This is a genomic window from Streptomyces sp. NPDC038200 (assembly GCF_055600785.1).
Map to the genome: position 1 here is coordinate 169,872 of NZ_JBVJYH010000010.1, position 55,911 is coordinate 225,782.

Below are 55,911 nucleotides of genomic sequence, written 5' to 3' on the forward strand. Positions count from 1 at the left end.
CGCTGCGGTAGCAGCTGATGTCACCGTCAGAACCTCTCCGGGAAGATCAGGGCGAGGACGAGGTAGCCCAGCAGGGCGACGGCCACGACGAGGCCGACGATGTTCTCGGCGGTCACAGCTTCGTCACCCCCTTGGCGACGAGGGCCACCAGCGCGAAAGCCGCGAGCACGGTGACGACGAAGGCCAGATCGGCCATCGCGAACTCCTGGAGTGAGGTGCGGTTGGAACGGACGGTTCGAGGAAAGCGCTTCTGTGGCCTGATTCCGTCGCCGTTGACGGCTCTCTTACGGCGACCCTTCCGGCCTTGACGGGACCCTTACGGCCGGCGGCGGCCGGGCCGCCTCACGGGAGCCGGAGGCGCAGCCGGCAGATCACCGCGTCCGTCTCCCGCCGCACCGCGTGCGCGACCACCGCACCCCGCTGGTTCTGCAGCAGCCGCTGCCACAGCCGCTCCGGCTCGGCCTCCGGGATCAGCACGGTCACCCGGGTGCCGGGTGCCGCGGCAGCCACCTCACGGACGTACGCGGCGATGGGACGCCCCAGGCCGTGCCGCTCGTCCGCCAGCCGCACCAGTTCCACCCCCGGGTCCCATGCCGCCCAGGAACGCTCGAAGGCACGCGTCCGCGCCCGGTCCTCGGGGTCCGGGTGGCACACGGTCACCGCACGGACCTCGTCGCCGAGCGAGGCCGCCGCCGTCAACGCCTCCGACGTCAGCCGGGAGAGCGCGGAGACGGGCACGATCACCAGGGAGCGGTCCCGGTGCGGTACCTCGGGGACGCGGCCGAGTCCGAGCCTGTCGCCGATCCGGCCGTAGGCACGGTGCACGGTCTCGAAGGCCACGACGAGCGCGGGGACAGCGATCACGATCAGCCAGGCGCCCTCGGTGAACTTGCTCGCGGTGACGACGACCGTGGCGACAGCTGTCAGCAGTGCGCCGAAGCCGTTCAGCAGCGCCTTCCCGCGCCGGCCCCGCCCCCGTTCCAGCGTCCAGTGCCTCACCATGCCCACCTGGGCGATCGTGAAGCCGACGAAGACACCGATGGCGAACAGCGGCACCAGGGTGTTGGTGTCGCCGCCGGAGAGGACCAGCAGCATCGCCGAGGCCACGGCGAGCGCGAGGACGCCGTGCCGGTGGACCTGGCGGTCGGACTTCAGGGCGAACACGTGCGGGGCGTAGTGGTCGCAGGCGAGCAGCTTCAGCAGGACGGGAAGCCCCCCGAAGGAGGTGTTCGCGGAGAGCGCCAGCAGGATCATCGTCGCGAACTGGATGACGTAGAACGCCCAGGTGTGGCCGAGCGAGGCGTCCGCGAGCTGGGCGAGGACCGTGACGCCCTCGACCGGCTGGAGGTGGAAGCGGCCGATCAGCACGGACAGGCCGATCAGCATCAGACCGAGCACGGCACCGAGGGCGACCTCCGCCCGTTGGGCCCGGCGGGCGCGGGGCGCGCGGAAGGACGGAACGGCGTTCGCGATGGCCTCCACGCCCGTCAGCGCGGCACACCCGGAGGCGAACGCCTTCAGCAGGAGCAGCGCCCCCACGGTGGTGGCGTCGTCCGCGAGGGCGGAGGTGTGTCCGGCCGCCGTCTCGGTGCTCACGGGGTGCGTACGGCACAGCCCGACGATGATCAGTGCGAGGATCGAGCCGACGAACACGACCGTCGGCACGACGAACGCCTTCGCCGACTCCACGATGCCGCGCAGGTTGACCGCGGTGATCAGTGCGAGCACCGCCAGGCACAGCCACAGCCGGTCGTCGTACAGGGCGGGGAAGGCGGAGGTCAGGGCCGCCACCCCCGCCGTCACGGCGACCGCGACGTTGAGGACGTAGTCCAGCACCAGCGAGGCCGCGGCCACCAGGCTCGTGCGCGCGCCCAGGTGCGTCTTCGCCACTGCGTAGGAGCCGCCGCCGTCCGGGAAGGCAGCGATCACCTGCCGGTAGGAGGCCACCAGCACCGCGAGCAGGGCGGCGATGGCCAGCGTCACCGGCATCGTGAAGCCCAGTCCGTGGGCGCCGGCGGTGGCCAGGACCAGGACGATCGCCTCCGGGCCGTACGCCACCGACGCCATCGCGTCCAGCGACAGTGCCGCGAGCCCGGTGGCGGCGGTCAGCCGATGCCGCTCGCCGCTGTCGGGCGGCTCCTCGCCGGCGGAGGCGGCGTCCGGCTGCTCGGTGGGGGGCAGGACGGACATGGGTGCGTGCTCCTTCTTTCCTCGGCTCCGCGCGAGGGGCCAGGGGACGCGCGGGTGCACCCAGGTTCGGTCCGTCTCCCGCCGCCGCGGCTGTTCCTTGCGGCTTCTTCGCGCCCGATCGGCCTGCCTTGACGGGGGCTTGACGGGCTCGTCCGGGTCCGACGTCGAACGAGGCGGCCGGAGCGTCCCGGACACCGGTGGCCGGGCCGTCCGGGGACACCGGCTGCCTGACCGAGGACGGCACGCGCGGATCCCTCCCCCTGGGGGGACTTCCTGGTTCCGGACCTCGCGCTCTTCAGGCGCCTCCCACGCTCCGCTCGTACGGTTCGGCGCCCACCGTCCGTGCCGCCAACGGCAGCGACACCACCATCGTGAGGCCGCCGCCGGGTGTGTCCTCGGGATCGAGGGTGCCGTTCATCGCCTCGGTCAGGCCGCGGGCGAGGGCCAGTCCCAGGCCGAGTCCTGTGGTGTTGTCGGTGTCACCGAGCCGCTGGAAGGGCTCGAAGAGCCGCTCCCGGCCGTCGGCGGGGAGACCGGGCCCCCGGTCCACCACCCGCAGCTCCACCCGCCCGGCCAGGGCACTCGCGGTGACCAGCACCTCCTTCCCCGGCGGGGTGTGCCGGACGGCGTTGCCGGCCAGGTTGGCCATCACCCGTTCCAGCAGGGGCGGGTCGGCCAGCACCGTCGGGATGTTCTCCACGTCCGCCACCCGCACCTCGGGCAGGTCGGTCAGCGCCAGGGGCAGCACCTCCTCCAGGGCGGTCGGGCGCAGATTCAGCGTGAGGGCGCCGGCCTCCAGCCGGCTGAGGTCGAGGAGGTTCTCCACCAGGCGGTTGAGTTTGGCCATGGAGGCGTCGGCGGTGGCGAGGAGTTCGTCGCGGTCCGCGTCGGTGAAGGCGACGTCGCGGCTGCGGAGGGAGGTGACGGCGGCCCAGCCGGCCGCCAGCGGGGTGCGCAGGTCGTGGCCGACGGCCCGCAGCAGCGCGGTACGCAGCCGGTCGGCGGCCTTCACCGGCTCCACCTCGGCCGCCGCCTCGGCCAGCCGGGCCCGCTCCACCGCGGAACCCACGTGCGCGGCGAACGCGGCCAGGACGCGCCGTTCCGAGGAGGAGAGGATACGGCCGCGCAACGCGAGGAAAGCCCCAGGGCCAGCCGCGACAGCGGTCACCCCTGCCTCGTCGGGCGGCTCGTCCACCAGGTCCGCGGACTCCATGCCGAAGGTCTCCCGCGTCCGCTCCAGCAGAGCGGGGATGGTCGCCTCGCCGCGCACGATGCTGCCGGCCAGTGACGACATGGTCTCCGCCTCGGCCGTGGCTCTGGCGGAGCGGCGCGACAGCCGCAGGGACCGGTCCACGACCGCTGCCACGGTGGCCGCCACGACCACGAACACCGCCAGGGCCACGAGTGCGTTCGGGTCGTCCAGCGTGAACGCGCCGATGGGCGGGATGAACCAGTAGTTGAGCAGCAGGGAAGCCGTCACCGACGCGATCACCGCCGAGACGACCCCGCCTATGCAGGCCACGCCCACCACCGCGAGCAGGAACAGCAGGGCCTCGCTGGTCAGGTTGAGCGTGCCCCTCAGTTGAGCGAGGACGGTCGTGAGCAGTACCGGCAGCACCAGTCCGGCCACCGGGCCGGCGATCAGCCGGGCTGTGGACAGGGTGCGCCGCCCGGAGGGCAGGAGGGTGCCGCGGCCGGCCCGCTCGTGGGTGACCCGGTGGACGTCGATGTCGCCCGACAGGTCGGTGACGGTCTCCCCCGTGCCGGGGCCGGTCAGGAACCGGGCCAGACGGCCCCGCCTGCTGGTGCCCAGCACCAGCTGGGTGGCGTTCTCCGCGCGGGCGAACTCCACCAGCGCGGTCGCCACGTCGTCGCCGACGACCGAGTGGTAGCTGCCGCCCAGGTCCTCCACCAGCCGGCGCTGCCGGGCCAGCGAGGCGTGCGAGACACCGGTGGCCAGGCCGTCGCTGCGGGCCACGTGCACGGCGAGCAGATCGCCGCCGGCGGACCGGTCGGCGATCCGGGCGGCCCGCCGGACGAGCGTGTCCCCCTCCGGCCCGCCGGTCAGGGCCACCACCACGCGCTCCCTGGTCTCCCAGACCCGGCCGATGCCGTGCTGCGAGCGGTACTCCTGGAGTGCCTCGTCCACCCGGTCCGCCACCCACAGCAGCGCCAGCTGACGCAGGGCCGTGAGGTTGCCGGGCCGGAAGTAGCTGGCGAGGGCCGCGTCGATCTCCTCCGGGGCGTAGACGTTCCCGTGCGCCATCCGCCGACGAAGTCCCTCGGGCGGCATGTCCACCAGCTCGATCTGCCAGGCCCGGCGTACGACCTCGTCCGGCACGGTCTCGTGCTGCGGCACCCCGGTGATCTTCTCGACCACGTCGTTGAGGGACTCCAGATGCTGGATGTTCAGCGCGGTGATCACGTCGATGCCGGCGTCGAGCAGGGTCTCGATGTCCTGCCAGCGCTTGGGGTTGCGGCCGTCGCCGGGGACGTTGCCGTGGGCGAGCTCGTCCACGATGGCGACCTGCGGGCGCCGGTCGAGTACCGCGCCCAGGTCCATCTCCTCGAACTCCTCGCCCCGGTAGGCGCAGGACACCCGGGCGACGGTGTCCAGGCCGTCGAGCATCGCCTCCGTCCGCGGGCGGCCGTGGCACTCCGCGAAGCCCACCACCACGTCCGCCCCGCGGGCGGCGCGGCGCCGCCCCTCGTCGAGCATCCGGTAGGTCTTGCCGACCCCCGGGGCCGCTCCCAGGTAGACCTTCAGTCGTCCGGGCCGTACGTCACTCATCGCCGCCGACGCGCTCCGCTCACTGATCCGGCTTCCCCGCGCGGGAAGTCTCCTCCCCAAAGGAAGCCGTCTCGCGGGGTGGTCGACGGGGTTGTTGGCGCTTCCTTGGCGGCGCTCCCGGAGACCTTGACGCCGTCTTGACGTGCCACGGGAGGTGGAGCGGTGTCATGCCGTCCATGCCAACAGGTTGTCGTAGACGGCGCGGTCGGTCCGCACCTGGGACCGGATGGACAGGCCCCCGCGCATCCACCTCAGGGAAACCCGCGCAATCGCCGGTGTCACATGGTGCGATGGCGTTCACCCGCATGGCGCAGGGAGGGAGTCGGACAGAAGTGTCAGCCGAATGCGGAGGTATTGGCTCCGGCCCGTTCGTGGGGACCGGCCCGGTTTCTCGGCGCACGCTTCCGGGGTGCCGGGCAGGCGGCCGGGTCAGCGCCGTACCCGGGGCATCCCCAGGCCGATCCAGGAGATGATCTCCCGCTGGATCTCGTTGTTGCCGCCGCCGAAGGTGAAGATGACCGCCGAGCGGTAGCCGCGCTCCAGTTCTCCGTGGAGGACGGCGCCGGCCGAACCCTCCTTCAGCGGGCCGGCCGCGCCGACGATCTCCATGAGCCAGGCGTAGGCGTCCCGGCGCGCCTCGGAGCCGTAGACCTTGACCGCCGAGGCGTCCTGCGGGGTGAGCGTGCCGTCCTGGACCGCCGAGACCATCTGCCAGTTGAGCAGCTTCAGCGCGTCGAGCCGGGTGTACGTCCGGGCGAGCAGCCGGCGCACCCAGGGCAGGTCGGCCACCCGGCGGCCGTCGGCGAGCTTGGTCTCCCGCGCCCAGCGCTGCACGTCGTGCAGGGCGCGGATCGCCATGGTGCCGTGGGCGGCGAGGGTGACGCGCTCGTGGTTGAGCTGGTTGGTGATCAGCCGCCAGCCCTGGTTCTCCGCGCCGACGCGGCGGGAGACGGGGACGCGGACGTTCTCGTAGTAGCTCGCGGTCGTGTCGTGGGAGGCGAGGGTGCGGATGACCGTGCAGGAGTATCCGGGGTCGGAGGTCGGCACCAGCAGCATGGTGATGCCCTGGTGCGGGGGTGCCGCGGGATCGGTGCGCACGGCCAGCCACACCCAGTCCGCGGTGTCGCCGTTGGTCGTCCAGATCTTCTGCCCGTCGACGACGTACTCGTCGCCCTCGCGTACGGCGCGTGTCTTCAGCGCGGCGAGGTCGGTCCCGGCGTCGGGCTCGCTGTAGCCGATCGCGAAGTCGATCTCGCCGGAGAGGATGCGCGGCAGGAAGTACGACTTCTGCTCGTCGGTGCCGTACCGCATGATCGTCGGACCGACGGTGTTCAGCGCCATCAGGGGCAGAGGCACGCCCGCCTGCGCGGCCTCGTCGAAGAAGATGAACTGCTCCATCGCCGTCATCCCGCGCCCGCCGTACTCCTCGGGCCACCCCACGCCGAGCCAGCCGTCGGTGCCCAGCCGGCGGATGGTGGCGCGGTAGAACCGCTTCTGCGCGGCCGGGTCGGCGTACCGGGCGTAGGCGTTGTCCGGGACCAGCTCGGCGAAGTAGGCGCGCAGTTCGGCGCGCAGCCGCTGCTGCTCGGGCGTGTGGTCGAGGTGCACGGCGCCTCCAGGCTCCCCAAGGGTGGTCCTGACGGCGCACACTGTAGAACGTGTTACAGAAATTGGGAATGCCGGGGCCGGGGCGAAATGCGGCTCACGACCCCCGCGCCCGTCGCACGGGCGTCATTCGAGCGTCTTCAGGAAGACCGCGCAGGCGTCGGCGCAGGCCCGGCAGCCGGCCGCGGCCGACTCGGCGCCGGGGTGCGCGTCGAAGGCATGGGCGCACTCCAGACAGACCGAGCGGCACCAGTCCACCCTGACCCGGATCCCCTCCTCGTCCTGCCGTGTCTCCTCGCTCAGGGCCCGACAGGTGGCGTCGCACACCTCGGCGCACAGGATGCCCAGCCGTCGTGCGCGCTCCTGGTTCTCGGTGCCGCCGGGGTCGACGAGGCTCGCCCGCACGGCGCAGGCCCGGGCGCACTGCGTGCACGCCTGGGCGCAGGTGAAACGGTCCTCCAGGAACCGGTAGAGCTGTTGCGAAGTCGGCGATGTCACACCGTGCGGGTAGCCGAGGCGGACAAGGGCAAACACCGCCTGTCGCCGACGGCGGCCGGATCGCCCGGCCGGTCACCCCGCAGTACCCGTGGTGACCCATAGTGTCCGGGTTCGTCCGGTTCTGGGCGGGGTATCCCTCCCGTATGGACACCGCATCGATGCAGCTGGCCGCGGCGAGCGGTCTGATGAGCCTCGTTCTGTTCCTCGTGGCTCTGGCCGTTCTCGCGCTGCTCGCCGGCGGCTTTTGGTTGACCTCCCGCGAGAAGTACCGCGAGCCCCCGCGTCCCCGTCCCGAGGAACAGCCCAAGCTTCCGGCGGACGGACCGGTGCGTGAACTCCGGGAGAACAGGGAGTCCGCGGATGTGCCGCAGATCCCCAAGGGCGAACGCCCCCTCACCCCGTACGAGCTGACCAACATGGACTCCAGGCCGAGCGCGTCGAAGGACCGCCCACGCTGGAGCAAGGGTTCCAGCGGTTCCTTCGGCGGCGGCGGACTCGGCGCCCACTGAGCCCCTGCCCCGTGCCCCCTCCGGCCCCGGCCCGCGCCGGACCGCCGTACGCCCCTACGAAGTCTTCCGGGCGGCGTCCAGGCGGCCGACGCGGGCCACGTTCTGGACGTCCTCGGGATCCTGGCTCGGCTCGGCGGCGAACCACGCGTCGAGGATCTCCCTCAGCACCGGCTCGGACGTCAGCCTGAGGCTCAGGGCGAGGACGTTGGCGTCGTTCCACCGGCGCGCGCCGTCGGCCGTGGTGGCGTCCGTGCACAGCGCGGCGCGCACACCGGGCACCTTGTTGGCCGCGATGGACGCGCCGGTGCCGGTCCAGCAGCAGACCACCGCCTGGTCGGCCGCACCCTCCGCCACCTCGCGCGCGGCGGCCTCCGAGCAGACCGCCCACTGCGCGTCGGCCCCGGGCCGCAGCGCGCCGTGCTCGTGGACGTCGTGGCCACGGCGCCGCAGCTCGGCGACCAGCAGGCGGGCCACGGGTTCGTCCATGTCGGAGGAGACGGAGATCCGCATACCCGGAGCGTAGCGTCCGCCGCGCCGCCCGCAGGAACCCCCCGCGCGCAGGAACCCTCGCCGCACTCGGGAATCCCCGCGGGAATCCCCGTGCACAGGACTCCCGCGCGCCGGAGCCCCGTGCAGCGGGACGGCCCCGCTCGGGGGCCGCTCGTGAGGCCGCTCGGAGGCCGCTCGCCGGGGGCGCCGCGCGCGGAGCGGCTCAGGTCGCGGAACCGGTCAGTCTCCGGTGGAGGTGTTCGAGGGCGTCCAGGAGCACCGCCCGGTGGTACCAGCTCAGCCAGGCCGAGGCGTCCGAGGCCAGCAGCGCGAGCGCCTCGCTCTGCGCGGCGGTCGGCCGGTGGCCGGCCTCGGTCCAGTGCAGGGTGATCACGCCGGTGGTCGGACCGGCGGAGGAGAGGAGGGGGACGCTGTGCAGGGCGCGGGCGCCGGTGGCCAGCAGGGCGCACCGGCCGGCCTCGGAGAGCAGCGCGGCCGTGGCGACGTCGGGAACGCTCGTCGGACGGCCGCCGGTGCGGGCCGCCGCGTCCGCGGTGCCGTCTCCCCCGCCGCGCGCCAGGTGGTCGAGGAACGTTTCCGCACAGCCGTGGTGGGCCTCCAGGGTCAGGGCCTTCACGGCCGGGTCCACCAGCTGCACGTAGCCGGCGGGCGCCCGGCCGACGGCGAGCGCCTCGTGCAGGACGGCGTCGATCATCTGCCGCCGGCAGCGGGGGTCCCGGCCGCCACGGGCCAGGATCCGCAGCGGCGGGACCGCCGGCGAACGGCGGCCGGGGAACCAGACCTCGCCGTCCGGGGGCCGGGTCGCCACCACGGCCGAGACGAGGACGCGCAGCGGCACGTTGAACCGCTGCGAGGCCTCGCGCAGTGCCCGGAAGGCGCTGCCGGAGTCCGGCAGCCCGTAACGGACCATGAGCGTGCCCTGGGCCATGCCGATCACCGGGGCTGTGCGCACCCGGGCGCGCAGTGCGCGGACCTCCTTGTGCAGGTCCGCGTACGAGGGCCGGAGCGGGTCCGTCAGCTGCGTCCGCCAGGCGGGCAGTTCCTCCACCGGAGCGACGGCGCGGGCCAGCTCGCGCAGCGCCTCGTCGAGGGTGGCGTACAGCCGGACGCCCTCCAGACGAGCCAGGTGCACCGCCTCGCGCACCCCGGGCCGGGCCCGGACGATGATCAGGTCCGGGCGCCCGGTCCGCGCCCGGGTGGTCTCGCTGAGCGTGCGCAGCACGGCGGCGCCGCCCAGCTGGACGTGCGCCATGTCGAGCACGGGGCGGAGCCCGGCGCGGTCCGCCCTCCGCAGATGGCCGCGCAGTTCCTCCGACCAGGCCTGGGCCCCGCGGGCGTCGAGGCTGCCGGACATGCGCAGCAGCAGGGCGCCTTCGGCCGGCAGCCCCTCGACGACGGAGGACTCGATGACGGGGGGAGCCGGTGCGGCCGGCCGACCGGAAGAGGGATTCATCGCATCACCCAGACAACGGTCCAAGGAACTCACCAGGCCTCTTCCTGACCTTTTGCACCACCTTGCACGTTGGATCACCGGCTTTCAACCGCGCCATGCACCGCACCGGGCGGGGCAGCGGGCCGCGCGGGGCCGCCGGGGTCCCGCCCCGCGCAGGTCCGGCGGCCCCGCCTCGGCGTGCAGCGCCGAGCGCGCCCCCGTTCCGCCCCACCCGGAGCGCGGGCTCGCCGCGCTGCAACGGGCCCGCCGGGACTCACTCGCCCGGCGCTGGGTCGGCCGACCGCCCTGTGCCCGCGGGTGGGGGTGGCGGTGGCGAGTCAGGGAGGCGGTCGCGCGGTCGTCGGGGCCGGTCGGGTCATCGTGCGGTGCCTTCGCGGGGCCGGCCGGCCGTCGCCCGGTCGAGGAGGCGCGCGGCGTGTTCGACGTGCGGGGGCAGGGTGCGGCGCCGGGCGAGGGCGGCCGGGAACCGGGCGACGGTCTCCTTGAGGGCCCGGCGCGCGCCGGGACGGCGGGCCGCGGCGGCCAGCGCCAGTTCGGTGCCGGCGCGCAGGGCGACCGGCCAGGGGCGGCGCAGGCAGGTGGTGAGGACGTGGTTGCGCCGGACGAGGAAGGGGCGGCCGGTACGGCCGTGGTCCTCGGGGTGGTGGCGGGCGCGCAGGGTGGGCTCGTAGGCGATGGCCCAGCCCGCGGCGGCCAGGTCGTAGGCGAGCAGGGTCTCCTCGCCGCCGAAGAAGAGCAGCGGGTGGTAGCCGCCGGCGGCGAGGAATGCCTCCCGGCGGGCCACGCAGGCACAGCCGAGGAAACCGAGCACCGGGCGGCCGGGCAGGTCCGGTTCGGACGGCAGCGGCGAGGCGGCGAGCACGGCGTTGAGGGGGTCGTCGGCGGCTTCCTCGCCGACCAGGGTGCGGGCGGCCAGCAGACCGAGCCGGGGATGGAGGTCGAGGAGATCGGCGGCGCGGGCGAGACTCCCCGGGTCCCACCAGGAGTCGTCGTCGCTGAAGGCGACGTAGGGGGTGCGGGCGTGTCGGACGGCCAGGTTCCGGCCGAGGGCGCCGGTGTTGCCGGCGGGCCGCAGCAGACGGGCGATCGCCGGGTGGCCGGCCACGGTCCGGCGGGTGGTGTCGTCACGGGAGTTGTCCACGACGATGACCGGCGGCCGCTCGGGCAGTTCGGCCAGGGCGTCCAGGGTGCGCAGCAGGCTGGCGGTGCGGTCGCGGGTGATGACGGCGACGGTGATCCGGGGGTCGCCCGGGGCGGCGGCCCTGCGGGTGCCGCCGGGGGCGTGTTCAGTGGACATGGGCCACCTTCGCTCCGGCGGGCCGACGGGGACCGCGGGCGTCCCGCAGCAGCATCAGACAGGCCGCGGCGACCTCACCGGTGCGGATGCGCAGCAGGCGGGCGTCGGGGGTGCGGCCGTGCGGGTCGCCGGGCGGGCCGGGCTTCCACAGGGCGAGATGGTCCGGGCTCGGGGGCGGCCCCCACAGGCGGGGGGACACGGGCCCGAACAGGGTGACGGAGCGGGTGCCGTGGGCCACCGCGAGATGGGCGAGGCCGGTGTCGCCGCTGAGCACCAGGGACGCGTCGGCGACCAGCGCGGACAGCTGCCCGAGCGGCAGTCCGCCGGCCAGCACGTCGCGGCTGTGCTGGCCGCTGCGTTCGGCGACCGAGCGGACCAGGGCGTCCTCGCCGGGGCCGCCGGTGAGGAGTACGCGGTGACCGGTGGCGCGCAGGCAGCGTACGACGGCGGCGAACCGCTCTCCCGGCCAGCGGCGGGAGCCCGAGGCCGCTCCTGGGTGCACGAGGACCGCGCCCGGGGCCGGGGACGGCGTGGCGGGCGGGGGCAGCCGCAGGTCGTGAGGGTCGGCGGGGATGCCGTAGCCGCGCAGGAAGGCGCACCACCGGTCCCGTTCGTTGGCGTGTCCCGACCATGGCGGGCCGTCAGGGCAGGCGTGGGCGAGGAGTCGGCGGGGACGCAGGGCGGCCAGGGCGTCGCGGCTCTCGGGGCCGTTGCCGTGCAGGTCGACGGCCACGTCGGGTGGGGGGCCGGGCCAGTGGGCGAGGTCCGGTACCGCGCGGCCCGGCGCCTCGGCCGGGAGGACGGCGTCGACCGCACCGGTGGCCAGGGCGAGGTCGGTGAGGACCGGCGGCTGGGCGAGGACGATCCGGTGGCGGGGGAAGGCCCGGCGGACACCGCGGAGCGCGGGCACACCGGCCAGCAGGTCGCCGAGCCCCAGCGCGCGCAGCACCAGGACGGTCGGGGGGTGCGGTAGGGAAGTCACCGAGCCGGTCCTCCAACGGGTGCGCGAACCATGGGCGGCCGGGCGATCGTGTCCCGCACGCGGCCACTGACCGCGCTGTCCGCCCCCTCGGCACGGCCCGGGACCCGGGGAGCGGGCTCGACGGCCGACCGGTCGGCTCGACCGCCGCCGCCCCGGAACAGGGGCTCGCCAGCCGACCGGCCGACCCGGTCCTCGCCACCCCGGAAAGAGGGCTCGACCGCCCACCGGCCGACCCGACCACCGCCACCCCTGAAACACTCGGTAGCCGCCCGCCCGACCCGGTTCTCACCACCCCGGAAAGAGGGCTCGCCAGCCGACCGGCCGACCCGGCCGCCGCCCCGGAAACGCCCGACAGCCGCCTTGCCGATTCGGCCGCCGTCGCCCAAGCGTTCGACGGCCGGCGCGCCGGCCTGTCCGGTGAGCCGGGGCGGGGGGTTCCGGGGCTGGTCGGCGCTCACCTCGTGCGTCCTGTGGTCGAGGTGGGAGACAGGGCCGCGCGACGGGCGAGGCCGGTGGTGGAGCGGCCGTCGAGGTACGGCAGGAGCAGGACCTGTCCGCCCCAGCTCTCCACCAGGGCCTGTTCGGGCAGCCGGGTCCGGGCGTAGTCGGCGCCCTTGGCCCAGATGTGCGGGCGGAGTTCGCCGAGGATGCGTTCCGGGGTGTCCTCGTCGAACACGGCGACGGCGTCCACGCACTCCAGGGCGCGCAGCACTCTCACCCGGTCGGCGGCCGGGACGAGGGGCCGGCCGTCGCCCTTGTGACGGCGCACGGAGGCGTCGGAGTTGACGCAGACGACGAGGCAGTCACCGGCCCGGCGGGCGGCCTGGAGCAGGGCGACGTGCCCGGCGTGCAGCAGGTCGAAGCAGCCGCCCGCGGCGACGACGGTGCCGCCCGCGGCCCGGACCCGGGCGGCGGTGCGGACGGCGTCGGCGGTGGTGTCGCCGTCGGCCGGGGGCTCGGCGGCGGGCTCCGGCCGGTCCGGGACGGCGACCGCGCGGGCGCCGCCCTCGGTGACGTAGCGCGTGGCGGCGTGCACGGCGGCCTGGACGGCCGCCTCGGTGAGGGCGCCGTCGGCGAGCAGTCCGGCGGCAGCGGCGGCGAACCGGTCGCCGGCGCCGCACGGATCGCCGGTTGCGGCGGCCGGGGTCGGTACGAGCAGCGGGGTCTCGCCGTGGGAGAGCAGGGCGCCGCGTTCGCCGAGGGTCACGGCTACGGCCTGGGCCTGCCAGGCCCGGACGAGGGTGCGGGCGTCCCGGGCGGCGGTGCGCAGGCCGGCCGAGCCGCCGGTCTCGTCGTCGTGCGGCTGCCGGGCGAAGGCGCGGGCCTCCTGGGCCGAGGGGGTGGCCAGGCGGACGCCGGGGACCGGGGGCCGGCCCCGTACATGGGGGTCCCAGACGACGGGGGCCGCGGTGTGGGCCAGGGAGTCGCGCAGGACGTCGGCGGTGCCGCGGCCGTAGTCGGCGACGAGGACGCCCGCGGCCGCGCCGATCGCGGAGACCGCCTCCGGGGTGGCCTCGCGGGCCCGGCCGTCGCCGTCGTCGAGGCGGAGCAGCGGCCGGTCCCCCGCCAGGACCCGGGTCTTGCTGCTGAGGGTGCCCTCCAGCGGCACCTCGACCAGGCCGACCCGGCCGGCCAGCAGCTCCCGGAGGGTATCGCTGGCGGCGTCGGTGCCGAGGGCGGTGACCAGGGTGACGGGGCGGCCGTCGCCGGCCGCGAGGCAGGCCGCGAGGGCCGCGCCGCCCGGGCGGGAGCTGCGCCGGGTGCCGTGGACGACGGGTACCGGGGCGTCCGGGGCCAGTCGCTCGGCACGGCCGCACAGGTCGTGGTCGAGGAGGACGTCGCCCACGACCACCAGGGGCGTCCGGGAGGCGGTCATGTGTGTCCCTTCCTGGGGGATACGGATGCTCCGGGCGCGGTCCGGGCGACGGCGCGGGCGCGGCCGACGAGCCGGCCGACCACACCGGGTCTGCCGTCGGCACCGCGTTTGTCCTCGGCACCGCGTTTGCCCTCGGCACCACCAGCGCCCTCGGCGCCCCTCCTGCCGGCGGCACCGCTTGCGCCGTCAGCACCCCTCCTGCCGGCGGCACCGCTTGCGCCATCGGCCCCCTCAGCGCCGTCGGCACCGCTCGCGCCGGCAGCACCGCGTCTGCCGTACGCACCGCTCCCGCCGTCGGCATCGCGTCTGTCATCGGCGGCCGGACGGCCGTCCGCTCCGGTCTCCTCGGCCCGGTGGTCCGCCTCGCCTCGCTCGACGGCCTGGTCGAAGGCCTCGCACAGCATGTGCACGGCGACCAGGTGCAGTTCCTGGACGGTGGCGGCGACGGGCGCGTCGACGCACAGGGCCTCGTCCGCGCCGAGCTGCAGCGGGTTGGGCGGCCGCCCGGTCAGCGCCCACACCGTCATGCCGAGCCCGTGCGCGCGGTCGGCGGCGGCCAGCAGGTTGGCGCTCGCCCCGCTGGTCGACAGCAGCAGGAGCACGTCACCGGGGCGGCCGTGGGCGGCGGTCTGGCGGGCGAACACCTCCTGGACGCCGTAGTCGTTGGCGATCGCGGTGGTGGAGGAGGTGTCGGCGTGCAGGGCGACCGCGGAGAACGGCGGCCGGTCGTCGCGGTAGCGGCCGACGAGTTCGGCGGTGAGGTGCTGGGCCTGCGCGGCGCTGCCGCCGTTGCCCGCGACGAGCAACCGGGCGCCCGCGCCCAGCCGGCGGGCGAGTTCGGCCCCCCAGCGCTCGATGAGCGGTCCGCGGGCGCGGAAGATCTCCAGGGCCTTCATCAGGTCGTCGCAGTGGGTGGTGTCCACGACGGACTTCGTGTCGGTCACGGTCTTCATCGGACGACTCCCGAGAGCGAGCGGATCGAGGACACGGCGCCGTACGCCTCGGCCACCCCGTCGGCCACCCGGTCCCAGGTGTAGTGGGTGAGCACGCGGGTCCGGCCGGCCGCTCCGTACCGGGCCAGCCGGTCGGAGTCGGCGAGGAGGCCGCGGACGACGGCGCCGAGGTCGTAGTCGTCGTCGGCCGGGACCAGAAGGCCGGTGGTGCCGTCCACGACGGTGTCGAGCTGGCCGCCGACCGCGGTGGCGACGACGGGCGTGGCGCAGGCCATGGCCTCCAGCGGGACGATGCCGAAGGGCTCGTACCGGGGCAGCGACAGCACCAGGTCGGCGCTGGACATCAGCCGGGGCATGCGGGCCCGGCCGACCCCGCCGAGCAGGGTGACGCGGTCGGCGACCCCGTACTCGCCGGCGAGGGAGTAGAGGCGCGCGGCCTCGGGTTCGCTGCCGAGCAGATCGGCCTCGGGGCCGCCGGCGACGAGGAGTTCGGCGTCGGGGAGGCCGGCCAGGGTCCGGATGGCGCGGTCGAAGCCCTTGCGCGGCACCAGCCGGCCGACGGCCAGCAGGCGCTTGCGGGCGCCGGGCGGACGGGTGCGGGCGGACGGCGTGAACTGGTCGGGGTCGACCCCGCAGGGCACGACGCTGATCCGGTCCTCCGGCACCCCCATCGCCTTCAGCTCGGACACCTCGTCGCTGCAGGTGGCGATGATCCCGGCGCACTCCTGGCCGATGGCCTCCTCGATGGCGAGGCGCTGTGGCGGGCTGGTGTCGGCGCCGCCCTGATAGCGCTTCTTGACGGTGCCCAGCGCGTGGTAGGTCTGCACGACCGGGATGCCGAGGTCGCGGGCGCCGGCCAGTGCGGCGAGGCCCGACATCCAGAAGTGGGCGTGCACCACGTCGGGCGGGCTCTGTGCCCACTGCCGGGCCAGGAAGTGCCCGAACTCGGCCATGTGCGGCAGCAGTTCGTCCTTGGGGACGGGTGCGGGCGGCCCGGCGGGCACATGCACCACCTGCACACCGTCGATGAGGGTCACCCGGTCCGGCAGGCCCGTTGAGTCCCGCCGGGTGTACACCGTGACCCGGTACCCCTTTCTGGCGAGCTGCCGGGCGACCTGGGCGACGTACACGTTCTGGCCGCCCGCGTCCGGCCCGCCGAGCGCGGCCAGCGGGCTGGCGTGCTCGGAGACCATGGCGACGCGCCCGGCCGTGTGCGGAATACGGCTCATCGGGTGACCTCCTTGATCAGGCGCTCCCAGTCGTCCAGGAAGCGCCGCTCTCCGTAGCGGGCCCGGGCCGCGGCCCGGGCCGTCGCGCCGGTGCGACGGGCCAGCTCGGGTTCGGCGAGGTAGGCCCGTACGGCCTCCTCGAGTACGTCGAGTCGGTTCGAGACCACACCGGCGCCGTCCGGTACCGCCTCCCGGACCTCGGTGGTGTCCAGGGCGACCACGGGCATGCCCAGGAACATCGCTTCGAGCAGGGACAGGCCGAGCGAGGTCCAGCGCACGGGGTGCAGATAGACCCGGCACCTGGCCATCGCCCGGTGCAGTTCGTGCTGGGGCAGGTCCCGGGCGCGGCAGCGTTCGGGCGGCAGGCCGAGGTGCTCGGCGAGTCCTTCGGTGCGCATGCCGAAGACGTCCAGGGGCGCGGACCGGGCGAACCGGGGCAGCAGGTCGGTTCCGGTGGTACGGCCCCTGCGCAGGGGCTCGTTGACCACGACGGCGGCGCGCCGTTCGGTGCCGGTCCAGAGCGGGCCGGGGTCGACGATGCCGTGTTCCACGACCTCGGTCGGGGCCTGGCCGCTGTCCCACATCAGCCGGTTGAAGTGGGTGACGTGCACGACGGGGATCCTCGACTGGGCGGCCAGCGGGTGGAGTTGCCGCTCGGGTGAGGCGTCGGGGCTGTTGTGCTCGACGTACACGGCGGGCACGTCCACACCGGGGCGGCGGCCGGTCCAGCGCAGGGCGAGGTCGAGTTCGTGCGGACGCTGGAGGACCATCAGGCCGATGTCGGCGTCCCAGAGCTCCCTGGGCGTGCGTTCGCGGACGGACGGCGGCCAGTCCCAGGTCACGGCGCGGCCCAGGCCGTCGGGTCCGCGGTCCTCGGTGACCGGGACCAGGTAGGTGTGCGGGCCCTGCACGAAGGCGGTGAGCCAGGATCCGTGCACGTGCCAGACGAGGATGTTCATGAGTGCCGCTCCTGGATGAGCTTGTGGACCGCGCGCACCACGTCCTGTCCGGTGACCTCGTCCAGGCAGGGGTGGCCAGGCACGGGGCAGGTGAGGGCCCGGGTGTCCTTGCACGGTGCCGACTGGTCGCCGAGCAGGATGACGGGGACGCCGTAGGGTGCCCAGCGGTCGGCCGGGACCACGGGCGCGAACAGCGACACCACGGGGGTGCCGACGGCCGCGGCGAGGTGGGCGGGTCCGGTGTTGGCGCTGACCACGACGTCGGCCATGCGCAGGACCCCGGCCAGGGTGCGCGGGCTGGTCCGGCCGCCGAGGTCGACGGCCAGGCCGTCGCCGACCTGCCGGGTGAGGGCCGTCTCGCCGGGGCCGCCGGTGACGACGACGCGGTGCCCGGCGTCGGCGAGCAGGGCGACCGCCTCGGCGCAGCGGTGGGGGCTCCAGGCGCGGGCGGGGGCGCTGGCACCGGGGTGCAGGACGACGTACGGGCCGTTGCCGGTGAGGCTGCCGGTGTCCGGGGGCGGCAGGACGCGCAGTCGCCCGTCGTCGCCGGGGGGCGGCGTGAAGCCCATGGCGGCGGCGGTGTCGAGGGCCGCCTCGGCCTCGTGCCGGCCGTCCCGCCGCCGGTGGCGTACGTCCAGCAGCCGACCGGGGTGGTCGACGCTGTCGGCGCCGATCCGGCGGACACCGGCGAGCCGCAGCAGCAGCGCGGTCGGCAGGGGGCTCTGGTGGAAGGAGGTGAGGACGAGCGCGGTGTCGTAAGCCCCGGCGCGCAGCCGCCGGAGCAGGTCCTCGACGTCGGCGGGGCACACCGGGGGCGGTTCGAAGCCCTCCCACGGCGCCTCCCAGACCAGCACGTCGTCCACGCCGGGCAGCAGTCGGGCGGCGTCCGCGCCGCGCGGGCCGCACAGCAGGGTGACGTGGGAGCTGTGGGCGGCGACGGCGCGCACGGCGGGGCCGGCGAGCAGCACGTCGCCGAAGCTGTCGAGACGGACCACGAGGGCTTTCACGAGGACCGCCCTCCCGCGGTCGCCGCGAGCGCGTCGCGTACGGCGGTGAGCACATCGGGCGCGCTCTGCCCGGCGAAGCGTTCCACCTCCGCCGGTGCCGTGGCCGTGTTCGGCACGAGTACTCCCCGGGCGCCGGCCGCGCGGGCCGCCAGCACGTCCGCGGCGATGTCCCCGATCACCAGGCACGCGGCGGGCGCGACGCCCAGCCGGGCGGCGGCGGTCAGGACCAGGCCGGGGCGGGGCTTGCGGCAGGCGCAGCCGGCGTCGGGGGCGTGCGGGCAGAACACCCAGGTGTCCAGGCCGCCCAGCAGCGCGTCGGCCCGCTCGTTGACACGGCGCACCTGCCCGGGGGTGAGGAGGCCGCGCCCGATGCCGGACTGGTTGCTGACCACGCCGGTGGCCAGGCCGTGGGAGCGGGCCAGCGCGACGGCCGCCGCGGCGCCGGGCAGCAGACGCACCCGGCCGGGGTCGCCGTTGTACGGCACGTCCGCCACGAGGGTGCCGTCGCGGTCGAACAGGACGGCGCTCACGGTGGTCACCCGGCACCTCCCTTGGGTTCGGCGTGCCGGTGGCGGACGGCTCCGCAGAGCCGGTGCCGGACGGCGAGGGGCGGGATGAGCACGCTGGTGCCGACCATCGCGGCGATCTCGCGGGCGGTGCGCGGGCCGGGCAGGATGCGGGCCAGGGCGAACTCGGCGGTGCCGAGCGTCCACAGGGCCGCCCAGGCGGCGGCGGCCCGGCGCCGTCCGGTCAGGGCGCAGGAGGCGGCGGTGAGGGCCGCGCCGGTGACCACCAGATGGCGGCTCAGCCGGCCGCGGGGGGCTTGGGCGCGGCTCCACCAGTCGCGTCCGTGCAGCCGCTTCATCAGGGCGTCGTCGGCGTTGCCGCGCTGCGCGGGCAGTGAGGCCCACCAGTGCGCCGGGCGGACCGGATGCCGGGTGACCCGACCGCCCCGCACCAGGGCCCAGCCGGCCCGCCGCACCCGCAGGGCGAGGTCGGCGTCCTCGCGGAAGGCCCGCGGGAAGCGTTCGTCGAAGCCGCCCGTCCGCTTGAGCGCCTCCGTGCGGTACGCCATGTCGGCGGTGGCCCAGGCGGCGTTCTCCAGGCCCTTGGTGCCGCGTTCCCAGTCGGTGGGCCGGCGGTCCAGGGGCAGGGGGACACGCAACTGTCCCTGGACGCCGCCGACGTCGGGGCCGGCTTCGCGCAGGTCCACGGCGAGCCGCCGGGACCAGTCCGGCAGCACCTGGACGTCGTCGTCCAGGAAGACCGTCCAGGGGGTCCGTACGGTCTGCCAGCCGGCGTTCCGGGCGGCGGCCGGGCCCCTGCCGCCGGTGCGCAGGGTGCGCACCCGGTCGAGGAGCGGTCCGGCCGTCTCCAGCATCAGGTCGCCCTCGGGGGCGGGCCGGTCGTCCACGACGACCACCTCGTGCGGCGGATGGTCCGCGGCCCGGGCGAGCGCGCGCAGGCACTCGGCGAGGCAGGGGCGGCCGATCGTCGGGACGACGACGGTGTAGGCGGGTGCGTCGCTCATCCGAACGCCTTTCCGCGGCGGATCGCGAACGGGCCGAGCACCAGCAGGTCGACGGGGGCCGAGCCGAAGCACTCCAGGGCGTCCCGGGGGTCGTCGACCATGGGGCGTCCGGCGGTGTTCAGGCTGGTGTTGACCACGACCGGCAGCCCGGTGCGCCGTTCGAACCCCTCGATCATGCGGGCCACCAGGGGCTCCTGCGCGCGGTCCACGGTCTGGATGCGGGCCGTGCCGTCCACGTGGACCACGGCCGGGATGCGGGTCTTCCAGTCGGCGGCCACGTCGTGCACGAACAGCATGTGCGGGCTGGGCAGCGGCCCGTCGAAGATCTCGGCGGCGCGCTCGGCGAGCACCATGGGCGCCACGGGCCGGAACTCCTCCCGTCCCTTGACCGCGTTGAGCCGTTCCAGGTTGGCGGCCCTGCCGGGGTGGGCGAGCAGCGAGCGGTGCCCGAGCGCGCGCGGCCCGTACTCGCCGCGCCCCTGGAACCAGGCCACGATGCCGTCGGCGGCCAGCGCCTCGGCGGCCGTCTCGGCGATGTCGGCGGGCTCCTCGTACGGCACGGCGGCCCGCTCCAGCCACGCCCGCAGCTCGGCGTCGCTCCAGCCGCGCCCCAGTGCCGCCGTCGGCATCGGCTGCAGGGTGTCCTTCTCCCCGGCGACGTGGGCCGCCGCCCCCAGGGCCGTACCCGCGTCACCGGCGGCGGGCTGCACCCACACGTGCCGGAAGCCGCTCTCCCGCCACAGCCGGGTGTTGGCGACGCAGTTGAGGGCGACGCCGCCGGCCAGGGTGAGGGCGTCCTCGCCGGTGCGTTCGCGCAGCCACCTGGCGAGGGCGAGCTGGGTCTCCTCCAGGCACAGCTGGGCGCTGGCCGCGAGGTCGGCGTGGTCCTGGCGCCAGGCCCCGCCGGCCGGGCGCGGCGGGACGAGTTCGGTCCAGGGCACCGGGCGGGCCCGGAAGCCGCCCCGGTCGTCGGCGTGGACGTACTCCCGCAGCCGTTCGGCGAAGCGCGGGGTGCCGTGCGAGGCGAGCGCCATCACCTTGAACTCGTCGCTGCTGCGCAGGAATCCGAGGTGCTGGGTGAGGTCCTCGTAGAACAGGCCGAGGGAGTCGGGCAGTTGCTGGGCGGCCAGGACGGTCAGTTCGCGGTCGGTGTAGCGGCCGGCCAGGTGGGAGCCGCACTCGCCGCGGCCGTCCAGGACGAGGACGGCACAGTCCGGGTACGGCGAGACGGGGCCGGCGGAGGCGGCGTGCGCCACGTGGTGCGGGACGAACCTCACCTTGGCCGGGTCGAGTCCGGGCAGTGCCTCGGCGAGGAATTCGGGCGCCTCGCGGGCGTAGGTCTGGCGCAGATGGTCCCAGGGGTCGTGCAGGCCCATCAGTTCGGCGGGGCGGGCGAGGGAGGGGTCGTAGGAGTAGGCCACGGCGTCCAGGTCGGACGGGGTGAGGCCGGCCTGCTCCAGACACCAGCGGGCCGACTGCTCGGGCAGCTCCCAGGCGGAGAAGGGCAGGGGCCGCTTGCCGTGTTTACGGCGGGAGAACCGCTCCTCCTCCGCCGCCGCCACGATCTCGCCGTCGGTGATCAGGGCGGCGGCCGGGTCGTGGAAGAGTGCGTTGATACCGAGGACGTGCATGCGCTGTCTCCAGTGCGGCGGGGGGGCGGGGGGCTGGTCAGGACTGCGGCGGGGCCGGATCGCCGTCCCAGGGCCGGGACGCGAAGTAGGCGATGGTCTGCTTCAGGCCCTCTTCCCAGGGGACCTGCGGCGACCAGCCGAGCAGTTCGCGCGCGAGGGTGGTGTCGGGGCGGCGCCGGCCGGGGTCGTCCACGGGCCGGTCGATGAACGCGATCGGGGACCGCGAACCGGTGAGGGCGACCACCCTGCGGGCCAGGTCGGCGACGGTGATCTCGTCGCTGCCGCCGATGTTCACCGGCCGCACGGACCTGCTCGCGGCCACCCGCAGGATGCCGTCGACGGTGTCGTCGACGTAGCACAGCGAGCGGGTCTGGCTGCCGTCGCCGGTCACCGTGACCGGTTCGCCGGCCAGGGCCTGGCAGATGAAGGTGGGCACGGCGCGGCCGTCGTGGGCACGCATCCGCGGGCCGTAGGTGTTGAACAGCCGCACTATCCCGGCGTTCGTCCCGCGGGTGCCGGCGTGCGCGGTGACCAGGGCCTCGCCGAACCGTTTGGACTCGTCGTACACGCTGCGCGGGCCGACCGGGTTCACGTTGCCCCAGTAGCCCTCGTGCTGCGGGTGCACCTGCGGGTCGCCGTACACCTCCGAAGTGGAGGCGAGCAGCAGGCGGGCTCCGTCGCGTTCGGCGATCGCGAGGGCGTTGCGGGTACCGAGGCTGCCCACGTCGAGCGTTTCCAGCGGCATGCGCAGATAGTCGGTGGGCGAGGCCGGGCAGGCGAAGTGCAGGACCAGGTCGTACGGGCCGGGCAGCAGCTCGGGGCAGTTCGCGGCGGAGACGTCGCAGTGGGTGTACCGGAAGCCGGGCCGGTCCTCCAGGTGGGCGATGTTCTCGCGCCGCCCGCAGGCCAGGTTGTCGGCACAGTCGGCTTCGACTCCCGAATCCAGCAGCCGCTCGCACAGATGGGAACCGAGGAAACCGGCGCCGCCGGTCACGAGGGCGCGCCGCCAGGAAAACGGTGTGTCACCAGTCATGGAGGCTTTCCTTCGTCGTCCTTCGACCGCGCCGACCGCGCCCTGGCATGGGTCGTGCGCGTCCCTGGAGGGCTCTGCGCAGGCGATCGGCGCGTGTTCCGTCCCTCGGGCCCGGCATGACCGGCCCGTCGGGCAGGAAGTGGGGTGAAGAAGCTGGAAGGGGACAGGGCATGGGTCCCGCGGATCCGTGGGACCGCTCTGTTCGGTCGCCGCTTGCTGGACGACACGGGCAGCTGAGTTCCCCTGCCAGTTGGGTTCACACGTTGGACTCTTATTCTCCGGACTCATGGGTCCGCGCGCGACTCCGCGGCCTCGCATACCACGCTGGACACGTTCCTGCACGGGATGTGCCGGCAGCCGCGGCGGGCCGTGTAGCGCGCCGTGCCCGGGGCACTCGGCGCGGCGACGGCCGGCCGTTCCCGGGCCGCCGCGCTTCACGCAGGAGGTAGAGACAATGGGTCACGGCGGAAACGTCATCCAGGAGCTGACCACCGACCACCGTGAGGTCGAGGAGATCTTCGGCCGCATCGAGGCGCTGCCGCCCGGCTCCCAGGAACGCAAGAACCTCTGCGACCAGGCCACGATCGAGCTGGTTCGTCACTCGGTCGCCGAGGAGGCCTATCTGTACCCGGCGGTGCGCGAGCATCTGGCCGGCGGTGACGCCCTGGCCGACAAGGAGATCGAGGACCACTCCAAGGCCGAACGGATCATGAAGGATCTGGAGGGCTGCGAGGCGGACGATCCGCAGTTCGACGTGCTCATGACCCAGCTGATGAGCGAGATCCGGTCGCATGTGGCCGACGAGGAGCAGAACCTCTTCCCGCGGCTGGAGGAGGCCTGTCCCCCGGAGGCGCTGATGGACCTCGGGGACAAGGTCCGCCGGGCGAAGAAGACGGCCCCCACCCGCCCGCACCCCTCGGCACCGGACACTCCCCCGGCCAACAAGCTGCTGGCACCGGGCACCGGCCTGGTCGACCGGATGCGCGACGCGCTGTCCGGCCGGGGCAAGCAGGGCTGAGGAGCGCGGGGGCCGGGGGCCGGGGGCCGGCCGACCCGGGCGGGCGGAGCCGAGCCCGGCGTCTGGGCGGGCGGAGCCGAGCCCGGCGGACCGGTACGGCCCCCGGCCTTCGTCCGCCGATCGGCTCCCCTCGGCCCTCGTTCGGCGATCCGGCGCTCGTTCGGCGATCGGCTCCCCTCGGCCCTCGTCCCGCGGTCCGCTTCCCCCCGTCGCCGGGCCGGCGGTCCGGGTCCGCGTCAGAGCCACGGGGTGAGGCCGGAGCCGGGGCGCGGTCGGGAGCGGGCCGCTCGGCACAGCAGCCGGAAGGCCTGGAAGAGGGTCAGCGGCCACACCAGCACGAAGCACCACACCAGCGCGGGGTCGGAGGTGCGGATGCCCATGACGGCGACGAACACCGACGCGACCGCCAGCAGCAGCACCGACACCGGCAGCCAGACCCCGTGCCGTACCGCGCCCATGCGGCGTACGAACCTCCGGTCCTGCCGGAGATCCGCCTCGATCCGCAACAGCGCGAGCCGCTCGCGCGGTGACAACCCGGCCTCGTCGGGCATCTCCCACATCTCCCAGTCGTTCACGGCGACGGCACCTCCTCCTGCGGTCGGCGACCACCGGGTTCCGGCCACCGGGTTCCCCGGACGGACCGGCCGATGCGGTCCCGCCGGCCTCTGGCGGACCGGTGCGGAGTGCCTGCCGAACCGCGGGTGAGAACTCCACCCGGTCGGCGGTGGTAACCGGGTGACCGGCTCGCGGAGCGGGCCGGGTCGGCGGTGGTTTCACCGGGTGGCCTGCTCGCCGAGCGGCTACGACGGCAGGGGTCACCGGGTGGCCGGTTCCCGTCGCTCGCGCAGAGCCGTCACCAGGGCCGTGAGCGCCGGCCCCTCGTGATCCGAGCACCAGGCCAGACGAAGTTCGGCCCGGGTGTCGTCCATGCCGGTCACCGGCCGGAACACCACCCCGTCCGCGTGCAGCCGCCGGGCCGCCTCGGGCACCAGGCAGACGCCGAGGCCCGCGCCGACCAGGGCGAGCAGCGTGTGCACCTGGCTGGCGTGCTGGACGTAGACCGGAGTGACGTCCGCGCGCTGGAACAGCCGCCCGAGGAGATCGTGGAAATACCACGCCTCGTCCGGGTCGTACATCAGGAACGGCACTCCGTCGAGGTCCTTGACATCGGGCGCGGCGGCCCGCGTGGCAAGCGGATGCCCGGTCGGCAGTGCGGCCACCAACGGCTCTCGGGCGAAGGGCAGTTGGGACAACTCCGGGGAGTCCACGGGCGGCCGGACCAGGCCGACGTCGAGGTCACCGGCGAGCAGCGCGGCACGCTGGGCCGAGGTGACCATCTCCCGCAGCACCAGATCGACCCGGGGCAGCCGGGCGCGCGCCGTGGCGAGCACCGTCTCCAGGTGGACGTAACCGGAGCTGGCGGTGAAGCCGAAGGTGATCGTGCCGGTCTCCCCGGCCATCGCACGCCGGGCCGAGTGCACCGAGCGCTCGGACAGCTGGAGGATGCGGCGTGCGTCGGCGAGCAGGCTGTGGCCCGCCGCGGTCAGGCGCACCCCGCGCTGCGAGCGGTCGAGCAGCTGCACGCCGATCTGCTGCTCCAGCGCCTGGACGCGGCGGCTGAGCGGCGGCTGGGTCATGTTGAGGCGGGCCGCCGCCCGGCCGAAGTGACCCTCCTCGGCCACCGCGACGAAGCCGGCGAGCTGGTCGAGCGAGAACACGCGGAGATACCTCCCTCTCGGCCCGCCGGATCGGACGCGGCGGCTCCCCGATGCGCGGAACGCATCACGGCATGCGGAATCGGTGTTGGACGTGCATGAGTGTCTCCTCCTAGCGTCGCGGGGGACAAGTGACGCCGGTCGTACGAGGACGGCGACCGGCGCCGGCACCTCCGCCGCCTCGTCCTCTCGGGAGCGCCCTCGCCATGACCGCCTGTTCACCCGCCGAGCTGGGCCGCCGCATCGGTTCCGGACTGCTGTCCTTCCCCGTGACCCACTTCCGCGCCGGGGACCACGCCTTCGACGAGGACGCCTACCGTGCGCACATCGCACACCTGGGCGCCTACGAGGTGGCGGGGCTGTTCGCGGCGGGCGGCACCGGCGAGTTCTTCTCGCTGACGCTGCCGGAGGTGGAGCGCGTGGTCGCCGCGGCGGCGGACGCGGCCCCCGAGGGCACACCGATCGTGGCCCCCGCCGGTTACGGCACGGCCACCGCCGTCGCCCTGGCCGAAGCCGCCGAGCGAGTCGGCGCCGACGGCGTCCTGCTCTTCCCGCCCTATCTCACCGAGGCATCCCAGGACGGACTCGCGGCGCATGTCGAGGCGGTGTGCCGGGCCACTTCGCTCGGCGTGATCGTCTACAGCCGGGCCAACGCCGTGTACCACGCCGACACCGTCGCCCGTCTCGCCGAGCGCTGCCCCAACCTGATCGGCTTCAAGGACGGCACCGGCGACCTCGACGCGATGACCCGCCTGTACGCGAGCGTCGGCGACCGGCTCACCTACGTGGGCGGTCTGCCGACCGCCGAGACCTACGCGCTGCCGTACCTCGAACTCGGCGTCACCACGTACTCCTCGGCCCTGTTCAACTTCGTCCCCGAATTCGCCCTCGGCTTCTACGAGGCCGTGCGCGCGCGCCGGCACGCGGACGTCGTGCGCATGCTGAAGGAGTTCGTCCTGCCGTACACGGAGATCCGCGACCGCAGGAGCGGCTATGCCGTGAGCATCGTCAAGGCGGGGCTGACCGCGACCGGCCGGCCCGCGGGCCCGGTCCGTCCGCCGCTGACGGATCTCGAACCGGACGAGCTGGACGCTCTCGCCGACCTCGTCTCGGGCATCGGCGGCTGACCTCAGGCAAGGCCGCCGCCCGCCGCGCGGCACATCCCTCTCATGCCGGCACGTTCTCCCGCCGGCCGCACAGGAAGGGCCCGACCCATGAGCGCCACGGCACTCCGCGCCGCCGCCACCCCCGTCCTCGCCTCGATGCGGGTCGTCCCGGTCGCGGGCCAGGACAGCATGCTGCTCAATCTCAGCGGCGCGCACGGCCCGTACTTCACCCGGAACCTGGTGATCCTCACCGACTCCGACGGCCGCACCGGTGTCGGCGAGGTGCCCGGCGGCGAGGGCATCCGCCGCACCCTGGAGGAGGCCCGCGACCTGGTCGTCGGCCGCCCCGTCGGCGATGTACAGGCGGTCCTGCGGGCCGTGCGCGAGCGGTTCGGCGACCGCGACGCGGCCGGCCGCGGACCGCAGACCTTCGACTTGCGGATCACCGTCCACGTGGTGACCGCCGTCGAGTCGGCGCTGCTGGACCTGCTCGGCCAGTACCTCGGTGTGCCGGTCGCCGCGCTGCTCGGTGAGGGCGTGCAGCGCACCACTGTCCCCGTCCTCGGCTATCTCTTCTACGTCGCCGACCGCCGCCGCACGGATCTGCCGTACCGTGAGGAGCCGGGCGCGGAGGACGCCTGGCTGCGGCTGCGCAACGAGGAGGCACTCACACCGGACGCGATCGTGGCGCTGGCCGAGGCGGCCCAGGAACGGTACGGGTTCCAGGATTTCAAGCTGAAGGGCGGCGTCCTCGACGGGCGGGCCGAGGCCGAGGCGGTCACCGCGCTCGCCGAGCGCTTCCCGCAGGCCCGGATCACGCTCGACCCGAACGGTGGCTGGCTGCTCGCCGACGCCGTCGCGATCGGCCGCTCGCTGCGGGACGTCCTCGCCTACGCCGAGGATCCCTGCGGTGCGGAGGGCGGCTTCTCCGGGCGCGAGACGATGGCGGAGTTCCGGCGCGCCACCGGACTGCGGACCGCCACGAACATGATCGCCACCGACTGGCGGCAGCTCGGTCACGCCGTCAAGGCGGACGCGGTCGACATCCCGCTGGCCGACCCGCACTTCTGGACCATGAACGGATCCGTGCGCGTCGCCCAGTTGTGCGATGCCTGGGGGCTGACCTGGGGTTCGCACTCCAACAACCACTTCGACGTGTCGCTGGCGATGTTCACGCAGGTCGCCGCCGCCGCGCCCGGTGACATCACCGCGATCGACACGCACTGGATCTGGCAGGACGGCCAGCGTCTGACCCGTGAGCCGCCGGTCATCCGCGACGGTGCCGTGGCGCTGCCGGAACGCCCGGGTCTGGGGATCGAGTTGGACATGGATCAGGTCGAGGCGGCGCACGAGCGCTACCGGGAGCTGGCTCTCGGGGGCCGTGACGACGCGGCCGCCATGCGGTTCCTGATCCCGGACTGGGAGTTCGACCCGAAGCGCCCGGCGCTGGTGCGCTGACACCTCCCGTCTCCCGTCTCCCGTTCTCCCGGGGACCGGCGCCGGCGACGACGGCGACGGCGACCGGATGTCCGGCACGCGGCCCGGGACCTGGCCCGGCGGCGCACCACGTCACGTCACCGCCGCGACCCCGTCCACACACCCTGCGTCACCACGGGCCGGGGCCGTCGGATCCCCGCCGCGGCCCGGCCGCCGGCGGCCCCGGAGGAGAAGCTGCGGCGCACATGACCTTCGCTGCCTCAAGGTCGATACTGAGGAACAAGGCTCCGTCCACCTGCCGCTGAGCTTCCTAGGAGACAGGCATGAAAATGCTGATCAACGTGCCGGAGACCGTCGTGGCGGACGCGCTGCGCGGTATGGCGGCCGCGTATCCCGACCTGAACGTGGACGTGGAGAACCGGGTGATCGTCCGCCGGGACGCCCCGGTGGCGGGGCAGGTCGCGCTCGTGTCGGGCGGCGGTTCCGGGCACGAGCCGCTGCACGGCGGGTTCGTCGGGCCGGGCATGCTCTCCGCCGCGTGCCCCGGAGAGGTGTTCACCTCGCCGGTGCCCGATCAGATGGTGCGTGCGGCGGCGGCCGTGGACAGCGGGGCCGGTGTGCTGTTCATCGTGAAGAACTACACCGGTGACGTGCTGAACTTCGACATGGCGGCCGAGCTGGCCGAGGACGAGGGCATCCGGGTCGCCAAGGTGCTCGTCGACGACGACGTGGCGGTCACCGACAGCCTCTACACGGCCGGGCGACGGGGCACCGGCGCGACGCTCTTCGTGGAGAAGATCGCGGGTGCCGCCGCGGCCGAGGGGCAGCCGCTGGAGCGGGTGCAGGCCATCGGCCGGCAGGTCGACGAGAACTCCCGCAGCTTCGGCGTGGCCCTCAGCGCCTGTACGACCCCGGCGAAGGGCAGCCCGACCTTCGATCTGCCGGACGGCGAGCTGGAGTTGGGTATCGGCATCCACGGCGAGCCGGGCCGGGAGCGGCGGCCGATGATGACCTCCGGGGAGATCGCCGACTTCGCGGTCAACGCCGTCCTGGAGGACATGCCGCCGCGCAGCCCGGTGCTGGTGCTGGTCAACGGCATGGGCGCGACCCCGCTGCTGGAGCTGTACGGCTTCCACGCCGAGGTGCAGCGGGTGCTGCGCGAACGCGGTGTGGCCGTGGCCCGCACCCTCGTCGGCAACTACGTCACCTCCCTGGACATGGCGGGCGCCTCGGTGACGGTGTGCCAGGCCGACGAGGAGCTGCTGCGGCTGTGGGACGCGCCGGTGAAGACCCCGGCGCTGCGCTGGGGAATGTGACACGGCGGAAGCAGCCGGCCAACGATCCGGCCGCACGGCCGACAGCCCTACCACGCGAGGAGATCCAGTGCTCGACGCCGACTTCTTCCACCGTTGGATGACGGCGGCCGCCGCGTCCGTCGACCGCGAGGCGGAGCGGCTCACCGCCCTCGACTCGGCCATCGGGGACGCCGACCACGGCAGCAACATGCAGCGCGGGTTCAGGGCCGTGACGGCCACCCTGGAGAAGGAGGCGCCGGACACCCCGGGCGGCGTCCTGACCCTGGCCGGGCGGCAGTTGATCTCGACGGTCGGGGGGGCCTCCGGGCCGCTGTACGGCACCCTGCTGCGCCGGGCGGGCAAGGCGCTCGGCGATGCCGCCGAGGTCGGCGAGGAGCAGCTGGCCACGGCGTTGCGCGCGGGCGTGGAGGGGGTGATGGCGCTCGGCGGGGCCGCGCCCGGCGACAAGACCATGATCGACGCGCTGCTGCCGGCCGTGGACGCGCTGGCGTCCGGGTTCGCCGCCGCGCGGGCCGCCGCGGAGGAGGGCGCGCTCGCCACCACGCCGCTGCAGGCCCGCAAGGGCCGGGCGAGCTATCTGGGCGAGCGCAGCATCGGCCACCAGGACCCGGGGGCGACCTCGTCGGCGCTGCTGATCGCGGCGCTGGCCGACACGGCGGAGGCGAACGGTGAGTGACGAGAAGCTGGTCGGGATCGTGCTGGTGTCGCACAGCGCGGAGGTGGCCGCCTCGGTCGGGGAGCTGGCGAAGGGCCTGGCGGGCGGGGCGAGCGCGGTGCCGGTGGCCGCGGCGGGCGGCACCGAGGGCGGCGGGCTCGGCACCAGCGCGGAGCTGATCTCCGCGGCGGCGGCCTCGGTGGACCGTGGGGCGGGGGTGGCGGTGCTCACCGATCTGGGCAGCGCGGTGCTCACGGTGAAGGCGCTGCTCGCCGACGACGAACTGCCGGACGGCGCGCGCCTGGTGGACGCTCCGTTCGTGGAGGGCGCGGTGGCCGCGGTGGTCACCGCCGCCGCGGGTGCCGACCTGGACGCGGTGGAGGCAGCGGCGGCGGAGGCGTACAGCTATCGCAAGGCGTGACGGGGTTTCCCGGTCGGGGCCGGCCGGTTCTTCTCGACGAAGCGTCTGGCCAGCCACTCCCCCTTCTTCACCGCCGCCGCGTGGTTCTCCAGGTGGCTGACGCGGGAGTCCCGGAAGACGATGTAGGTCACGCCGGAGGGCACCCCGCCGTCGCGCGGGTCGGCCCGGACACCGAGGCCGCGGGCGGTGGCGTAGGAGGCCTCGCCGATGATGTCGCGCGGGCCGGTGTCGCCGACGACCGCGTACTGCACCCGGTCGCGGTAGATCACGGCGGCCACGGAGCCTCCTCGTACGCCGTGCGCGTGGAAGTTCCAGCGGCGGCTCGGCGCCGGGACCACGATGTAGGGCAGAGTCGCGGCGTTCAGCTGACGTCCGTCCGACGCCTGGAAGGCGGTGGCGGTGGTGAACAGCGGGTCGGTGCGGCGGTTGCAGCGGGAACTGGGCCGGCCGTCGCAGTCGATGTCCAGGTCGGCCTTCCAGAAGACGGCGTCCCGGGTGCCGCAGACGCGGACGGTCGCGGGACTGTCGGCGTCGGTGCGGTACCGACTGTGGGAGAGCTTGGCGCATCGGCCGACCCGGGTCAGCAGGTCGGCGGCGGTGACCGCACCCTCGCCGTGGGCCACGGGCCGCCGTTCGGTGGGCTGGGCTGCGGTGGCCGGTTCGGGCAGCGCTGCCGGGGCGAGCAGAGCGGCGCCGGCCGCGGCGAGCGTCAGCGACGGGACACGCACGATGAGGGACCTCTCGTCGGGGACAAGGCGGACATCCCGCCCACTGTGCGGTGGGCCGGGGCCCGCGACCGCGGGAGCCACCACGAAAGGGCCGGATGGAGCACACACCTGACACCCCGTGAGGGGACAGCGACGGCGGGTCGACGCGGGCGGGGCGACGCGGGCGGGGGCGACGGCGGGTCGACGCGGGCGGGGGCGACGGCGGGGACAACAGGGGCCGGGGATCCGGGACCGAGTACCGGACCGGACCCCCCGGCCACCCGCGCCGGCGCGGGATCGGCGACGACAGCGTGTCCGCGCCACAGGCATGAACTGGCCTTCCCTCTCGCGCAGTTCAGCCGTAGGGAGCTTCAGCATACGTAACTTCCGGGGATGGTCACCAACACGGCCCCCTTGCTGTGACCGCACCGGCCGGGCCATATTGGTCCGGACCTTTACGTGACGCCGAGGCCGTTCGGGGGGAGGCAGAGCCGTGCGCGTTCCCGTTCCGCCCGTGCTGGTCTGCGGGGCGCTGCTGCTGGTGGCGTCCTGCGGCTGGAGCCGGGCCGACGACGGCGGCGAGGGCCGTGTGCCGGGCGCGCCGGCCGGGATCACCGCCGCGGCGGGCAGTGCCACCAGCGTGCACGTGATGTGGAACGCGGCGCCGGAGGGGGCCGGGGTCCGGTCCTACGAGGTCTATCGCGGCCCCACCAAAGTCGCCGAAGTGCCGGGTGGGCAACACATGGTGGACGTCACCAGGCTCAGGCCGTCCACCCCGTACGCCTTCACCGTGCGGGCCCGGGACAGCGCGGGCCGGCTGGGGCCGCCGAGCCGGGTGGTGCGGGCCCGGACGCCGGCCGTCGAGGCGGCGGACCGCGAGGCACCGACCCGGCCGCCGGAGGCCACCGGGCGGGCCGTGGGCAGCCGCGCGGTCCAGCTGTCCTGGGGCGCGTCCCGGGACGACCGGGGTGTGCTGTCGTACGACGTCTACCAGGGCGGCGTGAAGATCCACAGTGTCGGCGGGAACCAGACCGCCACCGTCGTCACCGGCCTGCGCCCCGGCAGCCGTTACGTCTTCACCGTGCGGGCCCGGGACGCCGCCGACAACCTCTCCCCCGCCGGCGCGCCGGTCCGCCTCACCACGCCGGGCAGCGACGACGGCCGCAGCACCGCACCCGTCGGGTTCACCGCCGCCACCCATCGCTCCGGCGGGGCCTACTACATCGACCTGGCCTGGGACCCGCCGCGCACGGACGGCGTGATCACCGAGTACCAGATCCAGCTCGACGGTACCGCGGCCACCTCGCTCGTCTGGGGCGGCACCCCACCGCGCGGCCGGGCGCACCACAGCTTCTACGCGGGCACCGCCGCCGGCGAGGAGCACCGGGTACGGCTGCGGGCGCGACTGCCGGACGGCACCTGGGGCGGCTACTCGGCGGAGCGGACGGTGACCACTGACGGCTGACGGCTGACGGTCGTACCGTGCCCGCCGCCCCCACAGGCGGGCGCGCCCCGGCCGACGGCCGTGCCCGGGCCGGCCCGCCCGTACGCCGGCCCGCCCCTCCACGTGGGGCGCCCCGGTCCGGGGGCCGCGGGGCCCGCTGCGCCGGACGGAGGAACACGTCACCTGACCGGACCTGTCCCGCGTGCGGGCGGGCCGGAGGCGGCGTTGGCTGCGGTGGAGGCAGCACGGACGCTTCCCGACCTCGGCGGCGCATGGGACGTACCGCCAACCGTGCCGCCGGAGGCCAAGCCCATGCTCAACTCGCGACTTCTGCTCCGCTCCGGCCCGACCCTGGCGGCCGCCGCCGTGCTCCCGGCCGCGCTCGCCGGGCCGTCCGCCGCGGCCTCGGGCATCTCGGTCAGCACCACCGGCTCCACGGTCTCGGTCGTCACCAGCGCCTGCACCCAGATCAACGGCAGCTGGGGAACCGCGGCGCTCCTCACCAGCCAGCAGGCAAGCTTCGCCCAGGGCCGCCAGGTGACCCTGGCCGGCACGACCGTCAGCCAGTCCGCGGCCTGGACGGGAGTCAACCCGGGGACGTACACGGTGGTGGTGGTCTGCTCCAGCGGCAGTACCGCCGGCAGCCAGTCGGTGATCGTCTCGGGATCCACGACCCCGACGACCCCGGCGTCCAAGAGGCCGACGATCTCGGCCACCTCCAGCCCGGCACCGTCCCGGGGTGTGATGGGCGGCCTCGGCGGCGCCGCCCGCGACTACGGCCCCCTGACGCTGGGCGTCGGCGCGGCCCTGGTCGGTGCCGGGGTCGTCGCCACGGGCTGGGTGCTGCGCCGCCGCTCGAAGCCGTACCGGCTGTGAGCGGCCGTGCCGGCCCGGGGGCACCTGGCCGGCCGAGGCGTCAGCTCTGCTCCCCGACCTCGTCGGGCAGCTCGGCGAACTCCGCCACGGCACGGGTGAGCCACTGCGTCCAGAACGTCTCCAGATCGATCCCCGCCCGCAGGACCAGGTGGCGCAGCCGGTCCTGCGGGGCGTCCCGGTCCGGCGGGAAGTCGCGCTTCTCGATCTCCTGGTACGTGGTCAGCTGCCGCCGGTGCAGCTCCAGATGGCGCCGCAGATCGGCCTCCAGGCCGCCCGTGCCGACCACGGCCGCCGCGCGCAGCCGCAGCAGGAGCGGATCCCGCTGGGGCTTGGGGTCCTGCGCGGCGGCGGCCCAGCGGGCCAGTTCGGCGCGGCCCGCGGGCAGGACCTCGTAGCTCTTCTTCTGGCCGCGGGCCGGCTGCTCGGCCGGCAGGGTGCGGATGAACCCCTCGGCCTCCAGCTTCCCCAGCTCGCGATAGATCTGCTGGTGCGTCGCGGACCAGAAGTAGCCGATCGACTTGTCGAACCGACGGGTCAGCTCCAGCCCCGACGACGGCTTTTCCAGCAGGGCGGTGAGGATCGCGTGCGGGAGTGACATGTGCTCATCCTAGGGACGGGCTCGTCCGGCGGGCGGGTCCGTCCGGGAGGTGGGTCGCCGGCCCCCCGAGGCGGGCTCCGGCCGCTACAGCGCCGCCGCCACCTCCGTGCCCTGCTTGATCGCCCGCTTGGCGTCCAGTTCGGCCGCGACGTCCGCGCCGCCGATCAGATGGGCGCTGCGCCCGGCGGCGATCAGCTCCTCGTACAGGTCGCGGCGCGGTTCCTGGCCGGTGCAGAGCACCACCGTGTCCACCTCCAGGACCGTGCTCTCCTCGCCGACGGTGATGTGCAGGCCGGCGTCGTCGATCCGGTCGTAGCGCACGCCCGGCACCATGGTGACGCCGCGGTGCTTCAGCTCGGTGCGGTGGATCCAGCCGGTCGTCTTGCCGAGTCCGGCGCCGACCTTGGTGGTCTTGCGCTGGAGCAGGTGGACCTGGCGGGGCGGGGCGGGCCGCTGCGGGGCGGCGAGGCCGCCGGGCGCCCGATAGTCCATGTCGACGCCCCACAGCCGGAAGTACGTCTGCGCGTCCTCGCTCGCCTTGTCGCCGCCGTCGGTGAGGAACTCGGCGACGTCGAAGCCGATGCCGCCGGCGCCCAGGATGGCGACGCGGTCGCCGACGGGGGCGCCGTCGCGCAGCACGTCGAGGTAGCCGAGGACACGGGGGTGGTCGACGCCGGGGATGTCGGGGGTGCGCGGGGTGACGCCGGTGGCGACGACGACCTCGTCGTAGTCGGCCAGGTCGGCGGCGGTCACCCAGGTGTCCAGGCGTACGTCGACGCCGTGTGCGTCGAGCTGGTGCCGGAAGTAGCGCAGCGTCTCGTCGAACTCCTGCTTGCCCGGGACCTTGCGGGCGACGTTGAGCTGTCCGCCGATCTCGGCGGCCGCGTCGAACAGGGTGACGGCGTGGCCGCGCTCGGCGGCGGAGACCGCGCAGGAGAGACCGGCCGGACCGGCGCCGACGACGGCGACGCGCTTCGTGAGCCGGGTCGGGGACAGCACCAGCTCGGTCTCGTGGCAGGCGCGCGGGTTGACCAGGCAGGAGGTGATCCGGCCGCTGAAGGTGTGGTCGAGGCAGGCCTGGTTGCAGCCGATGCAGGTGTTGATGGCCTCGGGGGTCCCGGCGGCGGCCTTGGCGACGAAGTCGGGGTCGGCGAGCATCGGGCGGGCCATGGAGACCATGTCCGCGTAGCCGCCGGCGAGCAACTCCTCGGCGAGTTCCGGCGTGTTGATGCGGTTGGTGGTCACCAGGGGCACGGAGACCTCGCCCATGAGCTTCTTGGTGACCCAGGTGTAGGCGCCGCGCGGCACGGAGGTGGCGATGGTGGGGATGCGGGCCTCGTGCCAGCCGATGCCGGTGTTGATGAGCGTGGCACCGGCGGCCTCGACGGCCTTGCCGAGGGTGATCACCTCGTCGAGCGAGGAGCCGCCCGGGACCAGGTCCAGCATCGACAGCCGGTAGATGATGATGAAGTCCTCGCCGACGGCTTCGCGCACCCGCTTGACGATCTCGACGGGGAAGCGCATCCGGTTCTCGTACGAGCCGCCCCAGCGGTCCGTGCGCCGGTTGGTCCCGGCGGCGATGAACTCGTTGATCAGGTAGCCCTCGGAGCCCATGATCTCGACGCCGTCGTAACCGGCCTGCCGCGCCAGACGGGCGGCGCGGGCGTAGTCCTCGACGGTGCGCTCGACGTCGTCGTCGGTCAGCTCACGGGGGACGAAGGGGCTGATCGGCGCCTGGAGCGGGCTCGGCGCGACGAGGTCCTGGTGGTAGGCGTACCGGCCGAAGTGGAGGATCTGCATCGCGATCCGGCCGCCTTCGCGGTGCACGGCGTCCGTGATCTCCCGGTGCTGCTCGGCCTCCGCCTCGGTGGTGAGCTTGGCTCCGCCCTCGTACGGCCGCCCCTCCTCGTTCGGGGCGATGCCGCCGGTGACGATGAGTCCCACTCCCCCGCGTGCGCGGGCCGCGTAGAACGCCGCCATCCGCTCGAAGCCACGCTCGGCCTCCTCCAGGCCGACGTGCATCGACCCCATGAGCACGCGGTTGGGCAGCGTGGTGAAGCCCAGGTCGAGCGGGGTCGTCAAGTGCGGGTAACGGCTCATGGGGCCCTCCGTGCGCGGTGTCGTCGCTTCTTGTTGTAGAGGAAGCCCGACGCCTTTTGCAACTAGTTGCACAATCGCGGAGGGGTGACTCCAGCCACTCTGTACCTACTGGTATGTACAATCGCCGGTGACCTGTCCGCCCTCCGAGAGGACTCAGCCATGCCCTTCGTCCGCATCGACACGCTCGGTACCGACCCCGCCCGCCTCGACGCACTGGGCCAGGCCGTCCAGGACGCCCTGGTGGAGACGCTGGACATCCCGCCCGGGGACCGCTTCCAGGTCCTGACCGGTCACGACGGCGTCACCGGCACCCTGCGCTACGGCGACCATCCGCATCCGGGGGTGGACCGGGACGACTCGCTGGTGTTCGTCGCGATCACCCTGCGCGCCGGGCGCGACGCGGACCGCAAGCGGGCGATGTACCGGCGGATCGCCGAGCTGGTCCACGAGCGCACGGGCACCGAGCCGCGCAACGTGTTCGTCACCCTGACCGAGAACGGCTCCGCCGACTGGTCCTTCGGCCACGGTCTGGCGCAGTACGCCCCGGCCGACGGCTGAGCCGGCCGGGGCGCCACCTCAGGGGTTCAGCGGCTTTCCAGGCGCAGGTGCAGATCCCGCTCCTGGTCGCCGGAGGCCGTGCAGGTCTCCTGCACGCTGAACATGGAGTCCAGGGTGTGCCGGAACCGCTCCACCGCCCAGTAACTGCCCTGGACGTCCGCCTGGACGGGCGAGTCCAGATGGACCGGCGGACAGCCGTGCCCACGAGCGTCCGCGACGTCGTAGGTGCCGAGCCATACCATCGGTCGGGTCTCGTGGAGCTGCTGGGGCACTTCCTCGGGAGTCCGGTCGGAAGCGAAGCAGGAGCTGAGCGCTTCGAAGACGAGCCGGGCGTCGTCCTTGGAATATCCACTGATCTCCACCGAGACGGTTTCCGGATGCGACCGCTCCGTGTCTGTCATGATCGCTCCTTTCGTTGGCCGCGCTGCGGTGGATCGGGGTACCCCGCCGAACCGCGTCCATCCCCAGGAAAACACCACGGACCGCCGCGCACACCTCAGCCGCGGGAGAACTTGTACGTCTTGCTGTCCGTCAGCACGCAGAAGCCGGGCGAGACCACGATCACGCGCAGGACGCCGCTGCGGCGGTCGTAGTCGATGCCCTCCGCCTCGAAGGCGCCCGAGCAGGAGCTGCGCAGCGGCAGCTGACGCAGGACGCCGACATGGCCGGTGACGTCGGCCGTGCCGGCGGGCGCGGCCGACAGGTCGACCTGGAGCAGCGGCTTGGTGACGCCGAAGAGGCTGCCCTCCGGGTCGTCGGAGGAGCACAGCAGGGTGGTCGGGCCGGAGAAGTCGCAGCCCTGCACGTCCCGGACGGCGTGGTCCAGGCGGACGGTCGCGACCTGCGGGAGGTTCGCCGAGGGAGAGGTCGACGGGTTGACGCCCGGGGTCGGGAAGACGAGGAAGCGGGTCATCGTGCCGTACTCGCCCGACAGCATCCACTGGCCGTCGGGCGAGATCGCGACCCAGGAGTTGTTCAGCGCCTCGCCCGCGCCGAGCGTGTGGACGTACTCCGACCAGGCGCCGCCGGGCGCCTGCACGCGGTACATCTTCGAGTTGCCGGAGTCCTGCTGGTAGGGCTCGATGTAGTAGCCGTTGTACGAGGCGTCGGGGTCGCCGACGTGGTTCCAGCCGCGGCTGGAGACACCGAGGGGGATGGTGCCGATGCCGGTGTACCGGTTGGGGCTGTTCGCCGGGACCTCCACCGAGGTCAGACCCTGGCTCTCGGTCAGCGGGTCGGCACGGTCGGAGCCCGTCTCGGTCCAGAGGTCGGCCGCGCCGGACGGTGCCGGGGCGGCGAGGGACACGACGGCGGCGGTGGCGAGGGTGACGAGTCCGGCGAGAACTCCGTGACAACGTTGCCGGGCGAACGCGGGCATGGCCGACTCCTCGAAGGGGTGGGGGCACTCGAACGGCGGACAGTCTGGCGTGGCGTCGTGGTCATGTACAGACCAATGGAGCAACATGAGCGTGAACTCTCACGGCTCGCGGGACCGCGCTGTACGGTCTCGGGGAAGCCTCGCGGCGCGCATCACCGGCGCGGCGACTTCGGCGGACGTCCGCCGCCGTGTCGAGAGATGGTGGAGGCTGACGGCGAAGGCGTCGGAGAGTCTGGTGTGAGCGCGGTAGAACAAGGGGAGTCGGCACGGGGGACGGCGTGCCGTGCGGACGGGCGAAGGCGGTGCGTGGCATGAGTGCAGCCGAGGCTCCGGTGGCGGAGAACGGCGAGCCGGCGCGCGGGCCGGTGCGTCCGGGCGGTCTGCTCGACGTACTGGGCGTGGCGTCGGTGGTGCTGGACACCGACGGGCGGATCGTCCTGTGGAGCCCGCAGGCGGAGGAGCTGTTCGGCTACACCGCGCAGGAGGCCCTCGGCCAGTACGCCGCTCGGCTGATGGTGCACGAACGGCACGTCCAGCTGGTCGGCAAGCTCTTCGCCGACGTGATGCGGACCGGGCAGAGCTGGGCCGGTGGCTTCCCGGTCCGGCACAAGGACGGCAGCACCCGTCTGGTGGAGTTCCGCAACATGCGGCTGCTGGACGACCGCGGGGACGTGTACGCCCTCGGGCTCGCGGCCGACCAGTCGACCGTACGGCGGCTGGAGCAGGACGTGGCGCTGTCCGAGCGGATGGTGCAGCAGTCCCCGATCGGCTACGCCGTGCTCGACATCGAGCTGCGGTTCGTCTCGGTCAATCCGGCGCTGGAGCGGATCAACGGGGTGCCGGCCGCCGGCCATGTGGGCAGAACGCTGCCCGAGGTGCTGCCCCTGCTGGACGCCGACGCCCTGGAGGCCACCGCCCGGCGGGTGCTGGAGACGGGTGTGCCGGTGATCGCGGGCACGCTCGTCGGGCGCACCCCGGCCGACCCGGACGAGGACCACACCTGGTCGCACTCGCTGTACCGGCTGGAGGACGCCATGGGCAACGTGCTCGGGGTGGCGGTCTCCGTGGTCGACATCACCGAGCAGCACCGGGCCTCCGTGGAGGCGGAGGCGGCGCGGCGCCGGCTCGCGGTCATCGCCGACGCCTCCGCCCGGATCGGTACGACGCTCGAACTGGAGCGCACCGCCTGCGAGCTGGCCGAGGTCGCGGTGCCGGAGCTGGCGGACGTGGCGGCCGTGGACCTGCTGGACGCGGTGGTCGAGGGCCGGCCCAGCACGCTCGGCCCCTCGGAGTCCGCGGTGATCCGGGCGCTCGCCCTGCGCCCGGAGGAGGGCTCGGACGCCGTGCGGGCCGCCGACCGGCCCGGCGGGATCGCCCGGTACGCACCCGACCGCCTGGTCACCGAGTGCGTGCGCAGCGGCGAGGCGGTGCTGGTGCCGCAGGTCAAGGACGAGGACCTGCCGCGGATCGCCCGCTCACCCGAGGCGGCCGTCCTGCTCGGCCGGGCGGGACTGCACTCGTACCTCGCGGTGCCGCTGATCGCACGCGGCGAGGTGCTGGGCGCGCTCGACCTCAAACGCACCCGCAATCCGGCTCCCTTCGACGAGGACGACGTCCTGCTGGCGCGGGAGCTGGCCGCCCGGGCGGCCGTGCAGATCGACAACGCGCGCTGGTACCAGAACGCCCGCAACACCGCGCTCACGCTGCAGCGCAGTCTGCTGCCCGGTCACCCGCCGGTCACCACCGGTCTGGAGGTGGCCTCCCGCTACCAGCCGGCGGGCGCCACCAGCGAGGTGGGCGGCGACTGGTTCGACGTCATCCCGCTGGAGGGGGGCAAGACCGCGCTCGTGGTGGGCGACGTGATGGGCAGCGGCATCAGCGCCGCCGCCACGATGGGCCGGCTGCGCACGGCGACGACCACGCTCGCCGCCCTCGATCTGGACCCGGCCCGGCTGCTGGAGCACCTGGACAAGACGACCTCGGCCCTGGACCATTCCATCGCGACCTGCGTGTACGCCGTCCACGACCCGCATCTGCGCCAGTGCCGGATCGCCAACGCCGGCCATCTGCCGCCGGCCCGGGTACGCCCCGGCCGTCCACCGGAGCTGCTCGACCTGCCCACCGGGGTGCCGCTGGGGGTGGGCGGGGTCGAATTCACCACCGTCACGGTCGACTTCGAACCCGGCGACGAGCTGGTGTTCTACACCGACGGCCTGGTGGAGACCCGCCGCCACTCGCTGGACGAACGCCTGGCCGCCCTGCTGTCCCTGCTCGACGACCCCGCCCGTCCCCTGGAGGAGACCTGCGACCTCCTCCTGCGCACGCTCCACCACCCGGACAATCACGACGACGTGGCGCTGCTCATCGCGCGGGCGCAGGAACTGCCCTAGCGCGGGATCCGGCCCGGCACCGGACCGGCGGGAGGTCCCGCGGCCTCGAACACCGGCGGTCAGCCGGAGGCGAGGGCGGTGCGCGCGGCGCGCTGTGTGCCGAACTCCTTGTGCAGCCACAGCGGGAAGGACGGGGGGCCGTTGCGGGTGGGGCGGGAGAGGAAGCTCCGGGTCCGCTCGCGTGCCTCGGCGGCGGGCAGCACGCCGTCGCGGTGGCGCCGCAGCACGTCGCGTACGCGCCGCAGTTCCGGGTCGTCGTCCGGGGAGGCGCCACCCGTGCCGTCGGGCGAGGGCAGGGTGGGCAGGCGGGACGCGTGGCCCCCGGCCTGCGCGCCGTCCGGGAGGAACAGGCTCAGCGCGGCGTCCCGCAGCAGCACCTCGGCGTGCAGCAGCGCCGCCTCGACCGGGACCGGGGCGGTCTCGGCGGCCTTCCGAGCCCGGGCGAGGGCGTGTCCGGCCTGTCCGGGGGTGTCGTTCGTCATGTGGAGGGCTGCGAGGTCGACAAGCGTCTCCAGCAGATGGGGGATGCTGCGGTGGCGCTCCCAGTGGTCGGCGGCGCGTCCGAGCATCTCCACCGCGGTGGCCGCGTCGTTGACGGACAAGGCCGCCGAGGCGGCGTTCCGGCAGGAGACCGCCGCGTTCGCCCAGTCCTCGACGGCCTTGTACAGGTCTTCGGCACGGCGCCCGGAGACGATGGAGTCGAACACTCCGGAGGTGGCGCGTTCCGCACGGGCGCGTTCGAAGAAGGCCGAGGCGCGCGTGCCGGTGTCGGCCCAGCGTTCGGCCACCTCGGTCGCGGTGCGGCCCCATCGCAGGGCACGCGCCGTGTCACCCGTCTCCTGGGCCAGGATGCAGGTGTTGATCGCGGCATGCACGGCCTGCGCCTCGCGGCCCATGGCGATCAGGACGTCGGCGGCGCGCTCGGCGGCCACCAGGGCCGCGGGCAGGTTCTCCCCCTTCCACAGCAGCAGACTCACCTTGAAGTCGGCTTCCGCGGCGCGTGCGGTGAGGGCGTGTTCGCGGGCGATCTCCCCGGCGCGCCGGGCAGACTCCAGTGCCGCTTCGCAGGCGGTCTCCGCGAGGGTGTCGGCATTGAGGAGGCATGCCTTGACGGCTTCCTCGGGCTGGCCGTGCCGCAGATGGAGGTCGACCCGTGTGCCGTTGATGTCGAGGACCGCGTCGAGTTCGCCCCGGGCGGAGTACAGCACGTGCAGTCCGACGGCCACATCGGTCGCCAGGTCCAGCCAGCCGTGCCGCTCGGCGAGGTGAACGGCGGCGTGGAAGCGGGTCGGGTCGAGCTCCCCGGACAGGTCGGCGCCTGCGCGCTGGTCGTTGACCTCGGTCAGACGGTCACGGAGATAGGCCACCGAGCGGTGCTGGAAGTCCCTCACGTCTTCCTCGGGTTCCTCCTGGGCGAGCCGCTCCTTCGCGAAGAGCAGCACCAGGTCGAAGAGGCTGAAGGTGGCGAGGTGCCGGCCGGTGAAGGAGCGGACCGCTCGCTGTGCGGCGAGGCTGCGGTCGACCAGCCGGTTCAGCAGCTTTTCCTGGTCGTAGGCCGGAGTGTCCAGGCAGTGCCCTGCCTCGGGCCCGGTCAGGGCGAACCCGGGGGCGGCGGCGATGAGGCGGAACGTGCGGGCGACCTCGGGGCCCAGGATGTCGTAGCTGAGTCCGATCGCGACCCGGACCGCACGGTCGCCGGCGTCGAGGTAGTCGAGCCGCGTGGTCTCCCGCTCCAGCAGTTGCAGGAGGTGCTCGGGGGTCAGGTCGGGCCGGCCGGCCATGCGGGCGGCGACCATGCGCAGCGCCATCGGCACGTCCGCGCACAGGCCGGCGATCCGGTCCAGGGTGACGTGCGGGGCGCCGGTGGTCTCCGGGACACCGTCCTCGTCCCACCCCGCCAGCACCTCGATGGACGCCGCGCGGTCCAGCGGACCGATCCGGAACACCAGTCCGCGGTCGGCGTACCCCTGCACGCTGTCGCGGGAGGTGACGATCGCGCCGCAGGTGGCGGGCACCTTCACGAGCGGCGCGACGTGCTCGGCGTCGAGGGCGTTGTCGAGGACGAGCAGGACGCAACGGTCGCGCAGCCCGGCGGTGAACGCCTCGAACAGATGGGCGTCGCCGCGGGTACCGCCACCGAGATCCAGCCCGAGCGCCTCGCTCACCCTCCTGACGACGTCCCGGGGGTGCTTGCGGGCCTCGGGGACCAGTCCGGCCAGGTCGACGTAGCAGACTCCGCCGGGGAAGGCGGGCGCGAGCAGGCGGGCCGCCTCGACGGCGACCGTGGAGGTGCCGACGCCGGGCTGGCCGGACAGGAAGGCCGTCGCCCTCGCGCGGCGCTCCATGCCGCGGTCGATCTTGCGGACGACCTCGGCGATCAGGTCGTCGCGGCCTGTGACGTACGGGTCGGGGTCGGGCAGCCGGGTCATCTGCGCGGCCAGCGCCGAGAGTTCGGCCCGGTGGTAGTACGACGCCGTCGCGGCGCGCGGCGGGAGCGAGGAAGCCGACGGTCCGGTGGTCCCGCTCGCTCCCGACGAGGGTCCGGCGCCCTTCCCCGGCCGGGTTCCCGGACCGTCGTCGGTGAGGGTGCGGGCCAGGACCGCCTCGGTGGACGTGGAGCGCAGCGGCGGGAGTTGCGCCTCGAACGCGCGCAGGAAGGCCGAGAGGGGGAGGGTGTGCCTGTCGTCGAGGGCAGCCGCCAGGTTGCGGCGGCTCGATTCGGCGAGCTCGGCGAAGAGCGGTCCGCGCACCTCGTCCGCCAGGACACGCCGGAGGGACGCCAGGAGCTGCCCGGACGCGGACACCTCCGCCTCGTCGACGGCTCCGGCGAGCGGTCCGGCCCAGCGGCGGAGAGCTTCCCCGTGCCCCGCGGCCGATGGCAGCAGCACCCGGGGGTCGAGTCCGCGGGCATGCAGCCGGGCCCGGAAGTCCCTGACCGGCACACCGTCCGGATCGTCTCCGGCGGCCCGCGTGATCAGGTCGTCCAGCAGTGGTCCGAGCCGCCCGGTCCCGCGGCAGCTGTCGTCGAGGGCGATCAGGACCCGGGCGGCTTCCAGGGCCGCCTCGCGCGGACCGCCGCCGTCCCCGGGGAGACGGGGGCCGGGCGCGGACGGGCGACCGGGTACCGGACCGGCCGGGAGGCCCGGCGGGGTGTGCTGCGCGGAGGCGACCGCCCACAGAACGGTCTCCGGCTCGCCGTCGGCCAGGACGATCCGGCGGACGAGGGAGAGTGCGCCGACGCTCCGCAGCAGGTCCGTCAGGTCCTCGGTGCGGGCCACCCACACCGAGTCGCGCAGCCAGCCGTCGGTGCTGTTGTAGCGGCCCGACACGACCCCGGCGACGGCGCCGTCCGACAGGCGCAGTACCGGCGCGCCGCTCATGCCGGGCATCAGCGACGTCGACGTCAGCCGGCCCAGTGCGACCCCGCTCCCGCGGACCGTTCCGCCCTGCCAGACACCGGTGGCGTCCAGGTGCCGGTACTCGTGCCCCTTCTCGTCCTCCACCTCCGACACCCCGGTGACCACCACGTCGGTCAGGAGGGCGAACGTGTCCGTGGGCACGAGCCGCGGCACCGGGCCGGGCAGCGGTTCGTGCCGGCGCAGGACGGCCAGGTCGTGCGCCTCGTCGACGGCCAGGACCTCCGTCGCGCAGGCGGTGACCGAGCCGTTCAGCGCGTCGGTCCGCACCTGGTCCCCGGGCCGGTCGCAGCCCAGCTCCTCCAGGATGTGGCAGGCCGTGACCACGAAGCCCGGCGCGATCTGAAAACACGTGCCGGCGGCCTCGTCCCACGCGCCCAGCACCCTCCCCAGGTGCCGCGCGATGCGTGCGTCCCCCATCGGTCCCCCGCTACTCGGCCCCTGCCGGGGGCTCTTCCGTCCGCATCCGTGCGGCGTCGTACACCACCCGGACCAGCAAGGCCGCCTCGCTCGACGCCCCGGCCACCACGACGTTCCCCTGCGCGGAGAACTTCAGGCCGAACTCGACCTCCAGCGACTCGGGGCGTGCCGCGCGCTGTCCCAGGCGGTGGACGGCGTCGGCGGCGGACGCCGCGATCTCGACGAGCGCGTCGCGGGCCCGGTCGAACGCGTCGACGACACGGTCTCCCGCGTCGGACAGCCTGGACGTGGACTCCGATCCGGCCACCGGGACGGTCTCCAGGAGGAGTTCGACGTCACCGACCCGAATCGGAAGTATGCGACTCGCCATGGATACAAGCTGTCACACATCGGCCCCCGGCGAGGCCGGAACGCGCGCACCCGTACGGCCGGTCCGCGTGCGGACGGCCCGCCCCCGGCCGCAGCGCGGCGCCGCGACCGCCGCCCCGCCGAGGAGGGTGCCTCCCCCGCCTCCGGGCAGCGGGGGCCGCACATCGGACGCTTCTCCCCCGGGCCGCGAGGACCGGAGGACCCGCCTAGGGTCTTTCGTTTGGATCAGGCCGGATCAGGGAGCGGGGTCCGGTGCCGTGCATCGCAAGGCGGAGGAGGGCGCCATGGCGGAGCCATGGCAACCGACGACAACGCGGCGAGGCGCGGTGCCGGGGCCCGCGAGCCCGGCCTGATCCAAACGAGAGGCCCTAGGGCAGTACGCCGATCACCACATGCGCGTACAGCTCGTCCGAGACCGCCAGACGGGTCGTCAGACCGGCGGCCGTGAGCGCCGCCGCGGCGGCCGCCGCCTGGCGTTCGCTCGTCTCGGTCAGCAGGCAGCCGCCGGGGGCGAGCCACTCGGGTGCCCCGGCGGCCACCCGGCGCAGCACGTCGAGTCCGTCGGCGCCGCCGTCCAGCGCGACGAGCGGCTCGTGGTCGCGGGCCTCCGCCGGCAGCAGGGCCACCTCGGCGGTGGGCACGTAGGGCACGTTGGCCGTCAGGACGCCCACCCGGCCGCGCAGGCCGGCGGGCAGGGCGTCGTAGAGGTCGCCCTGGTGGGCCCGGCCGCCGAAGCCGGCGAGGTTGCGGCGGGCACAGCGCACGGCGGACGGGTCGATGTCGGCGGCGTGCACCTCGGCACCGTCCAGGGCGGCGGCGAGGGCCGCGCCGAGCGCGCCGGAACCGCAGCACAGGTCCACGACGACGGTCGCGTCCGGCGCCGCGGCCAGCGCCTGGTCGACCAGGAACTCGGTACGGCGGCGGGGGACGAACACCCCTGGTTCCACGGTGATGCGCAGCCCGTGGAACTCGGCCCAGCCGAGGACCTGTTCGAGCGGCAGCCCGGCGGCGCGCCGGTCCACCATGGCGGCCGCTTCCCCGGGTGTACGGGCGGTGGCGAGAATCAACTCGGCCTCGTCCTCGGCGAAGACACAGCCGGCGGCGCGGAGCGCGGAGACGACGGCGGGCGGGGAGAGCGATGCGGGGGTGGGCATGAAAGCCGAGAGCCTTTCGGGAGCGCGAAAGCTTCAGGGCGCTCCCGCGGTCACCGCTGCCGGTCGACCGCGCCGTCACGAGGAGAGAGCACCCCTGCCGACACAGCGGTAATGGGTCTCACCTCCTCGCCCTCGGGGCCGCGAACGTCCGCGACCGGACGGCCACCTTACCCCACGGCCCACGACCGGATCCTTCCGCCGGGAGGCCGCCCGGGGGCCACGGCCGGTCGGCCGCCCGGCACTTCCCCGTCGGCGGTCCCTCCCGGCGGAAGCCGTGCGGCACGCGTCCGTTGTCAGACGCCGACCGCCTCCTCGGTCTCTTCCTCGGCCTCTTCCTCCGCCTCCGCCGCGGCCTCGCTCCGGGACTTCGACGGCTCGGCCTCCGTCCTGGTCCCGGCGGATGCGGTGGCGGGCTCGGCGGAGTGCTGCCGGGACCGGCGGGTGCGCTCGTACAGGCCGGCGACCGCCGTCACCGCGACACCGGCCAGCAGCCAGGCCACGAGGGTCCAGAGGGCGCGGCCCAGACCGTCGTCGGCGAAGTAGAGCAGGCTGCGGGTGCCTTCGACGAAGCCGGCGCCGTTCCAGAAGGCGTGCAGGGTGCCGAAGAAGCCGTTCTGCAGTTCGGGTCGGAACAGGCCGCCGGAGCTGGTGAAGTTGAGCATCACGAACAGCACCATCATGGCCAGCGTGGTCCACCGCTTCAGGAACGTGTGCAGACCGACGCCGATGAAGAGGATGCCCGCCGAGTAGAGCCAGGCCAGGCCCCAGACGCCCGCGAGGTCGTGGTGGGCGAGGTGGAACACCGGCCCGGCGAGGAACGCGCCGATGCCGCCGGCCACCGCGGAGACACCCAGCGCGAGCAGTGCGCGGACCCGCATCGCGAGGCCCGCGCCCGCGGCGCCGATCGCGGCCACCGAGGCGTAGGAGCCGATGCTGACCGCGATCAGCAGGAAGAACAGACCCTGGCCGGTGGGGTCGTCGGCGACCGGCGCGGCCACGTCGGTGACCTTCAGCGGGACGCCCTCCGCGGCGGCGACCGGCGTGAAGACCTTCTCCACGGCCGTGGCGCCCATGTCGGACGCGGCGGTCGCCACCAGCAGCTCGGGCGCCTTGGCGCTCGGCACGTAGGCGCCGGTCACCTCGCGGGACTTCAGCAGTTCGACGGCGTCGGCGCGGGTCGCCACCGTCCGGACGTCGAGCTTGTCCCCCGCGGTGTCCTTGACCGTCTGCGCGAAGACCTTGGCCTTCGGAGCGGTACCGACGACGGCGACCGGCATGTGGTGCGGCTCAGGGGTGACGAACGCCGCCATATACGCAAGCCCCATGCCTATGCACATCAGCAGCGGGGTGATCAGGTGCGTGAGCACATGACGCAGTGCCGGTGACCTCATCGAGCGCGACCTCCAAAGGTTGGCTTATACAACTTTCAGTTCAAGTTGTACTATACAACTAGAACACCGGAGGAGGTATTCCCGTGAGCGCAGCGGAGTCGGCCGTCGAGACGATCCAGCGCGAGATGACGATCTTCGCCCGCCGGGCCCGTGCGTCGGCGGGGCGCATGCACCCCGAGCTGTCCCTGGTGTCGTACACCCTGCTCGGCCACCTGGAGGAGCGCGGCGGCTGCCGGGCGACGGACCTGGCGGCCCACTACGCCCTGGACAAGTCCACGGTGAGCCGACAGGTGGCCGCGCTGGAGCGGGCCGGACTGATCGAGCGCCGCCTGGACCCGGAGGACCACCGGGTCCAGGTGCTGCACCTGACGGAGGCCGGCCTGGAGATCCTGGCCCAGGTCACCCGGAGCCGCCGGGCCGCCTTCCGCGAGCGGCTCGCGGACTGGCCGGAGGAGGACCTGACGCGGTTCGCGGCCTACCTGGAGCGGTACAACGCGGGGGCGGGCGGCGCCGATCCCGCGTGACGGATCACCGGAGCGCGGGCGGCACCGATGGCGGCGTGCCGGATCACCGGAGCGCGGGCGGTGACGATCCCGCGTGACGGAGTCACCGGGCCGCGGGCACCTGCGCTGCCGCGCGGTCGTCCGTCAACCGCCGCGGCGTGCGGGCCGCGACGAACGCGGTGCGCCGGCGCAGCCGGAAGCCGAGCGACTCGTACAGCCGGATGGCGCCCGTGTTCTCGGCGCTGGTGTGCAGGAACGGCGTCTCGCCGCGCTCCCGGATGCCGTGCGCGACCGCGAGGATCAGGCGGGTGGCCAGGCCCTCACCGCGGAAGGCGGGGTCGGTGCAGACCGCGCTGATCTCGGTCCAGCCCGGCGGGTGCAGCCGCTCCCCCGCCATGGCGACGAGCGCTCCGTCCCGCCGGATGCCGAGGTAGGTGCCGAGTTCCACGGTGCGCGGCAGGAACGGCCCCGGCTGAGTGCGTTCCACCAGGTCGAGCATCTCGGGCACGTCCGCCGGGCCGAGGCGGACCGCCTCCGCGTCCGGCGCGGCGGCGAGGCCGTCGTCCACGAACTGCACACCCTCGATCCGGAGGGTCAGCTCCCAGCCCTCCGGCACCTCGCCGCGGAAGCCGGGCAGCGGCACCTCGGCGCCGGGACCGGCCAGCGCGGCGAGGTCCGCCCAGTCCCGCGCGTCCGGTTCGTCGGGCAGCGCCAGCCACGGCGAGACGTCGACGGGGTAGCGCAGCACCCGGCCCCGCCGCTCGGCGAAGCGGGCGTGCGGCCCGGTCAGGGAGGCCAGGGCGGGATTGTCCAGGACGTGCGGGACACCGACGGCGGTCCCGGCGGCGGCGCCACCGACGGTGGTACCGGCGCCGTCCGGGCTGCTCACGACGCTCATGCGGCCACCTCGATCACGGTTGTGGAGACGTACGCCTGGGGCATCCTCGTTCCTCACTTCTCTCGCGCTGTCACCGGCGCACGGGGCCGGCACCGATCGGCAAGGAGTGGCACCGAGCCGGTATTCCCGGTCCCCGGCAGAGTTCATACGGCCGCAACGATGGCGGCGACCACCAGGGACGGAGCACCCGGAACGACAGCGTACGGTTGAAGCATGAACGTCACGCGAGGCTTCACGGGCCGCGCGCGCGTCCACAACCCGGGCCTGCCGCCCGGGCAGTACGACGCGCGCGACGACTGGCCCGTCCTGTCCGCCGAGGTCACCCCGGACCTCGCGGCCACCGACTGGTCCTTCCGTATCGACGGCCTGGTCGAGCACCCGCACACCTGGGACTGGGAGGCCGCGCACGCGCTGCCCGCGTCGGCGTACGACGGTGACATCCACTGTGTGACGGGCTGGTCGAAGTTCGGTGTGCGGTTCGGCGGTGTCTCGTTGGACGCCTTCCTGACCATGGCCCGGCCCCATGTGTCCGCCACCCATGCCCTCGCCTACTCCCACACCGGGTACACCACCAACCTGCCGCTCGCCGACCTCACCGGCGGGCGGGCCTGGATCGTCTGGGAGTACGACGGCGCACCCCTGCCGCCCGAGCACGGCGGTCCGGCGCGGCTGCTGGTCCCCCACCTCTACTTCTGGAAGAGCGCCAAGTGGATCGCGGGCATCACCCTGCTCGACCACGACGAGCAGGGCTTCTGGGAGCGCAACGGCTACCACGCGCGTGGCAATCCCTGGGAGGAACAGCGGTACTCCGGTGACTGAGACGACGACTCCCGCGACACGGTTCGCGGTGCCCGGACGGATCGCCGTCAACGCCGAGGCGGCCACGGTGTGGCAGACCGCCACACTGACCGAGATCCGCCACGAGACACCGCACGCCGCCACGTTCCGTCTGGCGGTGCCGCGCTGGGCGGGGCACCTGCCCGGCCAGCACCTGATGCTGCGGCTGATCGCCGCGGACGGCTATGTGGCGCAGCGCCACTATTCGATCGCGTCGGCCCCGGACGGCTCGGGACACATCGAGCTGACCCTGGACCGGGTGCCGGACGGCGAGGTCTCCGGCTGGTTCCACACGGTGGCCCGGCCCGGTGACACGGTCGAGGTGCGCGGCCCGCTGAGCGGCTTCTTCGCCTGGCCGGGCGACCGGCCCGCGCTGCTGCTCGGGGCCGGTTCCGGGGTCGTACCGCTGATGTCGATGGTGCGGCACCACCGGGCGCGCGGCCTCGCCGTCCCGCTGCGGATGCTGGTGTCGGCGCGCAGCCCCGAGGAACTGATCTACGCGGCCGAGCTGGGCGGGGAGACGACGACCGTGTTCACCCGGAGCGCTCCCCCCGGGACCCCCGTGGGTCGTATGACGGCCGCACATGTGGCGCCGCTCTTGGCCGAGCAGCCCATCGGTGGATGGGAAGCCTATGTGTGCGGATCCAACGGGTTCGCCGAGCATGCTTCCCGGCTGCTGGTCGCGGCGGGCCAGCCGGTGGAGCGCATCCGGATCGAACGGTTCGGCTGAGGGCCGGAGACCGCCCGAGCCCGCGGGCACAGGGGTACCGAGACACGGAGGCTGCCGGGACACCCGGGGCGCGCGGCGAGGCCGGGCGCGCGATCGTGGGGCCCATGGCTCGGCTCGTGCGCCATATGGGCTGGAACTCGCGGTTCACGGCGTGCGCGAGGTACGCCGAACGGGGTACGAGACGGGTGTGGACGCGCGTGTGCGTGAGCGGCGGGGGCGGTGGACCGGTGACCCGGCTCTCCCGGCTCGCCGGCTCCGGCGGTGGCGGCGTGGAGGTGGACATGCGGACGCGGGTGCGTGGCTGGCGCTGGCGGCGCAATCCGCTGCGGCGCCGGTCGGACGTCGTGGAGGCGTGGACGGTGCTCGTGGTCGCCGTCCTGCTGTCCGTGGTGGCGCCCCTGGTGGGGGTGGCCGCGGGCCTGCACGCGCACGACCGGGCCAGGGCGCTCGCCGCGGAGCAGCGGGCCGAGCGCCACGAGGTGCGTGCCGTGGTGATCGGTGACCCGCCCGAGCGGCTGTCCACGCTGCGGGACGACCGTCGGCACGCCTACCGCGCCCAGGTCCGCTGGACCGAGCCGGGCAAGGGGGTCCGGACGGCGTGGGCTCGGGTGCCGGCGGGGAGCCGGGCCGGTGAGCCGGTCTCGGTCTGGTTCGACTCCCGGGGCCGCAATGTCGCGCCCCCGCCGGACGACGTGGCGGTCTGGCAGCACGCCGTCACGGTCGGGGCGGCCGCGGCGGCCGGCGCGGCGACCGTGGTGTTCCTCGGCCGCGCGGCCGAGCGCCGGATCGCCCTGCGCCACCGGCTGGCCGAGTGGGAGCGGGAGTGGGCCCGCACCGGGCCGCGGTGGAACCAGCCGAGGACGTGAGCGCCGGATGATCCGACCACTGCTCGCCTGAGCACTCCGCCGACCACTCCTCCGGTACAAGCGCTTGCCTGCCTTCCGACCAGCGCATCGAAACAGCGCCAGGCGGTCCCGGACGCGGCCCTCCGCCCCGCGTGACCCTGGCGAGTCATCCGATCACACACGTACCGTGGGGCCGCACAGTCTCCCTTCGCAAAGGCGGTTGTCGATGGCCCTGTTCGATCTCCCTCTGGACGAACTCCGCTCATACCAGAGCGAGTCCGATGAACCCGAGGACTTCGATAATTTCTGGGGCAAAACCCTTGAGCAGGCCCGTGAGCACGAACTCGACGCGCGGTTCGAGCCGGTGGAAACCGGACTGTCCACGGTCGAGGTGTACGACGTGACGTTCGCCGGGTTCGGCGGCCACCCCGTCAAGGGCTGGCTGCGGCTGCCCGCCGGGGCCACGGAACCGCTCCCGCTGGTCGTGGAGTTCATCGGCTACGGCGGCGGGCGCGGCCTGCCGCACGAGCATCTGCTGTGGGCGTCCACGGGCCGGGCGCACTTCACCATGGACACCCGCGGGCAGGGCAGCGCCTGGGGCGGCGGGGGCGGCACGCCCGACCCGGTGGGCGCGGCACCCGCGTACCCCGGGTTCATGACACGGGGCATCGACACACCCGAGAACTACTACTACCGGCGGGTGTTCACGGACGCCGTGCGTGCCGTCGAGGCGGCCCGCTCCCACCCGCTCACCGACCCGGCCCGCACGGTGGCGACCGGTGCGAGCCAGGGCGGCGGCATCGCCCTGGCCGTCGGCGGACTCGTCCCCGACCTGGTCGCGGTCGCCCCGGACGTACCGTTCCTGTGCGACTTCCCGCGCGCGGCGACACTGACGGACCGTCACCCGTATCGGGAAATTGCCCTGTTCCTCAAGACGCACCGCGGCCGCTCCGCGGACGTGCTGCGCACCCTGTCCTACTTCGACGGCGTGCACTTCGCGGCCCGGGGCCGGGCGCCGGCCCTGTTCTCGGCGGCCCTGGAGGACCAGACGTGCCCGCCCTCGACGGTGTTCGCGGCCTTCCACGCATGGGCGCACGAGGACAAGGCGATCGAGGTGTACGACTTCAACGACCACGAGGGCGGCGGCCCCTTCCAGGAGGCGGCGAAGATGCGCTGGCTGGGCTCGTACGCCTGAGGCAGCCGCCGGCGCTGCGCCCACCGCACCCACCCTTCCCTCCAGTCCGACCAGTCGGTACGTTCAGTGCGCCCGGGCCGCAGGTCGCGGCTCGGGTTTCCGGCGACGACGGAGGCCACATGTCCGGACAGGAGACACAGCAGACACCGGAGGCGCCCGCCCGGATCCACGGGCACTGCGACCCCCGGTTCGCGGCGGTGGGCGAGGCGTTCGAGGAGAACTTCCGCGCGCGGGGCGAACTCGGCGCGGCGGTGGCGGTCACCGTCGCCGGGCAGACGGTGGTGGACCTCTGGGGCGGCTGGGCGGACGCGGCACGCACCCGGCTCTGGGAGCGGGACACCGTGGTGAACGTGTGGTCGACGACCAAGGGCCCGGTGGCCCTGTGCGCGCACATCCTCGCCGACCGGGGACTGCTAGACCTCGACGCGCCGGTGGCCGCGTACTGGCCGGAGTTCGCCGCCGCGGGCAAGGAGAAGGTGCTCGTTCGCCATCTGCTGTCGCACCGCGCCGGACTGTCCGGGCTGCGGGAGCCGCACAGCCTGGAGGAGCTGTACGACTGGGAGCTGACCACCGCACGGCTCGCGGCCACGGCACCCTGGTGGGAGCCGGGCACCCGGTCGGGGTATCACGCGCTGACCTACGGCTTCCTGGTCGGGGAGGTCGTGCGACGGATCTCGGGGCTGCTGCCGGGGGCCTTCCTGGAGCGGGAGGTGACCGGGCCGCTCGGGATCGACTTCTCGATCGGCCTGCCGGCCCGTGACTTCGGCCGGGCGGCCGAGCTGGTGCACGCTCCGGTCGCGTCGACCGGTGAACAGGGGGCGGGCCTCGGCGGGCTGACCCCGGTCGCGCTGGCGGCCCTGGCCAATCCCGTCGTCGGGGCGGCGCAGGCGAACAGCCCCGGCTGGCGGGCGGCGGAGATCCCGGCGGCGGGCGGTCACGGCACCGCACGGGCGGTCGCGGCGCTGTACGGCGTCTTCGCCGGACGCGGTTCGTACGGCGGCCGGCGGATCCTGTCGCCGGAGGCGGCGGAGCGGGTGCGCGAGGGCCAGGGCAGCTGCCGGGATCTGGTGCTCGGGGCGGGTTTCGAGGGAGAGACGGAGGTCGGGCTCGGTCTGTGGCTGAGCGGGCCTCAGGGCTCGTACGGCCCCGATCCGCGGGCTTTCGGCCATGACGGATTCGGCGGTTCCTGTGGGCTCGCCGACCCGGACGCCGGGGTGTCCCTGGGGTACGTCATGAACCGGATGGGACCCCACATCGCCAATGATCCACGGAAAACAGCGCTGGTCGAGGCCCTCTACCGCGCCCTGTGAGAACGCGCCGCGGCGTCCGGTGACCGTCGTGCGCGCGGGTGGATTTCGGTCGAACCGGCAGACCGCTCTTCCCTCGTGGTTTAGACCAATGCTAATTGTGGTCGCGGAACGAGCCCGCACGACTACGTTTTGTCACCGACAGGAGGGCGCGGCATGGCCCGCACCACCCCGCAGGACCCCCCACCCCTCGACGGCCGGCCCTTGTACGGACGGATCGCGGCGCTGCTGCTGGACGAACTGCGCAGCGGCACCGTGCCGCCGGGTGAACGACTGCCCGGCGAGCGCCACCTGGCCGCGCACTTCGGGGTCAGCCGGGAGACCGTCCGCCAGGCACTGGACGTGCTGCGCCGCAGCGGTCTGGTGGCCACCGACCGACGGGGCACCCACGCCACGCTGCCCGGCCGTCCGGTCGAGGCACCGGAATCGCTCACCTTCCCGGTGGGGGCCCGGTCGGCGGACCCCTGTGCGGTGGACCGGGCCACGGTGACCTGGGAGGCGCCGCCGCCGGAGCACGCGCAGGCCCTGGGCCTGGCTCCGCACCGGCCGACCCTGGTGCACCGCTACCTGTCGGCGACTCCGGACGGCCGGTCGCTGCGGACCGCGGTGACGTCGTTCTCGGCGGTGGCGCTGGCCGAGGTGGCGGAGCTGGCCCGCTACCGGGACCGGGCCGACGGGGCCACCCCCGCCCAGCTGCGGCGGGCCTACGACTGGATGCGCAAGGCCGGGCTGACCCTGCACCACCGGGACGCCATCACCCAGGTCGGCGACGCCTCGTCGGTGCGGGTGACGCGGCGCGTGCACGATCAGTACGCGCGCCCGCTGGAGATCACCGATCTGGTGGTGAACGCCGAACAGGACGCACTGGTCTACGAGTTCACCCTGCCCGCGGCGGGGTGACGTCGGGGGCCGGCGCGCCGGCGCCGTGGGCCACCACCAGCCGGGCGCGCGGACTGCCGTCGGCTCGCCGGCCGAACTCGGGCAGGGGGCGCAGCTCGACCGCGAAGCCCGCGGACTCCAGCTCCCGCACGAAAGTGCCGAGCCGGAGCGCCCGGTAGTACATGACGAACGGCGGTCGCCACAGCGCGTTGCGCACCCTCATCACCGCGTCGAAGCCCAGCAGCAGCCAGAAGGCGGGATGCGCGGGGCCGGGCGGGGCGAACACCGGGAAGGCGAAGCGGCCACCGGGCCGCAGCACCGCCCGTACCTGGGCGCAGAGCCCCGGCAGCTCCCGCGGCAGGAAGTGGCCGAACGCCCCGAAGGAGACGACGAGGTCGAAGGCGGCCGTGAACGGCAGGGCCCGGGCGTCGCCGCGTACCCAGGCGACCCCGGGTGCGCCGGCGGGCCGTACCCGCTGCCGGGCGATGTCCAGCATTCCGGCGCTGAAGTCGACCCCGGTGACACTGCGGCGGCACAGTCCGGTCAGCAGCCGGGTCCCGGCCCCGGTGCCGCAGCACAGGTCGAGCCCGTCCGCGAACGGACCGAGCGGCGTCAGCGCCTTCGCCACGGAGTCCAGGACGTCGTCGGGCGTCCGGAAGGGGGTGTGGTCGAACTTGGGCGCGAGCAGGTCGTAGCCGCGCTCGACGGACGAGAGCGCCTGCACGGCGAGTTCGCGGAGGGAGGGGCCTTCTGGACCGTACATGCCGTCACCCTATGACGGCGTGCCGCGACGACGGCAGCGGCAGCGGCAGCGGCAGCGGCAGCGGTCACCGTCGCAGGCCCGGGCTCCGCTCGTCGTCAGCCGAAGCCGGCGTGGCAGAGCCGGACCAGCTCGGGCACGGCCACCCCGTCCGCCTGGCGGCACAGGTCGCGCATGCTGATGGCGGCGGGCGGCCGCGAGGCCGGGCGGGAGCGGGGGGCCCGCCGGTGCGCGGGCGGCCGGTGGTCCGGGCGGGTGCGCCGCACCGGGCGAGGGTGCCGTACCGGCGGCGCGGCCGCTGCCGCGCCCCGGGGAGGCGGCGCGGGCACCGGACCGCGGCCCGGCCGGGGGCTGTGCCTCCGCACGGAGGCCGTCCCGGACCCGTGCGCATGCCCCCGGCCCGTGCGGACGAGCGCCGCGCGCGGGGACGGCTCCCGTACCGGTTCCTGGAGCACCGAGGGTCTCGCCGCCGTCTCCGGTGCGGCGGAGCGCCGGACGGGAACGGTCTCGGAGGTGGGGGCGGAGCTGACGACGGTGCAGCCGGCGACGCTCACCAGCGCCGCCACCAGCAGCGGAAGAAGTCGGCGAGGCACCCGCCCACTGTGCCGTACCGCCCCCGGTCCCGGGCGGCACCGCGCGGCAGCACCACTCCCACGAGCGATCACCGGCACGACGGCCCGACGGCGGGACGGCGGTGCGGGTCTCCTCACCGCTTCGGAGCGGGCACGGCCTCGGAAGGGGAAGGGGACACGACCTCACGGCGCCGCTCCAGGATCGCGAGGGCCCGCTCGCACCAGCGCAGGTTCTCCTCCTCGAAGCCGATCCCGGCCATGAGGGTGAGGTACGGCCCGATGCGGTCGGCGGCGCCCAGGAACTCTTCCTCGGTGCGCCCGTCGAGCAGGCGCTCACGCACCCGCCGGTAGCGGTCGAGCTTCCCGCGCGTCCAGCCCCGGCGCTCCTCGATCAGGGCCCGGGTGGTCTCCGGGTCGCCGCCGTCCAGGGCCTGGACCTTGATGAGGAGTTCGTCGCGGATCGCGGTGGGCCGCTTCGGCGGCTCGGCGGCGAACGCGCTCAGCTCGGCCCGGCCGGTCTCGGTGAGCGTGAACATCCGCTTGTTGGGGCGGCGTTCCTGCTCCACGGTGCGGGCCTGGACCAGCCCGTCCTGCGCGAGGCGCTCCAGTTCCCGGTAGAGCTGCTGGGGGGTGGCGGGCCAGAAGTTCGCGAGCGAGACGTCGAACCCCTTCGACAGTTCGTAGCCCGAGGCCTCGCCCTCCAGCAGGGCGGCCAGAACGGCGTACTTGAGCGACATATGGACAGGCTAGCAGCCGTTGATTAATCTCATCGGCACCTAATCAATTAGTTGACTATGCGAGGTGATCCGATGCGTGCGTTCCGCGAGGCGGTCGAAGCCCGGGACCTGGACGCCGTCGAGGC

Annotated in this window: 51 protein-coding genes and 1 pseudogene (1 of these 52 cut by a window edge); 19 read left to right on the forward strand and 33 right to left on the reverse strand. The window is 74.2% G+C overall.

The genetic code is table 11. From position 1 onward, the window contains the following. Positions 1–26: 26 nt before the first annotated feature. The 5 genes from kdpF to ACZ7KF_RS22120 form a co-directional block, all read right to left on the reverse strand. Complete coding sequence (gene kdpF, locus ACZ7KF_RS22100) at positions 27–116, reverse strand: K(+)-transporting ATPase subunit F (RefSeq protein ID WP_016434100.1); 90 nt, start codon at positions 114–116, stop codon at positions 27–29. Positions 117–342: 226 nt separating this feature from the next. Continuing rightward, complete coding sequence (locus ACZ7KF_RS22105) at positions 343–2,190, reverse strand: APC family permease (RefSeq protein WP_471077510.1); 1,848 nt, start codon at positions 2,188–2,190, stop codon at positions 343–345. A gap of 295 nt (positions 2,191–2,485) precedes the next feature. Then, entirely contained in the window at positions 2,486–4,981 is a 2,496-nt protein-coding gene (locus ACZ7KF_RS22110; protein ID WP_471077513.1) for an ATP-binding protein, read from the reverse strand. Positions 4,982–5,410: 429 nt separating this feature from the next. Continuing rightward, positions 5,411–6,589, reverse strand: a complete 1,179-nt coding sequence (locus ACZ7KF_RS22115) for an acyl-CoA dehydrogenase family protein (protein WP_471077516.1) — start codon at positions 6,587–6,589, stop codon at positions 5,411–5,413. Between the two features lie 123 nt (positions 6,590–6,712). Continuing rightward, positions 6,713–7,084 (reverse strand): four-helix bundle copper-binding protein, encoded by a 372-nt coding sequence (locus tag ACZ7KF_RS22120; protein WP_471077519.1) that lies wholly within the window; start codon positions 7,082–7,084, stop codon positions 6,713–6,715. 143 nt (positions 7,085–7,227) lie between these two features. On the opposite strand from ACZ7KF_RS22120, the gene ACZ7KF_RS22125 reads away from it, so the two are divergent. Continuing rightward, complete coding sequence (locus ACZ7KF_RS22125) at positions 7,228–7,593, forward strand: DUF6479 family protein (RefSeq protein WP_471077522.1); 366 nt, start codon at positions 7,228–7,230, stop codon at positions 7,591–7,593. A gap of 54 nt (positions 7,594–7,647) precedes the next feature. On the opposite strand, the gene ACZ7KF_RS22130 is transcribed toward ACZ7KF_RS22125, so the two are convergent. From ACZ7KF_RS22130 to ACZ7KF_RS22190, 13 genes and pseudogenes are all read right to left on the reverse strand, one after another. Continuing rightward, positions 7,648–8,103, reverse strand: coding sequence for an RpiB/LacA/LacB family sugar-phosphate isomerase (locus ACZ7KF_RS22130; protein WP_471077525.1), 456 nt, complete (start codon positions 8,101–8,103; stop codon positions 7,648–7,650). Positions 8,104–8,305: 202 nt separating this feature from the next. After that, positions 8,306–9,556 (reverse strand): ANTAR domain-containing protein, encoded by a 1,251-nt coding sequence (locus tag ACZ7KF_RS22135; protein ID WP_471077528.1) that lies wholly within the window; start codon positions 9,554–9,556, stop codon positions 8,306–8,308. A gap of 355 nt (positions 9,557–9,911) precedes the next feature. Further along, entirely contained in the window at positions 9,912–10,853 is a 942-nt protein-coding gene (locus ACZ7KF_RS22140) for a glycosyltransferase family 2 protein (protein ID WP_471077531.1), read from the reverse strand. Beyond that, positions 10,843–11,835 carry a glycosyltransferase family 9 protein gene (locus tag ACZ7KF_RS22145; RefSeq protein ID WP_471077534.1) on the reverse strand — a complete coding sequence of 331 codons (993 nt, stop codon included), beginning with the start codon at positions 11,833–11,835 and terminating at the stop codon, positions 10,843–10,845. The genes ACZ7KF_RS22140 and ACZ7KF_RS22145 overlap by 11 nt, the downstream gene beginning before the upstream one ends. Positions 11,836–12,289: 454 nt before the next feature. Further along, complete coding sequence (locus ACZ7KF_RS22150; RefSeq protein ID WP_471077537.1) at positions 12,290–13,711, reverse strand: PfkB family carbohydrate kinase; 1,422 nt, start codon at positions 13,709–13,711, stop codon at positions 12,290–12,292. Between the two features lie 302 nt (positions 13,712–14,013). Continuing rightward, positions 14,014–14,664 (reverse strand): annotated as a pseudogene (locus ACZ7KF_RS22155) (D-sedoheptulose-7-phosphate isomerase); the annotation flags it as partial. After that, positions 14,661–15,893 (reverse strand): glycosyltransferase, encoded by a 1,233-nt coding sequence (locus ACZ7KF_RS22160; protein ID WP_471077540.1) that lies wholly within the window; start codon positions 15,891–15,893, stop codon positions 14,661–14,663. The gene ACZ7KF_RS22160 and the pseudogene ACZ7KF_RS22155, both read right to left, overlap by 4 nt. Beyond that, positions 15,890–16,852: a glycosyltransferase gene (locus ACZ7KF_RS22165; RefSeq protein WP_471077543.1), complete on the reverse strand. Its 963-nt coding sequence runs from the start codon at positions 16,850–16,852 to the stop codon at positions 15,890–15,892. The genes ACZ7KF_RS22160 and ACZ7KF_RS22165 overlap by 4 nt, the downstream gene beginning before the upstream one ends. Further along, the gene (locus ACZ7KF_RS22170; RefSeq protein ID WP_471077546.1) at positions 16,849–17,859 is read right to left on the reverse strand and encodes a glycosyltransferase family 9 protein; all 1,011 of its coding nucleotides are present in this window, start codon (positions 17,857–17,859) and stop codon (positions 16,849–16,851) included. The genes ACZ7KF_RS22165 and ACZ7KF_RS22170 overlap by 4 nt, the downstream gene beginning before the upstream one ends. Beyond that, positions 17,856–18,398: an HAD-IIIA family hydrolase gene (locus ACZ7KF_RS22175; RefSeq protein ID WP_471077549.1), complete on the reverse strand. Its 543-nt coding sequence runs from the start codon at positions 18,396–18,398 to the stop codon at positions 17,856–17,858. The genes ACZ7KF_RS22170 and ACZ7KF_RS22175 overlap by 4 nt, the downstream gene beginning before the upstream one ends. After that, positions 18,395–19,390, reverse strand: coding sequence for a glycosyltransferase family 2 protein (locus tag ACZ7KF_RS22180; RefSeq protein ID WP_471077552.1), 996 nt, complete (start codon positions 19,388–19,390; stop codon positions 18,395–18,397). The genes ACZ7KF_RS22175 and ACZ7KF_RS22180 overlap by 4 nt, the downstream gene beginning before the upstream one ends. After that, positions 19,387–21,021 (reverse strand): carbamoyltransferase family protein, encoded by a 1,635-nt coding sequence (locus ACZ7KF_RS22185; protein ID WP_471077555.1) that lies wholly within the window; start codon positions 21,019–21,021, stop codon positions 19,387–19,389. Before ACZ7KF_RS22185 ends, ACZ7KF_RS22180 begins: the two co-directional genes overlap by 4 nt. A gap of 37 nt (positions 21,022–21,058) precedes the next feature. Continuing rightward, the gene (locus ACZ7KF_RS22190; RefSeq protein ID WP_471077558.1) at positions 21,059–22,054 is read right to left on the reverse strand and encodes an NAD-dependent epimerase/dehydratase family protein; all 996 of its coding nucleotides are present in this window, start codon (positions 22,052–22,054) and stop codon (positions 21,059–21,061) included. 454 nt (positions 22,055–22,508) lie between these two features. Between ACZ7KF_RS22190 and ACZ7KF_RS22195 the strand changes: the two genes are divergently transcribed. Next, positions 22,509–23,072: a hemerythrin domain-containing protein gene (locus ACZ7KF_RS22195; protein WP_471077561.1), complete on the forward strand. Its 564-nt coding sequence runs from the start codon at positions 22,509–22,511 to the stop codon at positions 23,070–23,072. Between the two features lie 236 nt (positions 23,073–23,308). Here ACZ7KF_RS22195 and ACZ7KF_RS22200 read toward each other — a convergent pair whose 3' ends face one another. Further along, entirely contained in the window at positions 23,309–23,647 is a 339-nt protein-coding gene (locus ACZ7KF_RS22200) for a DUF3040 domain-containing protein (RefSeq protein ID WP_471077564.1), read from the reverse strand. Positions 23,648–23,887: 240 nt separating this feature from the next. After that, positions 23,888–24,790 (reverse strand): LysR substrate-binding domain-containing protein, encoded by a 903-nt coding sequence (locus ACZ7KF_RS22205; RefSeq protein ID WP_471077567.1) that lies wholly within the window; start codon positions 24,788–24,790, stop codon positions 23,888–23,890. 203 nt (positions 24,791–24,993) lie between these two features. Here ACZ7KF_RS22205 and kdgD point away from each other — a divergent pair, with 203 nt between their 5' ends. The 5 genes from kdgD (at position 24,994) to ACZ7KF_RS22230 (ending at position 29,722) form a co-directional block, all read left to right on the forward strand. Next, positions 24,994–25,914, forward strand: a complete 921-nt coding sequence (gene kdgD, locus ACZ7KF_RS22210; protein ID WP_471077570.1) for a 5-dehydro-4-deoxyglucarate dehydratase — start codon at positions 24,994–24,996, stop codon at positions 25,912–25,914. 87 nt (positions 25,915–26,001) lie between these two features. After that, positions 26,002–27,351 carry an enolase C-terminal domain-like protein gene (locus ACZ7KF_RS22215; protein WP_471077573.1) on the forward strand — a complete coding sequence of 450 codons (1,350 nt, stop codon included), beginning with the start codon at positions 26,002–26,004 and terminating at the stop codon, positions 27,349–27,351. 302 nt (positions 27,352–27,653) lie between these two features. Then, positions 27,654–28,646: a dihydroxyacetone kinase subunit DhaK gene (gene dhaK / locus ACZ7KF_RS22220; protein WP_471077576.1), complete on the forward strand. Its 993-nt coding sequence runs from the start codon at positions 27,654–27,656 to the stop codon at positions 28,644–28,646. A 67-nt stretch (positions 28,647–28,713) separates the two neighbouring features. Beyond that, entirely contained in the window at positions 28,714–29,322 is a 609-nt protein-coding gene (gene dhaL, locus ACZ7KF_RS22225; protein ID WP_471077579.1) for a dihydroxyacetone kinase subunit DhaL, read from the forward strand. Then, the gene (locus ACZ7KF_RS22230) at positions 29,315–29,722 is read left to right on the forward strand and encodes a PTS-dependent dihydroxyacetone kinase phosphotransferase subunit DhaM (protein ID WP_471077582.1); all 408 of its coding nucleotides are present in this window, start codon (positions 29,315–29,317) and stop codon (positions 29,720–29,722) included. Before dhaL ends, ACZ7KF_RS22230 begins: the two co-directional genes overlap by 8 nt. Here the strand turns inward: ACZ7KF_RS22230 and ACZ7KF_RS22235 are convergent. Continuing rightward, positions 29,707–30,450, reverse strand: coding sequence for a glycoside hydrolase family 75 protein (locus ACZ7KF_RS22235; protein ID WP_471077585.1), 744 nt, complete (start codon positions 30,448–30,450; stop codon positions 29,707–29,709). The two genes, ACZ7KF_RS22230 and ACZ7KF_RS22235, sit on opposite strands and share 16 nt — an antisense overlap. Positions 30,451–30,922: 472 nt before the next feature. Here ACZ7KF_RS22235 and ACZ7KF_RS22240 point away from each other — a divergent pair, with 472 nt between their 5' ends. Both ACZ7KF_RS22240 and ACZ7KF_RS22245 read left to right on the forward strand, forming a co-directional pair. After that, on the forward strand, positions 30,923–31,894 hold the full coding sequence (locus ACZ7KF_RS22240; protein ID WP_471077588.1) for a fibronectin type III domain-containing protein: 972 nt from the start codon (positions 30,923–30,925) through the stop codon (positions 31,892–31,894). A 291-nt stretch (positions 31,895–32,185) separates the two neighbouring features. Next, positions 32,186–32,749, forward strand: coding sequence for a hypothetical protein (locus ACZ7KF_RS22245; protein ID WP_471077591.1), 564 nt, complete (start codon positions 32,186–32,188; stop codon positions 32,747–32,749). 40 nt (positions 32,750–32,789) lie between these two features. On the opposite strand, the gene ACZ7KF_RS22250 is transcribed toward ACZ7KF_RS22245, so the two are convergent. Both ACZ7KF_RS22250 and ACZ7KF_RS22255 read right to left on the reverse strand, forming a co-directional pair. Continuing rightward, positions 32,790–33,347 carry a PadR family transcriptional regulator gene (locus ACZ7KF_RS22250; RefSeq protein WP_471077594.1) on the reverse strand — a complete coding sequence of 186 codons (558 nt, stop codon included), beginning with the start codon at positions 33,345–33,347 and terminating at the stop codon, positions 32,790–32,792. Positions 33,348–33,431: 84 nt separating this feature from the next. Continuing rightward, positions 33,432–35,447: an NADPH-dependent 2,4-dienoyl-CoA reductase gene (locus ACZ7KF_RS22255; protein ID WP_471077597.1), complete on the reverse strand. Its 2,016-nt coding sequence runs from the start codon at positions 35,445–35,447 to the stop codon at positions 33,432–33,434. A gap of 159 nt (positions 35,448–35,606) precedes the next feature. Between ACZ7KF_RS22255 and ACZ7KF_RS22260 the strand changes: the two genes are divergently transcribed. Then, a complete protein-coding gene (locus ACZ7KF_RS22260; protein WP_471077600.1) occupies positions 35,607–36,005 on the forward strand; it encodes a tautomerase family protein in 399 nt (132 codons plus the stop codon). A gap of 26 nt (positions 36,006–36,031) precedes the next feature. On the opposite strand, the gene ACZ7KF_RS22265 is transcribed toward ACZ7KF_RS22260, so the two are convergent. Continuing rightward, on the reverse strand, positions 36,032–36,406 hold the full coding sequence (locus tag ACZ7KF_RS22265; RefSeq protein WP_471077603.1) for a hypothetical protein: 375 nt from the start codon (positions 36,404–36,406) through the stop codon (positions 36,032–36,034). A gap of 95 nt (positions 36,407–36,501) precedes the next feature. Beyond that, on the reverse strand, positions 36,502–37,383 hold the full coding sequence (locus ACZ7KF_RS22270) for a hypothetical protein (protein ID WP_471077606.1): 882 nt from the start codon (positions 37,381–37,383) through the stop codon (positions 36,502–36,504). Positions 37,384–37,694: 311 nt separating this feature from the next. Between ACZ7KF_RS22270 and ACZ7KF_RS22275 the strand changes: the two genes are divergently transcribed. Next, positions 37,695–39,773, forward strand: coding sequence for a SpoIIE family protein phosphatase (locus ACZ7KF_RS22275; protein ID WP_471077609.1), 2,079 nt, complete (start codon positions 37,695–37,697; stop codon positions 39,771–39,773). A gap of 59 nt (positions 39,774–39,832) precedes the next feature. Here the strand turns inward: ACZ7KF_RS22275 and ACZ7KF_RS22280 are convergent, their stop codons facing one another. The 4 genes from ACZ7KF_RS22280 to ACZ7KF_RS22295 all read right to left on the reverse strand — a co-directional run bounded on the left by ACZ7KF_RS22280 (position 39,833) and on the right by ACZ7KF_RS22295 (position 46,523). Further along, a complete protein-coding gene (locus ACZ7KF_RS22280) occupies positions 39,833–43,609 on the reverse strand; it encodes a trypsin-like peptidase domain-containing protein (RefSeq protein ID WP_471077612.1) in 3,777 nt (1,258 codons plus the stop codon). 10 nt (positions 43,610–43,619) lie between these two features. Next, positions 43,620–43,979, reverse strand: coding sequence for a CU044_2847 family protein (locus ACZ7KF_RS22285; protein ID WP_471077615.1), 360 nt, complete (start codon positions 43,977–43,979; stop codon positions 43,620–43,622). A gap of 367 nt (positions 43,980–44,346) precedes the next feature. Next, complete coding sequence (locus ACZ7KF_RS22290) at positions 44,347–45,132, reverse strand: putative protein N(5)-glutamine methyltransferase (RefSeq protein ID WP_471077618.1); 786 nt, start codon at positions 45,130–45,132, stop codon at positions 44,347–44,349. A 293-nt stretch (positions 45,133–45,425) separates the two neighbouring features. Next, the gene (locus tag ACZ7KF_RS22295) at positions 45,426–46,523 is read right to left on the reverse strand and encodes an ABC-2 transporter permease (RefSeq protein WP_471077621.1); all 1,098 of its coding nucleotides are present in this window, start codon (positions 46,521–46,523) and stop codon (positions 45,426–45,428) included. 83 nt (positions 46,524–46,606) lie between these two features. Here ACZ7KF_RS22295 and ACZ7KF_RS22300 point away from each other — a divergent pair, with 83 nt between their 5' ends. After that, a complete protein-coding gene (locus tag ACZ7KF_RS22300; RefSeq protein WP_471077624.1) occupies positions 46,607–47,047 on the forward strand; it encodes a MarR family winged helix-turn-helix transcriptional regulator in 441 nt (146 codons plus the stop codon). 82 nt (positions 47,048–47,129) lie between these two features. On the opposite strand, the gene ACZ7KF_RS22305 is transcribed toward ACZ7KF_RS22300, so the two are convergent. Beyond that, complete coding sequence (locus tag ACZ7KF_RS22305) at positions 47,130–47,924, reverse strand: GNAT family N-acetyltransferase (protein WP_471077627.1); 795 nt, start codon at positions 47,922–47,924, stop codon at positions 47,130–47,132. Between the two features lie 213 nt (positions 47,925–48,137). Here ACZ7KF_RS22305 and ACZ7KF_RS22310 point away from each other — a divergent pair, with 213 nt between their 5' ends. The 6 genes from ACZ7KF_RS22310 to ACZ7KF_RS22335 all read left to right on the forward strand — a co-directional run bounded on the left by ACZ7KF_RS22310 (position 48,138) and on the right by ACZ7KF_RS22335 (position 53,738). Next, the gene (locus ACZ7KF_RS22310; protein WP_471077630.1) at positions 48,138–48,743 is read left to right on the forward strand and encodes a sulfite oxidase-like oxidoreductase; all 606 of its coding nucleotides are present in this window, start codon (positions 48,138–48,140) and stop codon (positions 48,741–48,743) included. Continuing rightward, positions 48,736–49,491, forward strand: coding sequence for a ferredoxin reductase (locus ACZ7KF_RS22315; RefSeq protein ID WP_471077633.1), 756 nt, complete (start codon positions 48,736–48,738; stop codon positions 49,489–49,491). Before ACZ7KF_RS22310 ends, ACZ7KF_RS22315 begins: the two co-directional genes overlap by 8 nt. A 281-nt stretch (positions 49,492–49,772) precedes the next feature. Continuing rightward, complete coding sequence (locus tag ACZ7KF_RS22320; protein WP_471077815.1) at positions 49,773–50,357, forward strand: Rv1733c family protein; 585 nt, start codon at positions 49,773–49,775, stop codon at positions 50,355–50,357. A 205-nt stretch (positions 50,358–50,562) separates the two neighbouring features. Continuing rightward, a complete protein-coding gene (locus ACZ7KF_RS22325) occupies positions 50,563–51,531 on the forward strand; it encodes an acetylxylan esterase (protein ID WP_471077636.1) in 969 nt (322 codons plus the stop codon). 119 nt (positions 51,532–51,650) lie between these two features. Then, positions 51,651–52,841: a serine hydrolase domain-containing protein gene (locus ACZ7KF_RS22330; protein ID WP_471077639.1), complete on the forward strand. Its 1,191-nt coding sequence runs from the start codon at positions 51,651–51,653 to the stop codon at positions 52,839–52,841. Between the two features lie 153 nt (positions 52,842–52,994). Then, positions 52,995–53,738: a GntR family transcriptional regulator gene (locus ACZ7KF_RS22335; protein WP_471077642.1), complete on the forward strand. Its 744-nt coding sequence runs from the start codon at positions 52,995–52,997 to the stop codon at positions 53,736–53,738. Here ACZ7KF_RS22335 and ACZ7KF_RS22340 read toward each other — a convergent pair. The 3 genes from ACZ7KF_RS22340 to ACZ7KF_RS22350 all read right to left on the reverse strand — a co-directional run bounded on the left by ACZ7KF_RS22340 (position 53,716) and on the right by ACZ7KF_RS22350 (position 55,786). Next, positions 53,716–54,480, reverse strand: a complete 765-nt coding sequence (locus ACZ7KF_RS22340; protein WP_471077645.1) for a class I SAM-dependent methyltransferase — start codon at positions 54,478–54,480, stop codon at positions 53,716–53,718. The two genes, ACZ7KF_RS22335 and ACZ7KF_RS22340, sit on opposite strands and share 23 nt — an antisense overlap. Before the next feature lie 95 nt (positions 54,481–54,575). Further along, on the reverse strand, positions 54,576–55,070 hold the full coding sequence (locus ACZ7KF_RS22345; RefSeq protein WP_471077648.1) for a hypothetical protein: 495 nt from the start codon (positions 55,068–55,070) through the stop codon (positions 54,576–54,578). 113 nt (positions 55,071–55,183) lie between these two features. After that, the gene (locus ACZ7KF_RS22350; protein WP_471077651.1) at positions 55,184–55,786 is read right to left on the reverse strand and encodes a PadR family transcriptional regulator; all 603 of its coding nucleotides are present in this window, start codon (positions 55,784–55,786) and stop codon (positions 55,184–55,186) included. A 72-nt stretch (positions 55,787–55,858) separates the two neighbouring features. Here ACZ7KF_RS22350 and ACZ7KF_RS22355 point away from each other — a divergent pair, with 72 nt between their 5' ends. Continuing rightward, on the forward strand, positions 55,859–55,911 hold the beginning of the coding sequence (locus tag ACZ7KF_RS22355) for a nuclear transport factor 2 family protein (RefSeq protein ID WP_471077654.1). The gene runs 361 nt beyond the window's last position; 53 of the gene's 414 nt are visible here — the first part of the coding sequence; its start codon is at positions 55,859–55,861; its stop codon lies off the right edge, out of view.

Excerpts from the sequence above, each read along its gene's own strand:
- kdgD (WP_471077570.1), top strand. The coding sequence starts at position 24,994 with ATGACCGCCTGTTCACCCGCCGAGCTGGGCCGCCGCATCGGTTCCGGA.
- ACZ7KF_RS22265 (WP_471077603.1), bottom strand. The coding sequence starts at position 36,406 with ATGACAGACACGGAGCGGTCGCATCCGGAAACCGTCTCGGTGGAGATC.
- ACZ7KF_RS22105 (WP_471077510.1), bottom strand. The coding sequence starts at position 2,190 with ATGTCCGTCCTGCCCCCCACCGAGCAGCCGGACGCCGCCTCCGCCGGC.
- ACZ7KF_RS22350 (WP_471077651.1), bottom strand. The coding sequence starts at position 55,786 with ATGTCGCTCAAGTACGCCGTTCTGGCCGCCCTGCTGGAGGGCGAGGCC.
- ACZ7KF_RS22285 (WP_471077615.1), bottom strand. The coding sequence starts at position 43,979 with ATGGCGAGTCGCATACTTCCGATTCGGGTCGGTGACGTCGAACTCCTC.
- ACZ7KF_RS22295 (WP_471077621.1), bottom strand. The coding sequence starts at position 46,523 with ATGAGGTCACCGGCACTGCGTCATGTGCTCACGCACCTGATCACCCCG.
- ACZ7KF_RS22340 (WP_471077645.1), bottom strand. The coding sequence starts at position 54,480 with ATGTACGGTCCAGAAGGCCCCTCCCTCCGCGAACTCGCCGTGCAGGCG.
- ACZ7KF_RS22305 (WP_471077627.1), bottom strand. The coding sequence starts at position 47,924 with ATGAGCGTCGTGAGCAGCCCGGACGGCGCCGGTACCACCGTCGGTGGC.
- ACZ7KF_RS22320 (WP_471077815.1), top strand. The coding sequence starts at position 49,773 with ATGCGGACGCGGGTGCGTGGCTGGCGCTGGCGGCGCAATCCGCTGCGG.
- ACZ7KF_RS22275 (WP_471077609.1), top strand. The coding sequence starts at position 37,695 with ATGAGTGCAGCCGAGGCTCCGGTGGCGGAGAACGGCGAGCCGGCGCGC.
- ACZ7KF_RS22250 (WP_471077594.1), bottom strand. The coding sequence starts at position 33,347 with ATGTCACTCCCGCACGCGATCCTCACCGCCCTGCTGGAAAAGCCGTCG.
- ACZ7KF_RS22110 (WP_471077513.1), bottom strand. The coding sequence starts at position 4,981 with ATGAGTGACGTACGGCCCGGACGACTGAAGGTCTACCTGGGAGCGGCC.
- ACZ7KF_RS22270 (WP_471077606.1), bottom strand. The coding sequence starts at position 37,383 with ATGCCCGCGTTCGCCCGGCAACGTTGTCACGGAGTTCTCGCCGGACTC.
- ACZ7KF_RS22140 (WP_471077531.1), bottom strand. The coding sequence starts at position 10,853 with ATGTCCACTGAACACGCCCCCGGCGGCACCCGCAGGGCCGCCGCCCCG.
- ACZ7KF_RS22165 (WP_471077543.1), bottom strand. The coding sequence starts at position 16,852 with ATGAACATCCTCGTCTGGCACGTGCACGGATCCTGGCTCACCGCCTTC.
- ACZ7KF_RS22335 (WP_471077642.1), top strand. The coding sequence starts at position 52,995 with ATGGCCCGCACCACCCCGCAGGACCCCCCACCCCTCGACGGCCGGCCC.
- ACZ7KF_RS22130 (WP_471077525.1), bottom strand. The coding sequence starts at position 8,103 with ATGCGGATCTCCGTCTCCTCCGACATGGACGAACCCGTGGCCCGCCTG.
- ACZ7KF_RS22290 (WP_471077618.1), bottom strand. The coding sequence starts at position 45,132 with ATGCCCACCCCCGCATCGCTCTCCCCGCCCGCCGTCGTCTCCGCGCTC.
- ACZ7KF_RS22160 (WP_471077540.1), bottom strand. The coding sequence starts at position 15,893 with ATGAGCCGTATTCCGCACACGGCCGGGCGCGTCGCCATGGTCTCCGAG.
- ACZ7KF_RS22180 (WP_471077552.1), bottom strand. The coding sequence starts at position 19,390 with ATGAGCGACGCACCCGCCTACACCGTCGTCGTCCCGACGATCGGCCGC.
- ACZ7KF_RS22150 (WP_471077537.1), bottom strand. The coding sequence starts at position 13,711 with ATGACCGCCTCCCGGACGCCCCTGGTGGTCGTGGGCGACGTCCTCCTC.
- ACZ7KF_RS22125 (WP_471077522.1), top strand. The coding sequence starts at position 7,228 with ATGGACACCGCATCGATGCAGCTGGCCGCGGCGAGCGGTCTGATGAGC.
- ACZ7KF_RS22185 (WP_471077555.1), bottom strand. The coding sequence starts at position 21,021 with ATGCACGTCCTCGGTATCAACGCACTCTTCCACGACCCGGCCGCCGCC.
- ACZ7KF_RS22135 (WP_471077528.1), bottom strand. The coding sequence starts at position 9,556 with ATGAATCCCTCTTCCGGTCGGCCGGCCGCACCGGCTCCCCCCGTCATC.
- ACZ7KF_RS22190 (WP_471077558.1), bottom strand. The coding sequence starts at position 22,054 with ATGACTGGTGACACACCGTTTTCCTGGCGGCGCGCCCTCGTGACCGGC.
- ACZ7KF_RS22330 (WP_471077639.1), top strand. The coding sequence starts at position 51,651 with ATGTCCGGACAGGAGACACAGCAGACACCGGAGGCGCCCGCCCGGATC.
- dhaK (WP_471077576.1), top strand. The coding sequence starts at position 27,654 with ATGAAAATGCTGATCAACGTGCCGGAGACCGTCGTGGCGGACGCGCTG.
- ACZ7KF_RS22280 (WP_471077612.1), bottom strand. The coding sequence starts at position 43,609 with ATGGGGGACGCACGCATCGCGCGGCACCTGGGGAGGGTGCTGGGCGCG.
- ACZ7KF_RS22245 (WP_471077591.1), top strand. The coding sequence starts at position 32,186 with ATGCTCAACTCGCGACTTCTGCTCCGCTCCGGCCCGACCCTGGCGGCC.
- ACZ7KF_RS22255 (WP_471077597.1), bottom strand. The coding sequence starts at position 35,447 with ATGAGCCGTTACCCGCACTTGACGACCCCGCTCGACCTGGGCTTCACC.
- ACZ7KF_RS22260 (WP_471077600.1), top strand. The coding sequence starts at position 35,607 with ATGCCCTTCGTCCGCATCGACACGCTCGGTACCGACCCCGCCCGCCTC.
- ACZ7KF_RS22310 (WP_471077630.1), top strand. The coding sequence starts at position 48,138 with ATGAACGTCACGCGAGGCTTCACGGGCCGCGCGCGCGTCCACAACCCG.
- ACZ7KF_RS22195 (WP_471077561.1), top strand. The coding sequence starts at position 22,509 with ATGGGTCACGGCGGAAACGTCATCCAGGAGCTGACCACCGACCACCGT.
- ACZ7KF_RS22325 (WP_471077636.1), top strand. The coding sequence starts at position 50,563 with ATGGCCCTGTTCGATCTCCCTCTGGACGAACTCCGCTCATACCAGAGC.
- ACZ7KF_RS22215 (WP_471077573.1), top strand. The coding sequence starts at position 26,002 with ATGAGCGCCACGGCACTCCGCGCCGCCGCCACCCCCGTCCTCGCCTCG.